The sequence below is a fragment of the Tateyamaria sp. GN1-10 genome (assembly GCF_055693845.1).
In genome coordinates this window covers 2,748,238-2,803,370 of the sequence record NZ_JBVFUR010000004.1, presented here as the reverse complement: position 1 = coordinate 2,803,370, position 55,133 = coordinate 2,748,238, and the positions used below count along the sequence as shown (strand labels likewise).

At 59.1% G+C, this 55,133-nt stretch carries 54 protein-coding genes, 2 tRNA genes and 4 pseudogenes (2 of these 60 only partly in view); 37 read left to right on the top strand and 23 right to left on the bottom strand.

What is annotated here, in order from left to right; all coding sequences use genetic code 11:
• From pdxH to ACZ1HN_RS15805, 4 genes and pseudogenes are all read left to right on the top strand, one after another.
• Positions 1 to 39, top strand: partial view of a pyridoxamine 5'-phosphate oxidase gene (pdxH, locus tag ACZ1HN_RS15820; RefSeq protein ID WP_472728190.1) — the end only. Its footprint begins 660 nt before the window's first position; the window shows 39 of its 699 coding nt (coding positions 661–699); its start codon lies off the left edge, out of view; it ends in the stop codon at positions 37 to 39.
• 120 nt (positions 40 to 159) lie between these two features.
• On the top strand, positions 160 to 696 hold the full coding sequence (locus ACZ1HN_RS15815; protein WP_472728189.1) for a cold-shock protein: 537 nt from the start codon (positions 160 to 162) through the stop codon (positions 694 to 696).
• 2 nt (positions 697 to 698) lie between these two features.
• Positions 699 to 1,171 (top strand): annotated as a pseudogene (locus tag ACZ1HN_RS15810) (DUF192 domain-containing protein).
• Between the two features lie 55 nt (positions 1,172 to 1,226).
• A tRNA-Pro gene (locus ACZ1HN_RS15805) sits at positions 1,227 to 1,303 on the top strand.
• Between the two features lie 6 nt (positions 1,304 to 1,309).
• Here the strand turns inward: ACZ1HN_RS15805 and ACZ1HN_RS15800 are convergent.
• Complete coding sequence (locus ACZ1HN_RS15800) at positions 1,310 to 1,765, bottom strand: hypothetical protein (protein WP_472728188.1); 456 nt, start codon at positions 1,763 to 1,765, stop codon at positions 1,310 to 1,312.
• 522 nt (positions 1,766 to 2,287) lie between these two features.
• Here ACZ1HN_RS15800 and ACZ1HN_RS15795 point away from each other — a divergent pair.
• Positions 2,288 to 5,947 carry a vitamin B12-dependent ribonucleotide reductase gene (locus ACZ1HN_RS15795; protein ID WP_472728187.1) on the top strand — a complete coding sequence of 1,220 codons (3,660 nt, stop codon included), beginning with the start codon at positions 2,288 to 2,290 and terminating at the stop codon, positions 5,945 to 5,947.
• 310 nt (positions 5,948 to 6,257) lie between these two features.
• Here ACZ1HN_RS15795 and ACZ1HN_RS15790 read toward each other — a convergent pair whose 3' ends face one another.
• Complete coding sequence (locus tag ACZ1HN_RS15790; protein WP_472728186.1) at positions 6,258 to 6,725, bottom strand: RNA polymerase sigma factor; 468 nt, start codon at positions 6,723 to 6,725, stop codon at positions 6,258 to 6,260.
• A 238-nt stretch (positions 6,726 to 6,963) separates the two neighbouring features.
• On the opposite strand from ACZ1HN_RS15790, the gene ACZ1HN_RS15785 reads away from it, so the two are divergent.
• A complete protein-coding gene (locus ACZ1HN_RS15785; RefSeq protein WP_299200149.1) occupies positions 6,964 to 7,212 on the top strand; it encodes a penta-EF hand family protein in 249 nt (82 codons plus the stop codon).
• Positions 7,213 to 7,620: 408 nt separating this feature from the next.
• On the opposite strand, the gene ACZ1HN_RS15780 is transcribed toward ACZ1HN_RS15785, so the two are convergent.
• On the bottom strand, positions 7,621 to 9,162 hold the full coding sequence (locus tag ACZ1HN_RS15780) for a trimethylamine methyltransferase family protein (RefSeq protein ID WP_472728185.1): 1,542 nt from the start codon (positions 9,160 to 9,162) through the stop codon (positions 7,621 to 7,623).
• A gap of 391 nt (positions 9,163 to 9,553) precedes the next feature.
• Between ACZ1HN_RS15780 and ACZ1HN_RS15775 the strand changes: the two genes are divergently transcribed.
• Positions 9,554 to 10,141, top strand: a complete 588-nt coding sequence (locus tag ACZ1HN_RS15775; protein WP_472728184.1) for an outer membrane protein — start codon at positions 9,554 to 9,556, stop codon at positions 10,139 to 10,141.
• Positions 10,142 to 10,143: 2 nt separating this feature from the next.
• Here ACZ1HN_RS15775 and ACZ1HN_RS15770 read toward each other — a convergent pair whose 3' ends face one another.
• A complete protein-coding gene (locus ACZ1HN_RS15770; RefSeq protein ID WP_472728183.1) occupies positions 10,144 to 11,316 on the bottom strand; it encodes a pyridoxal phosphate-dependent aminotransferase in 1,173 nt (390 codons plus the stop codon).
• Between the two features lie 116 nt (positions 11,317 to 11,432).
• Positions 11,433 to 11,789 (bottom strand): MmcQ/YjbR family DNA-binding protein, encoded by a 357-nt coding sequence (locus ACZ1HN_RS15765; protein WP_472728182.1) that lies wholly within the window; start codon positions 11,787 to 11,789, stop codon positions 11,433 to 11,435.
• Between the two features lie 213 nt (positions 11,790 to 12,002).
• On the opposite strand from ACZ1HN_RS15765, the gene cysS reads away from it, so the two are divergent.
• The 4 genes from cysS (at position 12,003) to ACZ1HN_RS15745 (ending at position 16,628) form a co-directional block, all read left to right on the top strand.
• Entirely contained in the window at positions 12,003 to 13,406 is a 1,404-nt protein-coding gene (gene cysS, locus ACZ1HN_RS15760) for a cysteine--tRNA ligase (protein ID WP_472728181.1), read from the top strand.
• Positions 13,407 to 13,530: 124 nt separating this feature from the next.
• Positions 13,531 to 15,147: a citramalate synthase gene (gene cimA / locus ACZ1HN_RS15755; RefSeq protein ID WP_472728180.1), complete on the top strand. Its 1,617-nt coding sequence runs from the start codon at positions 13,531 to 13,533 to the stop codon at positions 15,145 to 15,147.
• Between the two features lie 160 nt (positions 15,148 to 15,307).
• Positions 15,308 to 15,868 (top strand): class I SAM-dependent methyltransferase, encoded by a 561-nt coding sequence (locus tag ACZ1HN_RS15750; protein ID WP_472728179.1) that lies wholly within the window; start codon positions 15,308 to 15,310, stop codon positions 15,866 to 15,868.
• A 70-nt stretch (positions 15,869 to 15,938) separates the two neighbouring features.
• The gene (locus ACZ1HN_RS15745) at positions 15,939 to 16,628 is read left to right on the top strand and encodes a squalene/phytoene synthase family protein (protein ID WP_472728178.1); all 690 of its coding nucleotides are present in this window, start codon (positions 15,939 to 15,941) and stop codon (positions 16,626 to 16,628) included.
• Positions 16,629 to 16,656: 28 nt separating this feature from the next.
• Here ACZ1HN_RS15745 and ACZ1HN_RS15740 read toward each other — a convergent pair whose 3' ends face one another.
• Positions 16,657 to 17,880, bottom strand: coding sequence for an MFS transporter (locus ACZ1HN_RS15740; RefSeq protein ID WP_299200034.1), 1,224 nt, complete (start codon positions 17,878 to 17,880; stop codon positions 16,657 to 16,659).
• Between the two features lie 90 nt (positions 17,881 to 17,970).
• On the opposite strand from ACZ1HN_RS15740, the gene ACZ1HN_RS15735 reads away from it, so the two are divergent.
• From ACZ1HN_RS15735 to ACZ1HN_RS15710, 6 genes are all read left to right on the top strand, one after another.
• Positions 17,971 to 18,654, top strand: a complete 684-nt coding sequence (locus ACZ1HN_RS15735) for a precorrin-6A/cobalt-precorrin-6A reductase (RefSeq protein WP_472728177.1) — start codon at positions 17,971 to 17,973, stop codon at positions 18,652 to 18,654.
• Positions 18,651 to 19,280, top strand: a complete 630-nt coding sequence (locus ACZ1HN_RS15730) for a DNA-3-methyladenine glycosylase family protein (RefSeq protein ID WP_472728176.1) — start codon at positions 18,651 to 18,653, stop codon at positions 19,278 to 19,280. Before ACZ1HN_RS15735 ends, ACZ1HN_RS15730 begins: the two co-directional genes overlap by 4 nt.
• On the top strand, positions 19,277 to 19,942 hold the full coding sequence (locus tag ACZ1HN_RS15725; protein ID WP_472728175.1) for an alpha/beta hydrolase: 666 nt from the start codon (positions 19,277 to 19,279) through the stop codon (positions 19,940 to 19,942). Before ACZ1HN_RS15730 ends, ACZ1HN_RS15725 begins: the two co-directional genes overlap by 4 nt.
• 35 nt (positions 19,943 to 19,977) lie before the next feature.
• The gene (locus tag ACZ1HN_RS15720; RefSeq protein WP_472728174.1) at positions 19,978 to 20,523 is read left to right on the top strand and encodes a hypothetical protein; all 546 of its coding nucleotides are present in this window, start codon (positions 19,978 to 19,980) and stop codon (positions 20,521 to 20,523) included.
• A 194-nt stretch (positions 20,524 to 20,717) separates the two neighbouring features.
• Entirely contained in the window at positions 20,718 to 21,302 is a 585-nt protein-coding gene (locus ACZ1HN_RS15715; RefSeq protein WP_472728173.1) for an HNH endonuclease, read from the top strand.
• Between the two features lie 84 nt (positions 21,303 to 21,386).
• Complete coding sequence (locus tag ACZ1HN_RS15710) at positions 21,387 to 21,860, top strand: hypothetical protein (RefSeq protein WP_472728172.1); 474 nt, start codon at positions 21,387 to 21,389, stop codon at positions 21,858 to 21,860.
• Positions 21,861 to 21,965: 105 nt separating this feature from the next.
• Here ACZ1HN_RS15710 and xth read toward each other — a convergent pair whose 3' ends face one another.
• Positions 21,966 to 22,748 carry an exodeoxyribonuclease III gene (xth, locus tag ACZ1HN_RS15705; protein WP_472728171.1) on the bottom strand — a complete coding sequence of 261 codons (783 nt, stop codon included), beginning with the start codon at positions 22,746 to 22,748 and terminating at the stop codon, positions 21,966 to 21,968.
• A 361-nt stretch (positions 22,749 to 23,109) separates the two neighbouring features.
• Here xth and ACZ1HN_RS15700 point away from each other — a divergent pair, with 361 nt between their 5' ends.
• A complete protein-coding gene (locus ACZ1HN_RS15700) occupies positions 23,110 to 23,451 on the top strand; it encodes a hypothetical protein (RefSeq protein WP_472728170.1) in 342 nt (113 codons plus the stop codon).
• A gap of 48 nt (positions 23,452 to 23,499) precedes the next feature.
• The gene (locus tag ACZ1HN_RS15695; RefSeq protein ID WP_472728169.1) at positions 23,500 to 24,555 is read left to right on the top strand and encodes a DUF6902 family protein; all 1,056 of its coding nucleotides are present in this window, start codon (positions 23,500 to 23,502) and stop codon (positions 24,553 to 24,555) included.
• Positions 24,556 to 24,558: 3 nt separating this feature from the next.
• Here ACZ1HN_RS15695 and ACZ1HN_RS15690 read toward each other — a convergent pair whose 3' ends face one another.
• The gene (locus ACZ1HN_RS15690; RefSeq protein ID WP_472728168.1) at positions 24,559 to 24,882 is read right to left on the bottom strand and encodes a HesB/IscA family protein; all 324 of its coding nucleotides are present in this window, start codon (positions 24,880 to 24,882) and stop codon (positions 24,559 to 24,561) included.
• An 80-nt stretch (positions 24,883 to 24,962) separates the two neighbouring features.
• Between ACZ1HN_RS15690 and ACZ1HN_RS15685 the strand changes: the two genes are divergently transcribed.
• From ACZ1HN_RS15685 to ACZ1HN_RS15650, 8 genes are all read left to right on the top strand, one after another.
• Positions 24,963 to 26,096 carry a deoxyguanosinetriphosphate triphosphohydrolase gene (locus ACZ1HN_RS15685; protein ID WP_472728167.1) on the top strand — a complete coding sequence of 378 codons (1,134 nt, stop codon included), beginning with the start codon at positions 24,963 to 24,965 and terminating at the stop codon, positions 26,094 to 26,096.
• 60 nt (positions 26,097 to 26,156) lie between these two features.
• Positions 26,157 to 27,899: an arginine--tRNA ligase gene (gene argS / locus ACZ1HN_RS15680; RefSeq protein WP_472729336.1), complete on the top strand. Its 1,743-nt coding sequence runs from the start codon at positions 26,157 to 26,159 to the stop codon at positions 27,897 to 27,899.
• A gap of 112 nt (positions 27,900 to 28,011) precedes the next feature.
• Positions 28,012 to 29,004, top strand: a complete 993-nt coding sequence (locus ACZ1HN_RS15675; RefSeq protein WP_299699460.1) for an SPOR domain-containing protein — start codon at positions 28,012 to 28,014, stop codon at positions 29,002 to 29,004.
• Positions 29,001 to 30,020, top strand: a complete 1,020-nt coding sequence (gene nagZ / locus ACZ1HN_RS15670) for a beta-N-acetylhexosaminidase (RefSeq protein WP_472728166.1) — start codon at positions 29,001 to 29,003, stop codon at positions 30,018 to 30,020. The genes ACZ1HN_RS15675 and nagZ overlap by 4 nt, the downstream gene beginning before the upstream one ends.
• Complete coding sequence (locus ACZ1HN_RS15665) at positions 30,013 to 30,816, top strand: segregation and condensation protein A (RefSeq protein WP_299199873.1); 804 nt, start codon at positions 30,013 to 30,015, stop codon at positions 30,814 to 30,816. Before nagZ ends, ACZ1HN_RS15665 begins: the two co-directional genes overlap by 8 nt.
• Positions 30,791 to 31,453 (top strand): SMC-Scp complex subunit ScpB, encoded by a 663-nt coding sequence (gene scpB / locus ACZ1HN_RS15660; protein WP_299768360.1) that lies wholly within the window; start codon positions 30,791 to 30,793, stop codon positions 31,451 to 31,453. The genes ACZ1HN_RS15665 and scpB overlap by 26 nt, the downstream gene beginning before the upstream one ends.
• A 72-nt stretch (positions 31,454 to 31,525) precedes the next feature.
• Positions 31,526 to 31,759, top strand: a complete 234-nt coding sequence (locus tag ACZ1HN_RS15655) for a hypothetical protein (RefSeq protein WP_299741776.1) — start codon at positions 31,526 to 31,528, stop codon at positions 31,757 to 31,759.
• A gap of 102 nt (positions 31,760 to 31,861) precedes the next feature.
• On the top strand, positions 31,862 to 33,094 hold the full coding sequence (locus ACZ1HN_RS15650; protein WP_472728165.1) for a hypothetical protein: 1,233 nt from the start codon (positions 31,862 to 31,864) through the stop codon (positions 33,092 to 33,094).
• Here the strand turns inward: ACZ1HN_RS15650 and ACZ1HN_RS15645 are convergent.
• The 4 genes from ACZ1HN_RS15645 to ihfA all read right to left on the bottom strand — a co-directional run bounded on the left by ACZ1HN_RS15645 (position 33,091) and on the right by ihfA (position 35,817).
• Positions 33,091 to 34,173: a 2'-deoxycytidine 5'-triphosphate deaminase gene (locus tag ACZ1HN_RS15645; RefSeq protein ID WP_472728164.1), complete on the bottom strand. Its 1,083-nt coding sequence runs from the start codon at positions 34,171 to 34,173 to the stop codon at positions 33,091 to 33,093. The genes ACZ1HN_RS15650 and ACZ1HN_RS15645 overlap by 4 nt on opposite strands.
• A 67-nt stretch (positions 34,174 to 34,240) precedes the next feature.
• Positions 34,241 to 34,317 (bottom strand) — tRNA-Pro (locus ACZ1HN_RS15640).
• Positions 34,318 to 34,385: 68 nt separating this feature from the next.
• Positions 34,386 to 35,510, bottom strand: coding sequence for a MerR family transcriptional regulator (locus ACZ1HN_RS15635; protein ID WP_472728163.1), 1,125 nt, complete (start codon positions 35,508 to 35,510; stop codon positions 34,386 to 34,388).
• 4 nt (positions 35,511 to 35,514) lie between these two features.
• Entirely contained in the window at positions 35,515 to 35,817 is a 303-nt protein-coding gene (ihfA, locus tag ACZ1HN_RS15630) for an integration host factor subunit alpha (protein ID WP_189370518.1), read from the bottom strand.
• 285 nt (positions 35,818 to 36,102) lie between these two features.
• On the opposite strand from ihfA, the gene ACZ1HN_RS15625 reads away from it, so the two are divergent.
• Positions 36,103 to 36,543: a helix-turn-helix domain-containing protein gene (locus tag ACZ1HN_RS15625; RefSeq protein ID WP_472728162.1), complete on the top strand. Its 441-nt coding sequence runs from the start codon at positions 36,103 to 36,105 to the stop codon at positions 36,541 to 36,543.
• Between the two features lie 22 nt (positions 36,544 to 36,565).
• On the opposite strand, the pseudogene ACZ1HN_RS15620 reads toward ACZ1HN_RS15625, so the two are convergent.
• The 4 genes and pseudogenes from ACZ1HN_RS15620 to ACZ1HN_RS15605 form a co-directional block, all read right to left on the bottom strand.
• Positions 36,566 to 37,538 (bottom strand): annotated as a pseudogene (locus ACZ1HN_RS15620) (beta-ketoacyl-ACP synthase III).
• Entirely contained in the window at positions 37,535 to 38,626 is a 1,092-nt protein-coding gene (plsX, locus tag ACZ1HN_RS15615) for a phosphate acyltransferase PlsX (protein WP_472728161.1), read from the bottom strand. Before plsX ends, ACZ1HN_RS15620 begins: the two are co-directional and overlap by 4 nt.
• A 35-nt stretch (positions 38,627 to 38,661) precedes the next feature.
• Complete coding sequence (gene rpmF, locus ACZ1HN_RS15610; protein ID WP_189370522.1) at positions 38,662 to 38,868, bottom strand: 50S ribosomal protein L32; 207 nt, start codon at positions 38,866 to 38,868, stop codon at positions 38,662 to 38,664.
• A gap of 191 nt (positions 38,869 to 39,059) precedes the next feature.
• Positions 39,060 to 39,614: a YceD family protein gene (locus ACZ1HN_RS15605; protein ID WP_472728160.1), complete on the bottom strand. Its 555-nt coding sequence runs from the start codon at positions 39,612 to 39,614 to the stop codon at positions 39,060 to 39,062.
• A 101-nt stretch (positions 39,615 to 39,715) separates the two neighbouring features.
• Between ACZ1HN_RS15605 and ACZ1HN_RS15600 the strand changes: the two genes are divergently transcribed.
• The 3 genes from ACZ1HN_RS15600 (at position 39,716) to ACZ1HN_RS15590 (ending at position 42,943) form a co-directional block, all read left to right on the top strand.
• The gene (locus ACZ1HN_RS15600) at positions 39,716 to 40,168 is read left to right on the top strand and encodes an outer membrane protein assembly factor BamE (protein WP_472728159.1); all 453 of its coding nucleotides are present in this window, start codon (positions 39,716 to 39,718) and stop codon (positions 40,166 to 40,168) included.
• 75 nt (positions 40,169 to 40,243) lie between these two features.
• On the top strand, positions 40,244 to 40,966 hold the full coding sequence (locus tag ACZ1HN_RS15595) for a GNAT family N-acetyltransferase (RefSeq protein ID WP_472728158.1): 723 nt from the start codon (positions 40,244 to 40,246) through the stop codon (positions 40,964 to 40,966).
• Positions 40,967 to 41,131: 165 nt separating this feature from the next.
• The gene (locus ACZ1HN_RS15590) at positions 41,132 to 42,943 is read left to right on the top strand and encodes an ABC-F family ATP-binding cassette domain-containing protein (RefSeq protein WP_472728157.1); all 1,812 of its coding nucleotides are present in this window, start codon (positions 41,132 to 41,134) and stop codon (positions 42,941 to 42,943) included.
• On the opposite strand, the gene ACZ1HN_RS15585 is transcribed toward ACZ1HN_RS15590, so the two are convergent.
• The 3 genes and pseudogenes from ACZ1HN_RS15585 to mnmA all read right to left on the bottom strand — a co-directional run bounded on the left by ACZ1HN_RS15585 (position 42,940) and on the right by mnmA (position 45,455).
• Positions 42,940 to 43,488 (bottom strand): sugar O-acetyltransferase, encoded by a 549-nt coding sequence (locus ACZ1HN_RS15585; RefSeq protein WP_472728156.1) that lies wholly within the window; start codon positions 43,486 to 43,488, stop codon positions 42,940 to 42,942. The two genes, ACZ1HN_RS15590 and ACZ1HN_RS15585, sit on opposite strands and share 4 nt — an antisense overlap.
• Positions 43,485 to 44,240, bottom strand: a complete 756-nt coding sequence (locus ACZ1HN_RS15580) for a 3-hydroxyacyl-CoA dehydrogenase (RefSeq protein WP_472728155.1) — start codon at positions 44,238 to 44,240, stop codon at positions 43,485 to 43,487. Before ACZ1HN_RS15580 ends, ACZ1HN_RS15585 begins: the two co-directional genes overlap by 4 nt.
• Before the next feature lie 74 nt (positions 44,241 to 44,314).
• Positions 44,315 to 45,455: pseudogene (gene mnmA / locus ACZ1HN_RS15575) on the bottom strand (tRNA 2-thiouridine(34) synthase MnmA).
• Positions 45,456 to 45,581: 126 nt separating this feature from the next.
• Between mnmA and sciP the strand changes: the two are divergent.
• From sciP to ACZ1HN_RS15550, 5 genes are all read left to right on the top strand, one after another.
• Positions 45,582 to 45,860 (top strand): CtrA inhibitor SciP, encoded by a 279-nt coding sequence (gene sciP / locus ACZ1HN_RS15570; RefSeq protein WP_299199645.1) that lies wholly within the window; start codon positions 45,582 to 45,584, stop codon positions 45,858 to 45,860.
• A 99-nt stretch (positions 45,861 to 45,959) separates the two neighbouring features.
• Complete coding sequence (gene ctrA / locus ACZ1HN_RS15565) at positions 45,960 to 46,679, top strand: response regulator transcription factor CtrA (RefSeq protein WP_299199642.1); 720 nt, start codon at positions 45,960 to 45,962, stop codon at positions 46,677 to 46,679.
• A gap of 173 nt (positions 46,680 to 46,852) precedes the next feature.
• On the top strand, positions 46,853 to 48,943 hold the full coding sequence (gene ligA, locus ACZ1HN_RS15560; protein WP_472729335.1) for an NAD-dependent DNA ligase LigA: 2,091 nt from the start codon (positions 46,853 to 46,855) through the stop codon (positions 48,941 to 48,943).
• The gene (gene recG / locus ACZ1HN_RS15555) at positions 48,940 to 51,027 is read left to right on the top strand and encodes an ATP-dependent DNA helicase RecG (protein ID WP_472728154.1); all 2,088 of its coding nucleotides are present in this window, start codon (positions 48,940 to 48,942) and stop codon (positions 51,025 to 51,027) included. The genes ligA and recG overlap by 4 nt, the downstream gene beginning before the upstream one ends.
• A gap of 99 nt (positions 51,028 to 51,126) precedes the next feature.
• The gene (locus ACZ1HN_RS15550; RefSeq protein ID WP_299199629.1) at positions 51,127 to 51,255 is read left to right on the top strand and encodes a hypothetical protein; all 129 of its coding nucleotides are present in this window, start codon (positions 51,127 to 51,129) and stop codon (positions 51,253 to 51,255) included.
• Between the two features lie 235 nt (positions 51,256 to 51,490).
• Here ACZ1HN_RS15550 and ACZ1HN_RS15545 read toward each other — a convergent pair whose 3' ends face one another.
• A complete protein-coding gene (locus ACZ1HN_RS15545; RefSeq protein WP_299768334.1) occupies positions 51,491 to 51,943 on the bottom strand; it encodes an iron-sulfur cluster assembly scaffold protein in 453 nt (150 codons plus the stop codon).
• 75 nt (positions 51,944 to 52,018) lie between these two features.
• Between ACZ1HN_RS15545 and hisI the strand changes: the two genes are divergently transcribed.
• Entirely contained in the window at positions 52,019 to 52,381 is a 363-nt protein-coding gene (gene hisI, locus ACZ1HN_RS15540; protein ID WP_472728153.1) for a phosphoribosyl-AMP cyclohydrolase, read from the top strand.
• A gap of 7 nt (positions 52,382 to 52,388) precedes the next feature.
• On the opposite strand, the gene gluQRS is transcribed toward hisI, so the two are convergent.
• The 3 genes and pseudogenes from gluQRS to trmFO form a co-directional block, all read right to left on the bottom strand.
• Entirely contained in the window at positions 52,389 to 53,177 is a 789-nt protein-coding gene (gluQRS, locus tag ACZ1HN_RS15535) for a tRNA glutamyl-Q(34) synthetase GluQRS (protein WP_472728152.1), read from the bottom strand.
• 66 nt (positions 53,178 to 53,243) lie between these two features.
• A complete protein-coding gene (locus ACZ1HN_RS15530) occupies positions 53,244 to 53,849 on the bottom strand; it encodes a class I SAM-dependent DNA methyltransferase (RefSeq protein ID WP_472728151.1) in 606 nt (201 codons plus the stop codon).
• A 40-nt stretch (positions 53,850 to 53,889) separates the two neighbouring features.
• Positions 53,890 to 55,133: pseudogene (gene trmFO / locus ACZ1HN_RS15525) on the bottom strand (methylenetetrahydrofolate--tRNA-(uracil(54)-C(5))-methyltransferase (FADH(2)-oxidizing) TrmFO); it runs 108 nt beyond the window's last position.

Sequence of the window (55,133 nt, the reverse complement as noted above, 5' to 3'; positions counted from 1 at the left end):
CCTGGCTCTGGGTGGCAAGTGACACGGCTCAGCCCATGAATTTCACGTAGCGTGAAATGTAAGCATCTGAATAATAAACGGTATTTCATGCTTGAATTATGAGGTGAAAATGGCGCAAGTCTTGTTATGCGGCATAATGCACTCATAGAAAGACAAGTCGTGTCAGAACACACTCAAGATACGGATGTGGTCACTGGGACCGTAAAGTGGTTCGATCCCGTTAAGGGGTTCGGTTTTATCGTGGCCAATTCAGGTGGTCCGGACATTTTGCTGCATGTAAACGTGTTGCGAAACTTTGGTCAGTCTTCGGTGGCGGATGGCGCCGAGGTAAACGTGCGCACCCAAAATACGGAGCGTGGCGTTCAGGCTGTCGAAGTCATATCGATAAAACCGCCAGACCATACGGATTCGTCTTCCCTTACCGATCTTGCTGAGATGGACCAACACGATGTGACGGATGCGCCGTTACAACCGGGTCGAGTCAAGTGGTTCGACAAGGGTAAGGGGTTTGGATTTGCCAATGTGTTCGGCAGTGCAGACGACGTGTTCCTGCACGTCGAAGTATTGCGCCGCTCCGGTTTGTCTGACCTCCAGCCGGGCGAAGCGCTTGCGTTGCGCGTGATTGATGGAAAGCGCGGTCACATGGCGGCCGAAGTGTTGGCGTGGGAAGCGGCGCTCACCAAGAAGGGCGATTGATCATGCGCGGCTCGTTGCATAGGGCATTTGCAGCACTGATTTTGTGTCTATGTGCGCAGGTTGTTGCAGCAAAGTGCAATGATGCGACTGTTTGGCTCCGTGGTGATTTTGGTTCGGCGCGCTTTAACGTTGAGATTGCAGATACCAATCGTGAGCGCGCCATTGGACTGATGAACAGACCGTCAATGCCAACAAGCGAGGGGATGCTGTTTATCTATCCCCGCCCGCAACCGCTGTCGTTCTGGATGCGAAACACACTGATCTCGCTTGATCTGTTATTCGTGGATCCGACTGGAACGGTAACCAAGATACATCACGAGGCGATCCCGCTGGACGAGACGCCCATTCCCGGGGGGATGGCCTTACTCATGTCCTCGAAATCAACGGGGGCCTTGCGCGCATGATGGGGATTCAGGAAGGGGCGCAGATGCGGCACCCCAGCTTTGATCAAGATATCGCGGTTTGGCCCTGTTGATTGCACGCTTTGGGCTTTTCAATTGCGTTTGCCCCGTCTAAGACAGCGCCACGGTCGGAGCGTGGCGCAGCCTGGTAGCGCACCTGTTTTGGGTACAGGGGGTCGGAGGTTCGAATCCTCTCGCTCCGACCATTTCACCTAATTCGATGCAATACCGCCTGTTGCGACCAGCAACTGATCCATCAATTGGTCAAGCGCGCGCTGCTTGATGTAGATGCGTCTCGGGTTGCCCGATTTCTGCACAACCTCAGCAAAATAAGACAATTCAACAACGAAGTCCCCGTTGTCTTTGTCTGTCTCTTTTTGGACCACCAGCGTCGGCGCTTCGAGCGCGCCATCGTATTGCAGCACAAGAAACGCTGCCACGTCGGGCGGGGGTAGAATGCGGCATTGCACAACAGAGCGGGATACAACAAGCAGCTCATCCCCAGGTGCGTCGCACGATGAGCGGAACGCGTCATCCAGTGGCGCGGGATTCGCGGCAAATGTTGCGCGACGCACAGGCAGATCTTGTTCGTCCGTTACTACGGTTTCTACATATTGTGGTGCGCAGGCGCTCAGCGCGACCGCGAAACAGAGTATAAGGGGTCGCATTTGGGTGCCTTTGCTCAGGGATATGCAGACCTCATCATATTTTCCGCAGCGCGGCAAAACCTTTCTGATTGGACGCGCGTTAACTGTGGATAAGTTCACGTGAAGCATCCACAGCCTGGATTAAGTAGTGAGATTGGTTTGAGTTTTTCGGCTGCATGCCGTGGATGAAATTTTGCCGAAACACCGAGGTGTTAACGAAGTGAATCGCACGTGACGCCGCGGCGCAAAGTTGGCCTCAACGGTCAAGGAAAAAGATGTCAAAAAACTTTTAAAATGTCGTTGACGTGAACCCTCCCTATACGTCAGTTTGTGTGGGCCGGGTGGTTCACCACAACATTTAGTGGTCAACGCTAGAGGTGAAGCGTCGGGCACGAGGGATAGGGGACACCGCCATACTAGGGGATTTCGCAGACACGTATCCGGGTCTGGCGGGTGGTTCAGTGAATTTGTGCCGGCATTAACAACGGGCCCTGCAACGTCAGGCGCACCTTTCGGAACACCAGCTGGGAATGAGGCAGCGCGATGAAGATTGAAAGACAGTTCACCAAAGCCGGTCAGGACGCATACGCGGCTCTTGATTTCGTGACGACCGCGTCCGAGATTCGCAATCCTGATGGAACCGTCGTGTTCCGTTTGGACGAGGTGGAAGTGCCGGGCAGCTGGAGCCAGGTTGCCAGCGACGTCATCGCGCAGAAGTATTTCCGCAAGGCTGGCGTGCCTTCCAAACTGCAGAAGGTCGAAGAAAAGGACGTTCCCGAGTTCCTTTGGCGGTCCGAAGCGGCTGACGGCGCCGAAATGGGCGGTGAAACGTCCTCCAAGCAAGTATTTGACCGTCTGGCAGGCGCCTGGGCCTATTGGGGTTGGAAGGGTGGCTACTTCTCAACCGAGGAAGATGCCAGCGCCTATTATGACGAGATGCGCCACATGTTGGCGACCCAGCGCGCTGCACCAAACTCGCCCCAATGGTTCAATACCGGTTTGCACTGGGCATATGGCATCGACGGTCCGGCCCAAGGGCACCACTATGTGGACTACAAGACCGGCAAACTGACCAAATCCAAATCCTCCTATGAACATCCGCAGCCGCATGCTTGCTTCATCCAGTCCGTCGCAGACGATCTGGTGAACGATGGTGGCATCATGGACCTGTGGGTCCGCGAGGCGCGCCTGTTCAAATACGGTTCAGGCACCGGCACCAACTTCTCCAGCCTCCGCGCCGCAGGCGAGAGCTTGTCGGGTGGCGGCAAGTCGTCGGGTCTGATGGGCTTCCTGAAAATCGGCGACCGGGCAGCGGGCGCTATCAAGTCGGGCGGCACAACACGCCGCGCGGCCAAGATGGTGATCGTCGATGCGGATCACCCTGACATTCAGGACTTCATTAACTGGAAGGTCATCGAAGAGCAGAAAGTGGCGTCCATCGTTGCAGGCTCCAAGATGCACGAGGAAAAGCTGAACGGCATCTTTGAAGCCATTGGTACATGGGATGGTGCGGAAGCGGACGCTTACGATCCCAAGAAAAACAATGCGTTGAAGGGTGCAGTGAAAGCGGCCAAGAGGGTTGCGATCCCCGAAACATACATCAAGCGCGTGTTGGACTACGCTCGTCAGGGGCATACGTCCATCGAGTTCCCGACCTACGACACCGACTGGGATTCTGAAGCGTATAGCTCAGTCTCGGGCCAAAACTCGAACAACTCGATCCGCGTGACCAACGCCTTCCTAACGGCGGTCGAGAAGGATGCCGATTGGGAGCTGATCAGCCGTGTCGATGGATCGGTTACCAAGACGGTAAAGGCACGCGAATTGTGGGAACAAGTGGGCCATGCCGCATGGGCCTGTGCCGATCCAGGCATCCAGTACCACGACACTGTCAACGACTGGCACACATGCCCCGAAGACGGGCAAATCCGTGGCTCGAACCCGTGTTCGGAATACATGTTCCTCGACGACACTGCATGTAACCTCGCGTCGATGAACCTGCTGACCTTCCTCAAGGACGGGCAGTTTCAGGTCGAGGACTACATGCATGCCTCCCGCCTTTGGACTGTGACACTGGAAATCAGCGTGATGATGGCGCAGTTCCCTTCGAAAGAGATTGCACAGCGCTCATATGACTTCCGTACCTTGGGTCTTGGCTATGCAAACATCGGCGGCCTGCTGATGAACATGGGTCACGGCTATGACAGCGACGAAGGCCGCGCGCTTTGTGGTGCCCTGACTGCCATCATGACGGGGGTGTCCTATGCAACATCGGCCGAAATGGCGGGTGAGTTGGGACCGTTCCCTGGTTACAAGAAAAACGCCGACCACATGCTGCGGGTCATGCGGAACCACCGCAATGCGGCCTACGGCGCGACCGAAGGGTTCGAGAAACTGGCGGTGAAGCCAGTTGCTCTGGATCACGCCAACTGCCCTGATCCACGTCTGATCGACGTTGCCATGGGCGCATGGGACGAAGCGCTGAAACTGGGTGAGAAGAACGGTTACCGCAACGCGCAATCCACTGTGATCGCACCAACCGGCACGATTGGCCTGGTCATGGACTGCGATACAACTGGGATTGAACCTGACTTTGCCCTGGTGAAGTTCAAGAAGCTTGCCGGTGGTGGTTACTTCAAGATCATCAACCGCTCGGTGCCTGCGGCGCTGGAAAACCTCGGCTACGGCTCGGCGCAGATCGAAGAGATCATCAGCTACGCGGTGGGCCATGGCTCCATCGGTAATGCGCCTGCGATCAACCACACGACACTGACTGGGCATGGCTTTGGTGCCAATGAACTGGCGAAAGTGGATGCGGCGCTGGAAAGTGCCTTCGACATCCGGTTCGTGTTCAACCAGTGGACGCTCGGCGAAGAGTTCTGCACAGGCGTGCTGGGCATTCCGGCCGAAAAGCTGAACGACCCAACCTTTGACCTGCTGAAGTCGCTGGGCTTTTCCAAGGCCGATATCGACGCTGCGAACGATCACGTCTGCGGAACGATGACGCTGGAAGACGCTCCGCACCTCAAGGAAGAGCATTACCACATCTTCGACTGCGCCAACCCGTGCGGCAAGAAGGGCAAGCGTTTCCTGAGCGTGGACAGCCACATTACGATGATGGCCGCTGCACAGAGCTTTATCTCAGGTGCGATTTCCAAAACCATTAATATGCCGAACGATGCCACCATCGAAGACTGCCAGCGTGCTTATGAGCTGTCTTGGTCCTTGGGTGTGAAGGCGAACGCGCTCTACCGTGATGGCTCCAAACTCTCGCAGCCTTTGGCGGCTGCGTTGGTCGAGGATGACGAAGAGGCCCAAGAGGTGCTGGAAAGCGGTGCACCCACCGAAAAAGCCGCCGTGCTGGCCGAAAAGATCGTTGAGAAGATCATCGTGAAGGAGATTGTGAAATCTCACCGCGAAAAGATGCCTCAACGCCGCAAGGGCTACACTCAGAAAGCGATCGTTGGGGGCCACAAGGTCTACCTGCGCACTGGCGAGTATGAGGACGGCAATCTGGGCGAGATATTCATCGACATGCACAAGGAAGGCGCTGGCTTCCGTGCGATGATGAACAACTTTGCCATCGCCGTGTCCGTGGGCCTGCAATACGGTGTGCCGCTCGAAGAGTTCGTGGACGCCTTTACCTTCACCAAGTTCGAACCCGCGGGTATGGTCCAGGGCAATGACAGCATCAAGAACGCGACGTCGATCCTTGACTACGTGTTCCGTGAACTGGCTGTGTCCTACCTTGACCGCACGGATTTGGCGCATGTGAAACCCGAAGGGGCCACGTTCGACGATATCGGTCGCGGCGAGGAAGAGGGCGTTTCCAACGTTTCGGAACTGTCCGAGACGGCAGCATCGAAGTCCTTGGAAGTGCTGAAACAAATCAGCTCGACCGGCTATCTGCGCAAGCGTTTGCCTCAGGATCTGGTGGTGCTGCAGGGCGGCATGGCTGAAGGGGTCACGGTGGACGCAGAAGTCGCATTGCAGACGCTGGTGCCCGAGGTGGCTGTGAACGGTGCGACATCGGTGTCGACCACGACTGTGACGGCGGCAACCACGACCATGGACGCCCGCACCAAGGCCAAGATGCAGGGCTACGAAGGCGAGGCATGTGGCGAATGCGGCAACTACACGCTGGTGCGCAACGGCACTTGCATGAAGTGCAACACCTGCGGCGGCACGTCCGGGTGTAGCTAAGAGTTACGCACCCCGGGGAAGGGGCGCGAGGGGGCCGGGCCGGCTGGATCGGTCTGGCTCCCGACGAAGATGGAATAGGGTGGGGCGGTACTTTGTCCCCCCACCTTTACACGGGGCGGGTGCGCTCGCCCCTAACGACGTTCAGGCCGCAGGCAGAAAAGTACCGGGCGGTTAACATATTGAGCCTGAACGGCGAAACTCACAGGGGGGCCTTTTGGTCCCCCTTTTTTCTTTTGATGCGGTTGGTGCTCTCTTTGCTGCGCAAATTCGCCCACCCACCGCCCCTGTGGAGGGGCGACCGCTTCTGTTCTTACTCGGCCAGGACAAGCCGCAGTTTTGCGCGGGCGCGTGCGAGACGCGACATAACCGTGCCAAGAGGCAGGTCCGTGGTGTTTGCAAGTGCGCGGGGCGAGGTTTCTCCGGCAACGACGAGTTCCATCAACTGACGCTGTGGTTTGGGCAGCTTTGTGATCGCGGCAAGGGTGTCTGCACAATCCAGTCGCAGCAGGGCATCTGGTTCTGTCAGCGCGTGATCATCCTTCAGCTTGTCCGTGGTCTGCAGTCTCAACCCGCGCCGCGCACGGTTTGACAGTGTGTGCATTGCGTAGGCGGACAAGTCGTCGATGGGATCGCCGTCGCGCAGCCGTTGGCACAGGGCGAGCAACGTGTCCTGTACGAGGTCTTCGGCCTCGGCGCGGTTGCCCGCCAGCTTGAGCGCGCGCCGCGTCAACAGGGGGATAAGTGGTACGAGGCCGCGGGGACTGATGGGGTGAGTCATGGCTGCGAAGCTGGGCTTTCTCATACCGCTTGAATAGCCCGGGGGTTTTCGCCGATCCCCGCTGCGCCCCCTTTTTGGGCAGCACGCCGCGCATGCCAATTGCCCGGATCGGCAGGCGCTTGCGCGGTTGCAGGGGTGGGGATCGGGAGGGGGGTGCAGTCCTGAAATTTGTGCTCATGTACATCAAGGGCGCCGGAAACAGGCCCCTCAAACAACCAAACTCGATAGGAGTTCACCAATGACCAAGATTGCTTCTCTGACTTTCGTAGCAGCGCTCACTATCCCGGCCTTTGCAGTGGCCCAGGGCGCAGCGGATCTTGATACGAATGGGGATGGCGTGCTGACCATCGACGAAGTGCAAGCAAGCTTTCCCGACGTAACATCCGATGTTTTCACCGCGATGGACCTGAACGCCGATGGCGCGCTGGATGCAGATGAAGTCGCCGCAGCCCAAGAAGCCGGCCTTATGCCACCCACGGACGGCTAACCCGAACACCCGACTTTTACCGCGTGTCATTGTCCGCGTGGTGAAGGGTGGGGGTGTGAGGTCCGGTCTCCCCCAGGGGCCGGGCCTCATTTTTGTTTGAGGTGTGGCAGGGGCGGATCTCGCCCGTGGATTCACCCTGTTTTCATGAAGATGAAGGCCGGTGACAGGGTGTCACCCCCCGTGCAGCATCCGTACACCCCTGTACACCCCCAACGGGCGGATGTTGGGCGGTTAACGCAACGCGCGGTGATCCAAAGGACGCTGCGCGACGCCATTTGCTGGGTATGTGGAGGCCTGAGCCCTCGGCCTGCCACGCATTGGCTGCTTGGCCGACGGGCCCTTCGGGGAGGATTTTTTGAAACAGGGAAGAGGGACCGTTCTGACCGGGTGGTCCCTCCTTATTCTGGTTCAGGCGTTTGGCAGGTGGATTTTGAATGTGTCGCGGATATCTGCATCGAGCATGGGTTCGAGTGCGGCCGCTGGGCGGCTGGCGAGAATTTCCGCCTTGCGCGCCGCCGCTTTCTCCAAGAGGTCCGGCTTGCCCAGTTCGGCCCATTCCTTGGGTGAGGTACGGTCTCCGAATGTCGGGTAGACGCAATCTGATTGCATGCGCGACAGCGTCTGTTCGGTCCCAAGGTAGTGACCTGGGCCTTCCATGCACACCTGCGCCATCTGGTCCAGGGCCAGCGTTTCATCCGTCACTTCGATCCCGCGTGTGCAGCGCAGGGCCTGACCGATGATGTCGTCGCCCAGGATCAGGCTTTCGTGGCAGAACCCCAGAAGCGATGCATGCATGCCTGCGGCCTCGTAGACCATGTTCAGCCCCGACAGCCCCGCCATGACATTGGAACACATCTGTTCCCATCCCGCCTGCATGTCCGGCAGCTTGCTGTCCGACGCACCGGCAGCAGCGCCGCCGGGCAGATCGTAGAACCTGTGCATCTGTGCGCAGCCTGCTGTCAACAAGGCTTGCTCGCCTGAGCCGATCGACATTGCCCCGGTGCGCAGATCAAGGCCGAAGGGCCATGTGCCGAAGATGGCAGGTGCGCCCGGTTTGACGGCGTTGACATAGACGAGGCCCGCGAGGCACTCGGCCACGGCTTGCACAATGGCGCCTGCAATGGTCGAGGGGGCGGTCGCTCCGCTCATGCCCGCCGACAAAAGCAGGGCTGGCATCCCGGCTTTTATGCACGCCTCCATCACCTGGCAGCTTTCAGAGGCGAATTTCATCGGTGGCACGACAAAGCAGTTTGTATTGGAGACAAAGGGCCGGGCGCGCCAGGCGTCCTCCCCGCCTGCAATCATGTGCAGCATCTCGACCGCTGGAGCCACGCAATGCGGTTCGGAAAAGCTGGTCCCGATGTGTTTGGTTGTGCCCGATACGCAAGCGTAGACCGAGTTGTACTCCATCTCGACCGTGTCGGGGATGTCACGGCAAATCATCGGCCGCTGACAGAAGTGAATGTTGTCGAGCACATCGCATATACGCGCCGCGTCGTGCAGGTCCTGCACTGTGCTGTCGCGGTAGTTCCGTCCGTCAATATCGACCATATGCACAGCTGCACCCGCCGTGCCGTAGTGGACGCGGGAGCCGCTGAGGTCGAGGTCGTGCTTGCCGTCGCGGCTGCACAGGGTGATGGATCTGTTGGCCTTCGCAATGGTGTCTTCGACAAGTGCGCGCGGGAAACGGATGCGCCCGTCTTCGCCCAGGATCGCGCCTGCATTGGTCAGGTACTCCACGCCGGACGGTGGGGCATCTGCGAGGCCGATGGTTTCGAGAGCGTCCAGTGCAGCCGTGTGGATGCGCTGAACCTCTGCGTCGGTCAGTGGATTGTAGCGCCCGCCTTCAAGGCCGGGGCGCACAGGGCGCAGATGGTCGGGGAGGGCGGTGGCGCGCGCGGCGCGGCGCGCGGCCCGGCCGCCAGAGCGAGAGGGGGATTGGTCGTTCATTTGCATGGTCCGTGGGTAAGTGGCGAGGTATCGAGTGAGGTCAGATCACGACGATACGGGTCGCCCACGCGCGGCCCGGCCGCGTTCGGCCCCGATGGTACGTGCCACCAGTGAAATCTTGCTAAAGGTGCCCTGCACGGCGTGCGACTCCCTCTGTCACCTTTGTTTCAACATGTCACTCTTCGTCACGCTGACGTGCGAAACGTCGCCTGTCTTGTCTGTTTGCGACACCTTGCACGCGGCTTATCGCTGTAACTTTGCGTGGATTTGGGCGGTCTGATGCGCAGTCACTGCACTGTGAGCCGTGAGGACTGGAACTGTGCCGCGTCATGCACAGTTGTGTACGGGGCGGCGCGTGACCGCGCTGTGCCACGAAAAAAGGAGCAGACTTATGAAGACGCGCATTTTTGCGATTGGGTTGGCAACGGCCCTGGCAAGCCCGGCTCTGGCTGGCAGCCTTGAGCCCCCAGCACCTGAACCTGTGGCGCCTGTACCCCCGCCTCCCGCGCCGGTACAGACGTTTGGCGGCGACTGGACGGGTGGTTATGCCGGTTTGCAGTTGGGTTATGGCGATGTCGATGGATCTGGCGATGCGGATGGTGACGACATTCTTTACGGTGCGCATGTCGGGTACCGATATGACTTCGGCACGTTCGTTCTTGGCGGTGAGCTTGACTATGACTTTACCGACATTGATCTGAACGGGGCTGCGGATGTTGACAGTGTCGCCCGATTGAAGTTGCAGGCCGGCTACGATTTCGGTCGCACTCTGGGGTACTTCACGGCCGGTGTTGCTGATGTAGATACGTCGATCGGTTCAGAGACCGGCGAGTTCTATGGTATCGGTGTCGCCTACCAGATCAATGATCGTTACACCGTCGGGGCCGAGCTTTTGGAGCACAGCTTTGACGACATCGACGGCTCGGGCGTCGATGCGGATGCCACGACGCTGACCGTACGCGGTTCGATCCGGTTCTGATCTCAGGCTGCGCGCGCTTCGGCAAATGCCGTAAGCGTGCGCAGTGCCTGTTCAAAGTCGGCGTCGTCAATTGTCATGGCGACCCGAATGTGACCGGCGGCGGCTTCTCCAAAGCTTTCGCCGGGCATGACAGCTACGTGGTGTTCGTCCAGAAGGGCGTTCGCGAAGTCGTCTCCGGTCATCCCCGTCGCGCGGATGTCTAGCATCAGATACATGGCCCCTTGTGCCGGGATAAGGCCAATAATGTTCTGGCCTGACAATACCCGTTGTGCGATGGCGCGACGGCGTTTGAACGGTGCGGCAATCTCGGCTTCGAAGTCCGGGCCCTGATCCAGTGCGAAGACCGAGGCGTCCTGGATGAACCCGGGCACGCCATAGGTTGTGTGTGTCGCAAACGTGATCAGGTGCGCAATCACCTCTTCCGGTCCGATCACCCAGCCGCAGCGCGACCCCGTCATGGCGTGGCTTTTTGACATGGACCCGACAACGAGTGTGCGTTCTGCCATGTCGGGCAGAGACCGGGGTGAGATATGTTCGCCCTCCCAGACCTGCGTGTCATAGACTTCGTCCGAGATCAGCCAAAGGTCGTTGTCCATGCAGACCTTGGCGATGCCGATAAGCGTGTCGCGGGAATAGATCGTGCCCGTTGGGTTGTTGGGCGAGTTGATCAGCAGGCTTTTGGCAGTTTGGGCGTGTGCGGCGATGTCTGAAGCGCGGGGCTGGAAGGCGTCTTGGGCCCGGGTCTGGATCGCGTGTGGGATGGCGGAGACCCCGCGGATCGTGCCGGGATAGGTCGCATAGTACGGGTCGAGGTAGAGCGCCGTGTCGCCTGGGTCGCAGGCCGCTGCGTGGGCGGCAAAGAGGGCCGACTGCCCACCCGGTGTGATCAGTACGTTGTCGCGGGTTGTGGGGACGCCTGTCCGTTCGCTAGTCCGTTTTGCTACCATGTCGCGCAGTGTGTCCGTGCCGGGAACCATGGCGTAACCGGTATGCCCGCCAAGCGCGCTTTTGTGCATATCCTGCAGGATCGGAGTTGCCGTGCGGATGTCGTGTTCGCCGATGGTCAGCTCTGTCACCGATGTGCCTTCGGCGATCATTTTGCGTGCCTTGATGAACACGTCCCAACCGTCTGAACCGCCGCCGGTGAGGGTTTGCATGCGTTGGGACAGGTTCATGTTTGGCTCCTTGGCGGTAGTGGCGCCAAGGGGGCAGAGGGGGCGGGGGATGTCAACACATGGACTGGGGGCCAGCCCCCAGACTCCCGAAGTTTACTTGGCAAGATGAAGGAGGATCAGGTGTCGTCCTGCCATGCGGCGAGTTCGGCTTGAGCCTTCTTGGGAAGGCTTTTGCGGATGATGCCGTAGGAGGTGTGGATGCGGTCCTTTAGCGCGTCCACGCCTGGGTGATCAAAAGGGATGCGGACCCATGAGCGATGGAAGTACTTGGCCTTTTCGGCGGCCCCGATCTCGATCAGGAATTGGGCGCTGTTGGGGTCTGCGGTTTTGACCGAGATGCCGTCGAGCGCGTGGCCGTAGCAGGCAAACATCTTGTCGCCGACTTTCCACGCCTCAAGCCCGCCGTCGGCGCTGGAGTGATACCACGCGCCGGGGAGTGCGGTGCAAATGCGGTTTGCGTCATCGAGTGTCATTTCGCGAGTGTGGCGGGGCCCGCAGTCCGAAACAAGGGTTGACCGATGTCGGGCGTGCGCGCTACTGACAATTTATGACCCGGACCATCTGCATCATTTGCTGCATTATCTGCTGATTTCTTCAGCGGGCCGGTTCTTTGTTTCCATGACAGATCAGAATTGCTAGGCCCGCGCCAACCCTGCGCCTGAACTCATGCCTTGCGAGACCCTGCCATGACGATCCAGCTTTACAACACTGCGACCCGCCGGAAAGAGGTGTTCGACCCCCTCGATCCTGAGAATGTGCGCATGTATGTCTGCGGACCCACGGTCTATGACCGCGCGCATCTGGGCAATGCACGGCCGGTGCTGGTGTTTGACGTTTTGTTCCGACTGCTGCGCCATGTTTATGGCGAAGGTGCAGTGACTTACGTGCGGAACTTCACGGATGTGGATGACAAGATCAACGCAACTGCACTTGCGCGGAAAGAGGCGGGTGCATCGGGCACGTTGGAAGAACTGGTTGCCGAGCGGTCGGACGAGACCATCGAATGGTATCACGCGGATATGGATGCGCTCGGAGCATTGCGCCCGACGAAAGAGCCACGGGCCACCCAATACATCGCGCAAATGGTTGCCATGATCGAAGATCTGATAGGCAAAGGCTTTGCCTATGCCAAGGACGGTCATGTGCTGTTTCGGGTGCGTGAATACGATGAGTATGGCGCGCTGTCGGGTCGATCCGTTGATGACATGATTGCAGGTGCGCGGGTCGAGGTCGCGCCCTACAAGGAAGACCCGATGGACTTTGTGCTTTGGAAGCCGTCGGATGATGACTTGCCCGGTTGGGACAGTCCGTGGGGGCGGGGACGACCGGGGTGGCACATCGAATGCTCCGCCATGGCCTATGATCTGCTGGGTGATACGTTCGACATTCACGGCGGAGGCAATGACTTGCAGTTTCCCCACCATGAGAACGAGATCGCGCAGTCGAAATGCGCGGGTCACGGGTTTGCCAAAGTGTGGCTGCACAACGAGATGTTGCAGGTCGAGGGTAAGAAGATGGCCAAGTCTGCTGGCAACTTCTTTACTGTGCGGGATTTGCTGGATCAGGGCGTGCCGGGCGAGGTGATCCGGTTTGTGATGCTGTCGACGCATTACCGCAAGCCGATGGATTGGACGGAGAAGAAGCGAGCTGAGGCGGAAGACACGCTGCACAGATGGTACCATTCGTTAGATCGTATCGGCTCCCAGGACTTGCCCGTCGAAGTGATTGAAGCATTGAAAGATGATTTGAACACACCGGGCGCTATTGCGGTGCTGCATAAATACTATCGCGAGGGAAACCTGACCGCATTGCTCGGAGGAATGAAGCTATTGGGCATTCCGGGGCCACTGGAAAGCAAATGGTGGCAAGAAGTTTGGGCTGGCGAACCGCACACCGATGAATTGCATATCTGGACGGCGAGGTTGTTGGCTGCTCGCAAGGAGGCGATGGAAACGAAAGACTTTTCCGCCGTTGATGCCATGAAGGCCAGCCTTACTAGTGCCGGTGTGGAAGTTCGCATGTCAAAGGCTGGCGTCGAGCTAGTTCCTGCTGCGGGCTTCGATCCCTCAAAACTGGAGGGGCTGGAATGATCTACTCCGAACACAGGACAGTCCCCGGCCGCGGGTGGGGGTGTAGCCCCCGCCTGGGTGGGCGCTCGGGGGCTGGCCGTGACGCAGGCGCCACGGCTGCAACAGAGAAGAGCGGGGACGCGCCGTGACCAAGGAGCGCCTATACCTTTTCGACACAACCTTGCGCGATGGTCAGCAAACGCAGGGGGTCCAATTCTCCACCCCTGAAAAGCACCAGATCGCGCAAGCCTTGGACACTCTTGGCATTGACTACATCGAGGGCGGCTGGCCTGGAGCCAACCCCACCGACAGCGCGTTTTTCGAGGATGCGCCCAAGACCCGTGCAACCTTCACCGCCTTTGGCATGACCAAGCGTGCGGGGATCAGTGCCGAGAATGATGATGTCCTCGCTGCCGTCATGAACGCGGGTACGCAAGCCGTCTGTCTGGTCGGCAAGACCCATGATTTCCATGTGGAAAAGGCCCTTGGCATCTCGCTGGCCGAGAATACGGGCAACATCGCCCAGACCTTTGCCCATTTGGTCGCTAACGGGCGCGAGGCAATCTTTGACGCAGAGCACTTCTTTGATGGCTACAAGAGCAACCCGGACTATGCGCTTGAGGCGATCCACGCCGCCTATGACGCAGGTGCGCGTTGGATTGCGCTATGTGACACCAATGGCGGGACGCTGCCGCATGACATCCATGCCATCACCAAGGCGGTGATTGCCTCGGGCATCGATGGAAACCGTCTGGGCATTCACACCCACAATGACACCGAAAACGCGGTGGCCGGGTCGCTGGCTGCTGTCAATGCGGGCGCGCGGCAGATCCAAGGCACGCTCAATGGGCTGGGGGAGCGGTGTGGGAATGCGAACCTGACCTCGATCATCCCGATCCTGCTGTTGAAAGAGCCCTATGCCAGCCGGTTCGAGACGGGTGTTTCGATGGATGCTTTGGCGGGGCTGACACGGACAAGCCGGATGCTGGATGATATCCTGAACCGGGTGCCGCAGAAGCAGGCGGCCTTTGTCGGGGCGTCTGCCTTTGCGCACAAGGCAGGTTTGCACGCGCCGGCGATCCTAAAGGACCCGACTACCTATGAGCATGTGGTCCCGGATACAGTGGGCAATGCGCGCATCATTCCGATGTCGAACCAGGCGGGGCAGTCGAACCTGCGCAAGCGCTTGGCCGAGATGGGGCTGGATGTGCCTGCGAAAGACCCGGCCTTGCCGCGCATTCTGGATCGGATCAAGGCGCGCGAGGATGCCGGATATTCCTATGACACCGCGCAGGCGTCGTTCGAGCTGCTGGCGCGGGATGAGTTGGGCCTGTTGCCGGAATTTTTCGAGGTGAAGCGCTACCGCGTGACCATTGAGCGCCGCAAGAACAAGCGGGACAAGATGGTATCCCTGTCCGAGGCGGTCGTCGTTGTGAAGGTTGATGGGAAGAAGATGTTATCCGTGTCGGAATCCATGGATGAGCTTGGGACTGACCGAGGCCCCGTGAATGCGCTTGCCAAGGCGCTGGCGAAGGATTTGGGCCGGTATCAGAAGAATGTCGAGGATATACGTCTGGTCGATTTCAAGGTGCGGATCACGCAAGGCGGGACCGAGGCCGTGACCCGGGTCATCATCGACAGTGAGGACGGGCAGGGGCGGCGATGGTCGACCGTGGGTGTGTCAGCGAACATAGTGGATGCGTCGTTCGAGGCGCTGCTGGATGCGATCCGGTGGAAGCTGGTACGGGACGGTGCGACATGACCCCTGAACAATGGTCGGCTTTTCTGGAAGTCCACAAGGACCTGCCACGCGAAGGGCCGGGTGCGCCGGAGGACGTGCATTGGGCCTTGGACCGAATTGGCATTTCCGGCGCGGTTGACGTGTTTGACGCAGGCTGCGCGACAGGGGGGACACTGTCACCTTGGCGCAGGCTTTGCCCGAGGCGCGGATCAGGGCGGTTGATACGACAGAGCCGTTTGTGGCCCATGCACAAGCGCGTCTTGCGCCGTTCGGGGACCGTGTGCGCGTTGAGCTTGGCAGCATGGCCGAGCCGGGTGGGACCTATGACCTGATCTGGTGTGCCGGGGCGCTGTATTTTCTGGGCGTGACCGAAGGACTGACCCTGTGGCGTGATGCGTTGAAACCTGGGGGGCATGTCGCTTTTTCAGAACCGGTTGCTTTGAGGCCTTTGTCAGCCGATGCCGCTGCGTTCTGGGAAGAATATCCGCAGATCAGCGATCTTGCCGGGATAGAGGCGCGTGTTTCTGCCGCCGGTTACCGCGTGTTGGATCATCGCATGATCGTCGGTGCGCCTTGGCTCGCATACTATAATCCGATGCAGGCACGGATTGACCATTTGCAGGCGACCAATACCGATCCGGTGATCGCGGAAGCCATGGCCGAATGCCAGCGCGAGATTGACCTGTGGCATGCTGCGCGGGACGAGATCGCCTATGCCCTGCTGATCGTGGCACCGGAATGAGCCTGCCAGAGATGGTCATTCCCTGTGCGCGGATTGTTGAGCAGGGGATCCTGATCGGTTTCGGACTGTCATGGCAGCGCCGGTGTCGGCGCGCGCGATCTTGTTCCCGCTCTATGCCCTGAATGTGGAGGTGTCGCGTGCGCCTTGGGTGACGCAAGAGGCGATGATTGCGGAGATGCGTCTGCAATGGTGGCGGGATGCGCTGGAGGAGATCGCGGACGGACAGATGGTGCGCAAGCATGAGGTCACAACGCCCTTGGCCGGGGTGCTGACGACGGACATGGCGCGGCGGTTGGACGAAAGCGTGGCGGCGCGGCGTTGGGATGTTTACCGCGACGCCTTCGAGGATAAGGCGCACTTTGACCGCTATATCGACCAGACCGCGGGCCACCTGATGTGGACCGCTGCAGAATGTCTTGGGGCGCCTGCAGATCAGGAAAGTTCGGTGCGGTCCGTTGCCTTGGCGGCCGGGCTTGTTGCATTTTTGCGGGCTGTTCCCAAGCTGGAAGACGCGGGCCGCATTCCCTTGCTTGATGGCACTCAGGACGGTGTTGCGGCCTTGGCTGGGCGCATCAGGATGCGCCTTACGGTTCCACGATTGCCCACATCGGCGCGGGCAGCGCTCTGGCCTGCGATTGGCGTCCGGTCCGTGTTGGATCAGATCGCGCGCGACCCGGCCATGGTGGTTGAGGGGCGTGTGCCCACCGTGGGTCCTTGGCAACTGAGTTTCAGCGCTGTGACGGGGCGCGTTATGCTGTAGCCTGCGGGGTGGCGCATCAAGATGCGCCTTACACGGCGATTGCGCGTTTCCGCATTACAAGCCAGATCAACGACCCTCCGGCCAGAACGAGGAAGGGCACCATGGCGATGTTCACCGCCGCCCAGCCTTCGACCGGGTCCCCGCCTGCGCAGTTCATCAAGCCGCCGGATGCCAGCGATGCCAAGGTGACGCCGCCGAAAACGATCAGGTCGTTCATGCCCTGCATACGCCCCCGTTCCTGCGCCGAGTGGGCCCCGGCCAACATGGAGGTGGCCCCGATGAACCCAAAGTTCCAGCCCAGTCCCAAGAAGAACAGGGCCCAGTAGAAATTGGCGAGGTCGACGCCCTGAAGTGCGACAACGCCAGCCACGCCAAGGATGCCAAGGCCAAGACCCATGATCCGCTCGGCCCCGAAGCGTGAGATCAGGTGGCCGGTGAAAAAGGACGGGGCAAACATGGCCAAAACGTGCACTGTGACCACGTTTGCCGCGTCTGGTTCAGTAAACCCGCAGCCGACCACGGCGAGCGGTGTGGAGGTCATCACGAGGTTCATCAGCGCATAGGATACGGCGGCACAGATCACGGCGACCACGATGCGCGGATCCCGAAGCAATTCCTTGCGCGTGCGTCCCGCGCCTTCTGTCGCTGACGGCGGGGCTGGCTTGGGAATATCAAGCAGCATGAACAGTGCCATGCCCATCACGTTGAAGCCCATGGCAACCCAATAGATCGGAATGTAGCGCGTGACCGTGGCATCGGCTGTGTCTGCGGTCACATAACCAACGACCTGCGGTCCGATGATGGCCGACAGCAGGCCACCTGCCATGACGTAAGAAATCGCCTTGGGGCGGAAGGCGTCAGAAGCCGTATCGGCGGCTGCAAAGCGGTAGAAACCCTGTGCTGACATATAGATGCCGGTCATGAAGCTGCCCGCGAGAAACAGCCAGAAGCTGCCGATACTCAGCGCCCAGACCCCGATGGCGGCACCGGCCAGCCCGCCAAGCGCGCCTACGATGAACCCCGTCTTGCGTCCAAAGCGCTGCATGACGTTCGACAGCCACGGCGCTGTTGTCATCGACCCGAACACGATGAGCGAGATGGGCAGCGTCGCCAAACAGGCGTAGGGTGTGAGCTGTTGTCCGGCCAGACCAGCCACCACGAACATCATGGTGATCTGGCTGCCAAGGAAGGCCTGCGCCGCGACCAGAACGGCCACGTTGCGCTTGGCGCGGGTGTCATCAACGTAGGTCATATGTGCTGGCTATCCCTGGCCGCGACCTGCGGCAAGTGCGCGATTAAGCACAGGTGGTTGCGCACCGGCGACAGGGGCTAGGGTGGCGCCATGACACGGGTCCTTGTTCTGGGCGGGTCGGCCATGACCGAACCTGCGGTGCGTGCCTTGCAGGCTGCGGGGCATGACGTGCAGGTCTATTGGTCGCGCGCGCCCGTGGTGGCGGATCTGCCACGCGCTGCGACCCTGCGTGCTGGCGTTCGGAGTGCCGATGTGGTTGTCGATGCGACGCATCCGTTTGACGAGATTTTGCCTGCCATGATCTCGCGGTTTTCGCCTGCTTTGCCGAGAGTTCGAGTGGGGCGGGCGGCCTGGACGCCCGGCATTGAAGATCGCTGGCAAGAGGTTGATGATCTGGCGCAGGCCGTAGCGACATTGCCGTTAGGCGCGCGGGTTTTTGCAGCGTCTGGCCGCGACAGTGCAGAGACGTTGGTGCATCACGATGGGCCTGTCTTCCTGCGACAATTACACCGCCATGACGATCCTGCGCCGGATGGTTGCGCTTACGTGTTTGGGAACGGTCCGTTCGACGTGGGCGGAGAAGTGGCTTTGTTCAAAGAATTGGAAATTGATGTGCTGTTGGCGCGGAACACTGGTGGGAGCAGCGGGTTTCCCAAGATTGAGGCCGCCCGGACGCTGGGACTGCCGGTGATCCTGATTGCGCAACCTGACACAGGCAACGCGCCGCTTGTGAGCGACACGGACGCGCTGCTGGCTTGGATGGATAATCTGTGATCGGGCGTATCATCGACAGCAATGAAGACGTGACCGAAGGTGCTGCGTGGTTGGCTTCGCGACATCCGGCGCTGGCGGATGCGTTGGAGTTGGCGGGTCCTCTGCCGCTCAGGCGCCGGCCAGATGGATTTGCCGCACTGCTCAATGCCATCATCGGCCAACAGGTAAGTACCGCATCGGCCAATGCAATCTGGGCGCGGATGCAAGAGGCCGGGTTGGTAGCGCCTGCGCCTGTGATTGCGGCAGGAGAGGACGGTCTGCGCGCTGCAGGCCTGAGCCGTCAGAAGATTGCCTATGCCTTGGCGCTGGCCGAGGCCGGGATTGACTATGACGCATTGCGCAACGCACCCGATGCCGACGTCATTGCCACGCTGACCGCGGTGAAGGGCATCGGCGTCTGGACGGCCGAGATCTATGCCATGTTCGCGCTTGGCCGGGCGGATGTCTTTGCCCCGGGTGATCTTGCCTTGCAGGAGGCCGCGCGCCTGATCTTTGATTTGCCCGACCGTCCCAAGGAAAAAGTGCTGCGCCAGATGGCCGAGGATTGGTCGCCTTGGCGGGCGGTTGCTGCCCGGCTGTTCTTCACCTACTACCGGGTCGCAAAGGGCCGAGAGGGGATCACATGACACGGGTGTTGCAGGCGGGGCGGGTTGAGCCGCAATCAGGTGAATTGCGGTCAATCGTTGTGTTTCTGCATGGCTACGGTGCCAATGGGGCCGACCTGCTGGGATTGGCGGAACCCTTGGGTGAGCATTTGCCGGACACGCTGTTCGTGGCTCCTGATGCGCCCGAGGCCATTCCGGGCTATCCCGGTGGCTATCAGTGGTTCCCGATCCCGTGGATCGACGGGTCATCCGAAGAAGAAGCCGAGCGCGGTTTGAATGCCGCTGCCGAGGATTTGAACGCCTTCCTCGATGCGTTGATGGTGGACGAGGACGTGCTGCCCGAACAGGTGGTGCTGTTTGGCTTTTCCCAAGGCACGATGATGTCACTGCACGTGGCACCGCGTCGCGAAGATCCGGTCGCAGGGATCGCCGCCTTTTCGGGGCGGTTGCTGAACCCCGAACTGCTGGCTGATGAGGTGTTCAGCCGCCCGCCTGTCCTGCTGATCCATGGCGATCAGGACGACGTGGTGCCACCGCAATCCTTGCCGCAGGCTGCCGAGGCCCTGCAGGGAGCGGGGTGGAAGGATGTCTATGCCCACGTCATGAAGGGCACAGCGCATGGGATCGCGCCGGATGGGTTGAGCGTTGCATTGGCCTTTATGCGGGACAAGTTGGGGCTTTGATCCGCTTTACTCTGGGAAGCGCCTTGGCCTGTGCCATGGCAGTGTCGTACGTGTCCGCGACTGCTCAGTCCTCCAATGACGCTGACGTTTCTGCAACTCCGTTGACGGTTCTCGTGGATGGTGATGCGCTGCCGACTCTGAAACGTGATTTGTATGCCTTGGATGACGGGGTAGGGGCCTTTGATCCGGAGGCGGTACCGCTCTCCATGCTCGACGTGGATGCCTATATCTGGGTGATTGAACGGCGCGATGCGTTTGTGCCGGACAGGGATCACATTTTCTACGACTCCCTGCGCCGGATGATTGCGGATCAGCCCGGGGATGCGGAAACGGCACTGGAATGGAGTGTGCTGCGTTTGGTCGATGATCGGGACGGGCGCATTCACACGGTGCGCATTGTTCTGGCTTATGCCCATGGGTTGCGACGCTATCCGGCCCTGTGCGTTGCTGTTGGTGTGCGGGACATCATTTATTTTTTGGATGCCGAAGGCGGTGAGGATGCAACAAGCGATCCGTTGGGCGGTATGGAGGGATGCCGTGCAGAAGGCTGGTCCACTCCGCTGGATGCTGCCGGACAGTAGCTGCGCCGCGCCGCTTGAGATGCACAAAAACGTCATATCGTCGTTACCAAACCGTTCTATTGCCGCAGCGACATCTCGTGGTGCGCATGGTACTTGCAACCCGCTTTCCACAAGATATAGTCTCCACATAAAGCTGGGGCGGGATCCCCGCTCTGGTGCCAGAACGGGCAGACAGGGCGAGGACGGAGTCACGCATGGACGGCGATTTCAGAACGGAATTTACACGCAACCCATCTGCGTTGAAACAGCACCCCGCTTTGGTGCTGAATGCCGACTATAGGCCGCTCAGCTATTACCCGCTGTCGCTGTGGCCCTGGCAGGACGCGATCAAGGCAGCGTGGCTGGATCGGGTGGACATCGTGGCAGAGTATGACGAGATTGTCCGGTCACCGAGTACCGAGATACGAATACCATCGGTTGTTGTCCTGAAAGACTATGTGAAACCTCAAAAGCGCGTGGCCTTCACGCGCTTTAATTTATTTCTGAGGGACGAATTTCGCTGCCAGTACTGTGGGGCCAAAGGGGATCTGACCTTTGATCACGTGGTCCCGCGCGCATCAGGCGGTGTAACCAGCTGGCAGAATGTGGTTGCGGCGTGCAGCCCGTGCAACCTGCGCAAGGGCTCCAAGGCGCTGCACCGTACGGGCATGGCCCTGCGCAAGCCACCGCGACAGCCCGGAGCGGAAGAGCTGCGCAACATGGGCCGCAAGTTTCCACCAAACCACCTGCATGACAGCTGGATGGACTTTCTGTATTGGGATGCCGAACTGGAGGCATAACAGAGCAGCGATGGTCTTGCGCCTTCACGTGCTCGTGAACTTAAGCCCCATGCGCCTACGTATGAATTGGGGCATGTTTCATGGATGCGCCAGTTTATTGCCTGTCTTATTGCTCTTCTCGTGACCCAGCCGGTGACGGCCCAGATATTGCAAGGAAAAATCATCCAGCAAAGCGGAGACGGACGGTTCGTATTGCTGGACACAGAGACCCCATTTGCCGTCGGCGAAGACACGTTCGACGATGATAATCTATACGGTTTTGACGAAGATCAGAACATCACGCTGGTCGAACCCATTCGGGTGGATATCGGCAATGAAAAGGGTCTGATTCCGGCAGGGACAGTTGTGGCAAGTCACTATGTGTTCTTTGACAGCCTGTCTGGCATTCACACTGGCTATGTTGACTTTGACGCGCCCATCCTTGGGGTTGCGGCTTTTCAGGACACGATGGCGGCGACCGACTTTCTGGCTGACACGGGCGTAACCTATCTCAGCACCGAGTTGCGCGGGTTAGAGCAGGGCGACTACGTCTGGATTGACGAGAACCTGCCCACCTGACTGTGGGTGTACTGGGCGGCGTCGTCGCCAGGCGACTACATTCGTGTCTTCACCGAGGAATCCAAGGGCGCATTGCTGATGTAGGGCGCTGTTGGCGGCGCGATGTCAGGCCGCCAGGTTAACCCATACCGGGACGTGATCCGATGGCTTTTCTTCGCCCCGCACCGCCTTGTCGATCTGACAGTCTATCATCAGATCGGCGCAGTTCGGGCTGAGCAGGAAGTGGTCAATGCGGATACCGTCATCTTTGTTCCACGCGCCGGCTTGGTAGTCCCAGAATGAATAATGCCCGGGGCCAAAGCTGCGCGCACGGAACGCTTCGGTCAGCCCGAGGTTCAGCAAACGCCGGAAGGCCGTGCGGCTTTCAAGACGAAAAAGCGCATCCTCGCGCCATGCCTCCGGTCGTTTGGCATCTTCGGCCTGTGGAATGATGTTGTAGTCCCCCGCCATGAGGAAGGGCGTTTCCTCGACCATCAGGGCAATCGCGCGCTGCCGCAGCCGTTCCATCCAGGCCAGTTTATAGTCATATTTTGGTCCAGGCACCGGATTGCCATTGGGCAGGTACAGCCCACAAAGACGCACGGCCTGAGTGTCGCCCACGACGGTCGCCTCAATATATCTGGCCTGTTCGTCGTCTGCGTCACCGGGCAGACCACGTGTCACGTCCTCTAGCGGCAGTTTCGACAGGATGGCCACGCCATTAAACGACTTTTGACCGTGTGTTTCGACGTTATATCCGCGATCCTCGAACAGCTCACGTGGGAAGTTTTCGTCGACCGATTTGATCTCTTGCAACAGCACAACATCCGGGTTCGCTGCATCCAGCCATCGGGGGAGAGCTTCGATACGGGCCTTGATGCCGTTTATGTTGAAGGTTGCGATTTTCATGTTTGCCCCCGTTTGCGCTGCTCTTCCGGTGTCGCGCATCCTATCGCTCTGGGCAAGACCCGATGATAGCGGGTGCAGATCCCCTAAATTAACTATTTCTTAACTAATCGATTCGGGGTATTCTTTGGGAATTGCTGAGCGCAATACAGGAAAACCGCAGCAAAAACAGGGCTGTGGATAAGAAAATTTGTTCCAAAAATGTTCTGGGTTGAAGCCGGGAGCGTGCAAACGCTTCTATGATTTTCCTTATGTGGATAACCCTTGGTCCACTCGCTTCTAGCAAGAAATTTCCTTTTGAAAATCTTCTTTAACGAGCAACGCTTAGGTCACCACAACCAAAAGATGAAAAGGGGAAGCTGCTATGACAGCTCAACGCAAAACACAATTCGCTCTGGACACCACTTTGATCAGTGGCCTGCATTCTGGTGAAGGGGTTGAAATGTTCTCGACCAGCAGCGCGCCGACGGCGCGGGACACACTGATGGGCGAGGGGGTTCATATGTTCTCGACCAGCAGTGCACCAACCGTACGGGATGTCGTCACAGGTGACGGGGTCGAGATGTTTTCAACAAGCAGCGCACCGATTGCCCGTGAAACTGCGGCTGGCGACGGCGTCGAACTCTTTTCGACCAGCAGTGCGCCTGCTCAGACAGGCGCGGTCATGCAGGGTGAACAGACAAATCTGTTCTCTTCAGGGTCCTGACCTCGGGCGGCGGGACAAAAAGACAACAGACAAAGGGGTACGACAAATATGTCAAATGTCATTGAGCTTCACGTCCCGCCGCGCCGACAACGCCTGACCGAACGCGCGGGCGGATTGATCGAACTTTTTGCAACGCACCGTCGACACCCGGATGATGTGTTTTGGCTGAAAGAGAATGCAGAGCTTCTTGGCATTCTGGAGTGTACAGGCACGGAAGTGGGTGCTGAGGCGCTGCTGCCTCACCAGGACTTTTACAAGACACTTTCCGAGCGACTGCAGTTCTTTCCACAATACTATCGCTTCCTTCTGTCCATCGGTCTGGATCTCGAAGACCTCGGGTTGCCCGGCACACAGATGGAGGAGCTGTGCCAGTGGGTTGCGCACCAAGGTTTGCCGGATGCCGAACTCAGTGATCTGCAACGGGCCGAAGCACGGCGTTTGCTGGCCCGTCGCGGTGTCGACTGCACAGCCGCTGATCCGGGGCTGGATGACCGCTTGCGCGGGTTTGTCGCCCGACCAGAGACATTTGCGCTGCCCAACAAGAAAGCCGCGTACGAGCTGACGCATATCGTTTTTTACCTGTCCGAATACGGGCGTCGCGACCCGTGCTTGGATGCCGCGACGTTGCAGAGCCTCGAATATGTGGGGATTCTGGCCCATCTGGATCAAAATATCGATTTGCTGGCCGAGGTCTGTGTGGCACTGCGACAGGCTGGACAAGCGCCTGATCCCATCTGGATAAAAGCCGTGCGCAGGTCCATGTCCGGTTTCAGGGTTGTCGAAGACCCATGCGGGACAGCCTCGGACGCGTACCATGAATATCTGGTCGCATCCTGGGCGATGCAGGTTCTTGGATTGGATGGTACAAGATGCCCGTTGCCCCAAGGGCGGGCGGTTTTTCAGCAAAGTGTCGCACGGCCAAGCGCATTGCGAGCGGTATCCGCTGCACTGCTTGGCGCATCCGAGATGCGCTGCCGCGATTGGGGGCAAATGTGCGACTATATCTTTGATCTGCTGGATGACGATGCAGGATTGGATCTGGAGACGACCATTGCATCTACCAAGCAGTTCGAACCGTTTTTCGAACTGTTTGCGCGCGCCTGAATACTACATGGAGAAGGACGTGCCGCATCCGCAGGAACTGCTGGCATTGGGATTCTCGATGACAAAACGGGCGCCGATCAGCTCTTCGGAAAAATCGATGACCGCGTTGGCGAGAAATGGCAGGCTGATGGTGTCCACGACAACCTTCTGGCCTGCACCTTCCAGAACAAGGTCGTCATCCTTGGGGTCGTCCAGCGCAATCTCGTATTGAAAGCCGGAGCAACCGCCCCCTTCAACGGCCACGCGCAGGGCTTGTCCCTGATCGGCGGCACCGATCTCGGCCAGGCGTTCGAAGGCGCGTTCGGTGACTTTGGGTGGCAATTGCATTGCATGTGCTCCGGACGGTTTTCATCGTGCTGCGCGTGCAATATATGCGCAGTTGACACAGCCGACAAGGATCACCGGAAATGCCAGCCGCATATGCTTCTGATCCTGACCGCGCCCGGGGACGGCGCTGGCCGGAGGAAGAGATGTCATTCCGCTCGCCCTTTCAGCGGGACCGGGACAGGATTATCCATGCCTCGGCCTTTCGACGGCTCAAACACAAGACGCAGGTCTTTGTTGAGCATGAGGGCGATTACTATCGGACACGCCTGACGCATTCGATCGAGGTGGCGCAGGTGGCGCGTACCATTGCCGGTGCGCTGGGTCTGAACGATTGCCTGACCGAGGCCGTGGCGCTCGCGCACGATCTGGGCCATCCCCCGTTCGGGCACACGGGCGAAGATGCATTGCAGGCGCTTATGAAGCCCTATGGCGGGTTCGATCACAACGCCCAAGCCATCAAGATCGTGACCCGGTTAGAATGCCACTATGCCGATTTCGATGGGTTGAACCTCACCTGGGAAGCCCTTGAAGGTATTGCAAAACATAATGGTCCGGTCATGGGTGATCTGCCCTATGCGCTGGCTGAGTACGATTCCGAACACGACCTTGAACTTGGCACCCATGCGAGTGCGGAAGCACAGGTTGCGGCGCTGTCTGATGATATCGCGTACAACAACCATGACCTGCATGACGGTCTGCGTGCGGGTCTTTTTGACGAGGCTGACATCTGTCACCTGCCCATGATCGGCGCAGCCTTTGCCGAGGTTGATGCGATGCACGCCGATCTTGATCCGATGCGGCGGCGCCATGAAGGGCTGCGCCGTGTCTTTGCCGCCATGGTGACGGATGTGGTCGATACGTCTCGGACTTTGCTCGCTGAAAGCGGTGCGCAGTCGGTCGAGGATATCCGCCACTTTGGCCGCCCCGTTGTCCGCTTTTCAGATACGCTTTGGGCAGATCTGCAACAGATCCGAACGTTCCTGTTCACCAACATGTACCGCGCACCTTCGGTCATGGTGAAGCGCGAAGAAGTGACGTGCATTATCAACGATCTGTTCCCGCTGTTCCTGTCCAAGCCTGACCTGCTGCCTTCTGAATGGCGCCGCAATGTCGATGCACGGGATGAGGTGGCGCTGGCCCGCAGTGTTTCCGACTATATCTCGGGCATGACAGATCGATTTGCCCTGCAGGAACACGCTCGCCTGATCAGGTAGTCATGCTTGACGCTTGGGTTGCGCGTGATACACCCCGCGCATCCAATGAATAGGCCCCTCATGAACCTTTTTGCCGATATCCGCGCCCTTGTGCTGACCAACCTCGCCGCCATGGCTGAGGCGGGGGAATTGCCTGCCGATTTGGCGACGCACAACGTGACGGTCGAGCCGCCGCGCGACGCAGCGCACGGTGACATGGCGACAAACGCGGCGATGGTGCTGGCCAAACCTGCCAAGATGAAGCCGCGCGACATTGCCGAAGTCTTGGCCAAGCGTCTTGCGGAAGACGACCGCATCACCAGTGCCGAAGTGGCTGGGCCTGGTTTCCTGAACCTGCGGCTTGCGCCATCGGTTTGGCAGGGGGTTGTTGGCGACGTGCTGGCCGCCGGCACGGATTATGGCCGGTCCGATCTGGGCGCAGGCCAAAAGGTCAATGTCGAATACGTCTCCGCCAACCCAACCGGCCCCCTGCATGTCGGTCACACGCGCGGCGCGGTTTTTGGCGATGCGCTGGCCTCGCTGTTGGACTTCGCGGGCCACGACGTCACGCGCGAATACTATATTAATGACGGCGGTGCGCAGGTCGATGTCCTCGCCCGGTCAGTCTACCTCCGGTATCTCGAGGCGCATGGGCAAAAGGTTGCATTTGAGGATGGCACATATCCCGGCGACTACCTGATTGGCGTTGGTGAGGCCCTGAAAAACAAGGTTGGCGATGCCTTTGTTGGCAAGGGCGAACAGTTCTGGCTGGCCGAGGTGCGGGAGTTCGCAACCGAAGCCATGATGGACCTGATCCGGGATGACCTTGCGGCGCTCGGGGTCGAGATGGATGTCTTTTACTCCGAAAAGTCGTTGTACGGCACGGGCCGGATCGAGGCTGCTCTGGATGATCTGCGCAGCAAGGGCCTGATCTATGAGGGTGTGTTGGAGCCGCCGAAGGGCAAGAAGCCCGAAGATTGGGAGCCACGCGAGCAAACCCTTTTCAAATCCACGGATCATGGTGACGATGTCGATCGCCCGGTGATGAAGTCGGACGGGTCATGGACGTATTTTGCGCCTGACATTGCCTATCACTACGACAAGGTGCAGCGCGGCTTCGACGCGCTGATCGACGTGTTTGGTGCGGATCACGGTGGCTATGTCAAACGGATGAAGGCGGCGGTCAGTGCGTTGTCCGATGGCAAGGTGCCGCTGGACGTCAAGCTCACCCAACTGGTGAAACTGTTCAAGGACGGGCAGGAATTCAAGATGTCCAAGCGGGCAGGGACCTTTGTGACTCTGCGCGACGTGGTGGACGAGGTTGGCCCCGACGTGACCCGCTTCATGATGTTGACGCGCAAGAACGACGCGATGTTCGACTTTGATCTGGACGCTGCCCTTGAGCAGTCCAAGGAAAACCCGGTCTTCTACGTGCAATACGCACATGCGCGGGTGAAATCAGTTCTGCGCAAGGCGGTAGATGCAGGTGTTGGGGTTGATGACGCGACCTTGGCCGCTGCTGACCTGTCCAAGCTGGATCACGAGGCGGAACTGGCGCTGGCCGCCAAGCTCGCTGAATGGCCGCGACTGGTCGAAACGGCTGCCCGGACCAATGAACCACATCGCATTGCATTCTACCTCTACGACCTTGCTGGTGTGTTCCACGGTTTGTGGAACCGGGGGAATGAACTGCCCGAATTGCGCTTCCTGCAGGATGATGCCGCAACCTCTCAGTCAAAAATCGCGCTCGCGCGTGCCTCCGCCGTTGTAATTGCAGCGGGCCTTGGTATTCTTGGGGTGAAACCGGCCGAAGAGCTGCGTTAACGTCCCGCCAATAGGGGCACACAGGCACATATCCCAAGGCACGCCACCGGGCGGGCACAACCAACAAGATGACTTGCGCGGGCATGTATCCGTGCGGGCAATGAGGCTACAGATGGCAGATATGCATTATTCCCACGACGCGGGTCCCGGGGGCTATGACGCTTACCAGGGAACATCAGCGCCACCTTCGAACACCTTGAAGAACCTTACGAATTTCGCAGGTGCCGCTGTTTCCCTAGCGTTGATCGCAGGGGTGTCGGTGTGGGGCTACAAGCTGGTGATGCGTGACGTGTCCGGCATCCCGGTTGTCCGCGCCGCCGAAGGCGAGATGCGTGTGCGTCCTGAAAATCCGGGCGGCCAACTGGCCCGCAACACTGGGCTTGCCGTGAACGAAGTGGCCGCTGCAGGCGAAGCGTCTGGCCCGGTGGATCAGGTCACATTGGCCCCACGCCCCGTGGATCTGACGGAAGAAGATCAGCCGATCCCCGCTCAAACGGTGGCGCCTGTGCAACAGCCCGAACCGCTGAACGTCGCAGCCAGCCTTGAGGCCGCTCAAGTGGATGTGGCGACTGCGCTTGACGGTGGTGATATTGATGATCTGGTCAGACAGCTGACCAGCGGTGCCGAGACAATTGAAGCCAACCCGGCTGAGGTGGAGCCGGTGCTGGCCAGCGTAACAACTGCTGATCTGCCGGAAACGCCAACGCCGGTTCCGGCGGTCGTAAAGGGGCCAGGGCCAAAAGCCTCCAAACGGCCCCAACTGCGCCCAGCTTCCGCGCCGCAGACAGTTGTTCCTGCAACCACGGTCCGCGCAGAGCCACAAACAAGCGATCTTGAAGCCGCATCAATACCGTCGGGGACGCGATTGGTGCAGCTTGGCGCATTCGATAGCCCAGAGGTGGCGCGGTCCGAATGGGACAAGATGCAGGGACGCTTTGGCGATCTGTTGCGGGGCAAGGACCGGATCGTGCAACAAGCACAGTCAGGTGGCCGTACATTCTACCGCTTGCGCGCCCATGGCTTTGCCGATCTCAGTGATGCACGCCGCTTCTGTTCGGCGCTTGTCGCTGAAGGCGCGGACTGCATCCCGGTGGTCACACGATGAGCAATTTTGGCGCGACCATCCTCGATGCGGATGGTTTGCGTCTCACCAAGGATGAAAAGGCATTCTTTCGCGATGCCGATCCGTTCGGTTTCATCCTGTTTGCCCGCAATATCGATACACCCGACCAGGTTTATGGCCTGTGTTCCGAGTTCCGCGAGGCGGTTGGGCGCGAAGCGATCATCACTATTGATCAAGAAGGCGGGCGTGTGCAGCGGATGCGTGGCCCAACATGGACCGAATGGTTGCCGCCTCTGGATTTCGTACAAGCCGCCGGAGATGACGCCGAGCGCGCAATGTACTTGCGATACAGGCATATAGCGCATGAGCTTAAAGCGCTCAGCATAGACAGCAACTGTGCGCCGATGGTTGATCTTGTGGTCAAGGAAACCCACGATTTCCTGCGCAACCGCTGCTATGGAACGTCACCGGGCGATATCGCGGCCTTGGGCCGTGCCGCCGCGCAAGGGCATCTGGATGGCGGTGTTCTGCCTGTGCTAAAACACATTCCGGGTCATGGCCGCACCGATTTGGACAGTCACTACGACTTGCCGCGCGTGGATGTCAGCCTCGACACGCTACGCGAGACCGATTTCGCACCGTTCCGGGAACTCAATGACCTCCCCATGGGCATGACGGCACACGTTGTCTACGAGGCGGTGGATGAAACACCGGCAACATTGTCAGCCGATACCATGGCCCTGATCCGCAGCGATATCGGCTTTGACGGGTTGATCATGACGGATGACATCGGGATGAAAGCGCTGGATGGCACACCGGATCAGATTGCGCGCCGCGCGCTGGATGCGGGATGTGATGTGGTCCTGCACTGCAATGCCCCCCTTGTCGACCGCATTGCATCAGCGAATGCCGCTGGTCAAATGACGGACGCCGCCCAAGCGCGGGCCGAAGCCGCTCTGGCGGCGCGTCAAACCCCCGACGACATTGACATTGCCGAGCTCAACGCCGAACTTGAGGCGCTTTTGAGCGGGGCAGGTAAAAGCGTGGGGCATGGCTGAAGATACATTCGAGGAAGACCGCGTATCGGTCGCCGATCGCCTTGCGGCGGAGGCCCTGATTGTTGATGTCGACGGGTTCGAGGGGCCGCTTGACCTGTTGCTCACTCTCAGCCGCACGCAAAAGGTCGACCTGCGCAAAATCTCGGTCCTGCAACTGGCACATCAGTATCTGGCCTTCGTTGAGAAAGCGAAGCAGCTGCGGCTAGAACTGGCCGCCGACTACCTTGTGATGGCCGCGTGGCTCGCGTTCCTGAAATCTCGTCTGCTCCTGCCACCCGACCCGACTGAAGAGGGACCATCAGGCGAGGAACTGGCCGCGCATCTGGCGTTCCAGCTTGAACGCCTGCAGGCCATGCGCGACTCTGCCGCCCGACTGATGGCGCGGGATCAGCTGGGCCGCGACTTCTTTGCTCGCGGCCAATCCGAGATGGTCACACGGGTGCGCAAGGTGACGTATACCGCCACGTTGCTGGACTTGATGCAGGGCTATGCCCGTATCCGTACCCGCGATGAATTCCGGCCATTCGTGATGGACCGCGACGCTGTGTTCACCATGGAACAGGCACTGGACCGTATGCGTGGCCTCATCGGTTTTGCGGGCGATTGGACCGACATTCTGTCCTACCTGCCCGAGGGCTGGGAGATGGATCCGGCCAAGCGCCGGTCGGCCACTGCAGCCACCTTTGCGGCCAGTTTGGAACTGGTAAAGGAAGGGCACTTGGAAATCCGTCAGTCCGAGACATTCGCCCCCATTCAGCTGCGCAAGAGAGATGAGAAACGTGACCGAAGCACCTGAAGATCAAGAAGAAAGCTTATTCGAGGCACCGCCCATGGCGGAACAGGAACGGATGGTCGAAGCCATCCTCTTTGCGACAACAGAACCCATTACCACGCGCGAATTGGAGGCACGTATGCCGCACGGCTGCGACGCGGCAGAAGCATTGGTCTATCTGCGCAAGCGCTATGAGGGGCGTGGTGTGCAGGTCATGAAGGTCGGTGATGCGTGGGCAATCCGCACAGCCGCCGATCTTGGATTCCTGATGCAAAAGGAAACGGTTGAGACGCGCAAACTGTCACGAGCCGCAATCGAGACGCTGGCCATCATCGCTTACCACCAACCCGTGACCCGGGCCGAGATCGAAGAGATCCGCGGCGTCAGCGTGAGCCGCGGCACCGTCGATCAGCTGCTTGAACTGGAATGGATACGCTTTGGGCGGCGCAAGATGACCCCCGGACGGCCTGTGACCTTTGTTGTCACCCAATCCTTCCTGGATCATTTCGGTCTGGAAAACGCCCGCGATCTGCCCGGCCTCAAGGAATTGCGTGCCGCTGGCCTGCTGGAGAATCGCCCGCCGCCCGGAACACTTCCGGGCCCCGAGACCGATCCGGAAGACGAAAGCGAAGAGGGCCAGTCCGAGCTTTTTGAAGACTGAAAAAAGATTCGATCTGAAATTCGACGTATTTGTCGTTATATTGGACCAAGGCGAACAGGGCGGAGCAGTCCCATGAATGCAAATCAGATCATCAACATGATCATGCGGATCATCATGCGCAAGGCAATCAACAAGGGTATTGATGCTGGCGTAAACCGCGCAACGCGCGGTCGGCAGTCGGCACCGCCGCAGCAGCCTCAACTGGACGATCACGACGGCCCGACGCAGGCTGAAGTGCGGGAACAACGGCGTGCGCGACGTGCAGCGCGTCAGGCGCGGCAAGCTGCAAAAGCGGAACGAAAATAGTCCAATAGTTGTCAGACCGTGCGTGAAGGTGGGGAAAACCACCGTTGATTGCATAAATTCAGTGCCGTAGCGTAACCCTCATTGTTCTGGGGGGAACTCATTATGGCACATAGCAAGCCCAGTATTTTTGTATCTTCAGTTTCATTGGGCGTCACAGTCATCGGGCTGTACGTCATTTTCGTGCTGTTCGTCACGATTGGCTTTGGCAGCTACATCTATCGCACAGCTTGGCAGGCTGAGCCTGTCGCGCAAACGGCCACGCAGGAAAGCCGGGCGTTGGTGTCAGACATCGACAATCTGCTTTTTATCATCAAGCGCGAACAGGATTTGGAACGCGCAAAGACGGGTGTCACGCGGGACATTCAGCTTCACGCCGCGAAGATGTCCGATATCGAGGCCAGACACAGCCGTTCCTTTGGCGCCATCGCCGTTGCCAAGTCGACCTTGAGAGCCGAGGTGGACGCAACCCTTGGCAAGCTGTCGGAATACCAGTTTGCGTTGGCTGGACCCCAGCGGCTTGTCTATGACACCACGCTCGAAACCTTGCACAGCACCGTGTCAACGGCGCAACCGACCCTGCGCGCCAAGACGGCGGAGTTGCAGTTGCGGACCTTGATACGGACACTGGGTGACGGGCTTGAAAAGAGCGATGTCGATCTGGACACTACGGATAGGTTCACCGCGCTACATGACCAGACATTTGTGACGCTGGATCTTTTGTCCGACGCAGTGGAAACGGCAAACAGTGCCTCGCTCGTCATCAAAGCCGAGAAGGAGGCGATGCAGGCCCAGATTGACGAGCTGCGGCAACGTTGGACCGGCCACAACAATCAGATACTCGCGCTGCAGGATACGTTGGGGCCGGGTGATCCTGCGCGCGCGCGCTTGTCGGCACTGTCGCTGAACTTTCCGATCTTTCCCGACATCCTGATGCGCTTTGTCAGTTTTCCCACCATCTTCCTGACCTTGATTGTGACCATTGCATCCGGGGGGCTGGGCACGGTCGTTGCCTTCTCGCGCCGCTACTATTCGTCAAGGGAAGCAGATACGCTGACCCTGTCGCGGCTTTTCGTGAACGTGGGCGAGGGGATTGCCGCAGCCATTGCCATCTTCCTGTTCTCGGGCGCTGGCATGCTGGCGCTGACACAAGGCAGCGGGCCCGCCAACGATGTTGAACTCAGCCCCTACACAGTGGCCTTCATCGCGTTCCTGTCGGGCTTCATGGCCGAAGACGCCTTTGCCTCCATCCAATCGGCGGGCAAGCGTATCTTCAAGCCGGATCCACCAGCTGCCCAGAACGGTGAACCGGCAGCGGAGCCCGCAGACGGCAGCTAGGTGTTGGGCGCAGCAAAGTGCTTGGATAGTTTCAGGCCCTGGCCTTGGTAGTTCGAGGCAATGCCCGCGCCATAGAGCTGCGCAGGCTGCGCCGCCATCCGCTCGTAAATCAGGCGTCCGACAATCTGGCCATGCTCAAGGACAAAAGGCGCCTCGTGACAGCGCACTTCCAGCACGCCGCGTGACCCGGTGCCGCCAGCTGCATCATGCCCGAAACCGGGATCGAAGAATCCGGCATAGTGCACCCGGAATTCGCCCACCATGGCCAGGTAGGGGGCCATTTCAGCAGCGTAGTCGGGCGGGATGTGGACAGCCTCACGACTGACCAGAATGTAGAACGCGCCGGGATCGAGGATGATATGACCGTCCCGCGCGTGCACCTCTTCCCAGAACTCGGCGGGGTCATAATGGCCGATATTGTCCAGATCGATCACACCTGTGTGCGGCTTGGCCCGGTATCCCACCAGTGTTGTGTCCGGCAGACGCAAATCCACGGAAAAGCCCAAACCCTCGTCAATGACTGCGGGCCCGTTCACCAATGGCATATCATCGTGCAGCTTGCTGAGCTCGCCATCGCTCAGCACCGCTTGCCCTGCGCGAAAGCGGATCTGGTTCAAGCGCATGCCGGGCCGGACAAGAACGGAAAACGAGCGCGGGCAAATCTCGGCATAGAGCGGGCCGGTGTAGCCCGGTGGAATGCGGTCAAACTCGGTGCCGCCATCAGTGATCGTCCGGGTCAGCAGGTCCAAGCGCCCGGTCGAGCTTTTGGCATTGGCCACCGCCTGCACCCCGTCGGGCAGGTCCAGCGCTTCCATCAAGGGCACGACATAGACGCAGCCCTTTTCCAGTACAGCGCCGCCGGACAGATTGACCTCGTGCATCTGGAATTCAGCCAGCCGGTCACTGACGCGCGCACCATGGCCTGCAAGGAAGGATGCACGTACGCGATAGGCGACGGTACCCAAACGCAAATCAAGGCTAGCGGGTTGGACCTGTGCATCAATCACGGCTGGGTCTGCGGCAATCTCACCGCGATCCATCATCGCTTTCAGTTCCGTGTCGGGAAGTACGCCGATCATATCGCCCCCTCGTGTCGTGTTGCGGGGCCTGCGGCCAGTGACCCCGTAGCGCCGGGGCGGTGTTTAGTGGTCGGGCTAGCAGGACTCGAACCTGCGACCTTCCGTCCCCCAGACGGACGCGCTACCAGGCTGCGCCATAGCCCGACGTGTGGGGTGTCATACCCGATTTCTGGCCGGGGGCAAGGGGGAATTGCACGAGGTTTGCGTTCTTCTTAGCGCGGGTCGCGCCGGTTGCTTGCCATCTGGTCGCGCAATGCGGTCAGCTGTGTCAAAAGGGGGCGGATCATATTCCGCTGTGCATCGCTCAGATGCGTTAAGCCCGCTGCCTTACTCAGTGCCGATGGGGCAGCCAGAATGGTCTCTGGGTCGGGATCGTCGGGCACGTTGACAATCTTGGGCTTCGGGGTTGCGGCAACAGGCTCTGCTTCCTCCGCTTGCGCGGCAACAGAATCTTCGTCCGCTGTGGCCGGTTCCGCATAGTCAGACAGAAATGACGGCAACGTAGCTGCGGGCTCCGCTTCCGTGTCTTCAGTTGCGTCATCCTCTGCTTGTGTCTCAGCAGAATTCAGCTTCGCTTCCTCAGCCTCAGCCTCAGCCTCAGCCTCAGCCTCAGCCTCAGCCTCAGCCGGCACATCGGCATCATCTGGTTTCGCAGCGTCGGACGCAGGCGTCAAAACCTGTTCTTCAGGCGCAGGCTCCTCGATGTCGTCGGTCAGGGCAGGGGCATCAGCGTCCGCCTGCTCCTCATCTTGCGCGGGTGCATCCTCGACCAGTGGCGGGTAGGGAAGACCGGGTTGATGATCGGCATCAGAGGTCTCGGCACCGGCTTCAGGTGCTTGAGTGCGCAAGAAAGAGGGCAAAGGCGCATCCGTCGCCGCCACTTCCGGCTCGTCAACATCGGCAATGTCATCATCGTCCGATGCATCGTCTGCCACAACAGACGCAGCCGCAGGGTCCTGCGCGACCTCAAATGGCAATACATCAGCCTCAACAGGCGGCGGAGTTACATCTTCGTCGATGCGTGCTACCAGATCTGCGTCCAACTGGGCGTCTGTTTCCGCATCAAGCGGAGGGGACAGATCGGCGACGTACGCCATACCTTCTTCGCGCAGGATTTTCTGAACGCCCTTGATGGTCAGGCCATCGTCATGCAGCAGTTTGCGGATGCCACCCAAAAGCAACATATCGCTTGGGCGATAGTACCGTCGACCGCCAGCGCGTTTTACGGGTTTGACTTGGGTGAACTTACTTTCCCAAAAGCGCAGAACATGGGTCTGAACGCCCAACCACTCGGCAACTTCCGAAATCGTGCGAAAGGCGTCCGCGGACTTGGCCATCTGTTCAGGACTTGTTGCCTACGGCCACGCGATCTTTCATCAGATGCGAGGGGCGAAAGGTCAGGACACGGCGCGGGTTGATGGGCACTTCTTCACCGGTTTTGGGGTTGCGACCAACACGTGCAGATTTGTCCCGAACTGAAAAAGTACCAAAGGATGAAATCTTGACCTGTTCGCCGCGCACAAGCGCGTCCGACATGTGATCCAAGACGCTTTCCACCAGCTGTGCGCTTTCATTTCGTGACAGTCCCACCTCGCGGAAAACGGCTTCACTCAAATCCATGCGCGTCAATGTCTTGTCAGTCATAAGTTCTCCCCTTTGGCAAAGCATAGGGCGCGGAGAAATTCCGAGTCAATATCAAGACCTTGGCCACGACACCGGATGTACGCTTTATGGCCGGTCTGGCCGGCTTTTTCTGCATTTCCGCTGGTTGGCACAACGGTCACCCGGCCAAACGGCAGCGTATTCGGAGAATAGGCGAAAATCCGCGGAAAATGCATCGCGTGAAAAAACTGTCACCAAATCACGAAAGACTGGTCACAAGATTTAATGTAGAATTCAACCTATGATTACATGCCGGGAGGAGAAACCGTGCCGCATCATGCTGCCGTACTCAAAGATGTTCCGACTATTCTCACCATCCCACCAGCCGCTGATCCTTGTAACGAGGGCCGCGGCGGGCAGGCACTTGCACGCCGACATCAGGCGCTAAGCGAAAAATCATATGAGCGGATCGTTACGTGGATGCGCGCGCGCATCGGTGAACGTATCACAGAAGATATGCTACACAAGTTCAGCCCCATGGGCCGTCACGCATTCCGCCGTGCGTTCGAGGCGCGTGCGGGGATGCCTCCCATGCATTTCCTGACATGGATGCGCGTGGACTTGGCCGTGCGACTTCTAATCGACACCCGCTTCAACCTCAATGAAATCGCATTTGTCACCGGTCTCGAGAACAAGCAGACGTTGGCAGATACGTTTCGAGGTACGCTTGGTGTTCGCCCTCAAGCGCTGCGGGTGTCGTCGCGGTGACGCGTATGGCGGAAGGGCCGCGCTACCAGCGCAGCACAACAGCGCCCCAAGCCAGCCCACCGCCGATAGCTTCGGTCACGATCAGGTCGCCATCCTTGATCTGACCGCTCGCACGACCGACCGACAGAGCCAACGGAATGGACGCCGCGGAGGTGTTGCCGTGGTCCTGAACCGTAACGACGACGCGGTCCATTGCGATCCCCATCTTCTTGGCCGTGCCTTGGATGATGCGGATATTGGCCTGATGCGGCACGATCCAGTCGACCTCATCCGCCGTTACACCTGCGCGTTCCATGGCTGTTTCCGCCGTTGACGCCAGTTTTTCCACCGCATGACGGAACACCTGGTTCCCCTGCATCCGCAGATAGCCGCTTGTGCCGGTGCTCACACCGCCATCCACATAAAGCAGGTCACGATGCCGACCATCTGAGTTCAGATCGGTTGCGAGAATGCCACGATCCGCCGCGGTGCCGCCGCCTTCATGGGCTTCAAGAACCAAAGCGCCTGCACCATCACCAAAGAGCACACAGGTACTGCGATCGGTCCAGTCCATGATCTTGGAAAACGTTTCCGCTCCGATGACCATGACCCGTTTGGCCTGGCCCGAAACGATCAGCGCATTCGCATTCGACAGGGCATAGACAAAGCCGGCACACACAGCCTGAACATCGAAGGCAAAACCACCGGTCATCCCAAGCTTGTCTTGCACCATCGTTGCAGCGGACGGAAAGGTCAGGTCTGCTGTTGATGTGGCCAGTATAATGGCGTCAATGTCATCCGGTTGCAGTCCCGCATCCGCAAGTGCCGCTTGCGCCGCTGCTGTTGCCATGGACGATGTCGTGTCGTCTTCGGTTGCAAAGTGGCGCCGCTCGATCCCCGAACGGGATCGAGATCCATTCATCGGATGTGTCGAGCGTTGCCTCGAATTCGGCATTCTCGACCACGCGTTCGGGCAGGTAATGCCCCACGCCACGGACCACCGCACGAAGCGTCATCTATTGCTCTCCTCTGCCCGCTGCGTGGCCCGGGCGACCCGGGCGGCGAGCTTGTCGTTAAAGCCTTGTTCGGACAATTGGGCCGCCAGTTTTATGGCCGCCGAAACACCCGTAGCATCTGCTCCGCCGTGCGATTTGACAACCGTTCCGTTCAAACCAAGGAAAACACCGCCATTTACACGGCGCGGATCAATGCGTTTGCGCAGCCGTCGCATCGACGTAAAGGCCAGCAGATAGGCTAGGCGCGACAGGGGGGTGAATTTGAACGCTTCCCGCAGAAGATCACCGATCAGGCTGGCAGTGCCTTCGCCGGTCTTGATGGCGACGTTTCCGGTAAAACCATCCGTGACGATCACATCTGCAACCTTGCCCTGAATGTCACCACCTTCGACAAAGCCCACGAAATCAAACTCTGCGGCATCGGCCTGTGCACCAATCAGTTCGTATGCCTCTTTCAGCTCCGGGCGGCCCTTATGTTCCTCGGTACCTACGTTCAGCAGGCCGATTCGAGGACGGGGCAGGTCCATGCCATTCCGGGCATAGGACGCGCCCATCAGCGCATAGCGCAGCAAGTCATCGGCGTCGGCGCGCACATCTGCGCCTACGTCCAGCATCACGTTGAAGCCTTGCGGGTTCCGGCTGGGCCACAGGACTGCAATGGCGGGGCGGTTCACACCCGGCAGCTTGCGCAGGCGGATCATCGACAATGCCATCAACGCGCCGGTGTTTCCGCAACTCACAGCCACGTCCGCATCGCCCGCGCGCACAGATTCGATGGCGGACCACATCGAGGTGCCCTTGCCATTACGCACCACGTGACTGGGTTTGTCGTCCATTGTCACAACGCCCGCGGCGTCACGGATCACGCATCGACCCACAAGATTTTTGCGGCGGCCAATCAGCGTCTCAAGTTCTTCCCGCGGACCATGCAGGATAAAGCCCAGCTTTGGATTCTTTTTCGCAGATGTCGAACAGCCGGAAACGACTGCGGCGGGGCCCATGTCCCCGCCCATCGTGTCGACCGAAAGAATAATGGGAAAGGCAAGCTCTGCTGCCGCGTCGGCCGGGTCTGTGGAAGGGGCCGTCATTGCGCGCTGTCTTGCCTTGTCGCCTGTGACGCCACTCAGGCCGCGTCGTCTTCCAGATCAACCTCTTCGGTCATGGCGACGATCTCGTTGTCGTCGTAATGACCGCATGCCGCGCAAACATGGTGCGGGCGCTTTAGCTCACCGCAGTTGGGGCATTCGTTGGGGTTGGCGGGGGTCAAGCTGTCGTGGGCGCGGCGGTTGTTGCGGCGCGATTTCGACACTTTATTCTGTTGTACAGCCATTGAAGTGGGCCTTTGGTTCGGGCAGCGCCGCGTATCGTGCGCGGATGCGAGGTGTTTCGTGGTCCCGGATCGGGTGTTTGGTCTTCCAAGTACGGGTTGAGCAGCGTTTAGGCAAAGCGCCACGCCATGTCCAACCCAAAATCTCGTGAGGGCGGCAAAATACGCATCCTTGGCCGGGACGCAAGGGCAAATCAGTCGTCTTTTTTGTCGCTCAACTGCGACTTCAGATCCGCCAGACCGGCAAAGGGTTTGGCAGCTTCGTCTGTCAGGGGCGCAACACCCGGTTCGGTCAGCACCATCTCACCCAACTCGGCACCGTCGGCCCGTGGGAAATCCGGGATGGCAAGGCTCAGGGATTCGATCATGACGGTCTCGGGGTCGATCCAGGTGCCTAGGCGTTCAACTTCGTCATCTTCTGGCATTTCTGCCTCCGGCGTATCGATCTCTTCATAGTCGCGCACATACAGACGGCGAACAGGCAAATCGATCCGCGTGGTTACTGGCACCAGCGTCACTGCACAGGGCTGCGTGACCGTTGCGCCAAGCGTGCCGGTCAGCAACCAATCTGTTGCACCATGGGCTTCGATCTGCCCTTCGAACCGCAACTTGCGCAGTCCGCTCAACTCCAATGCGTCCGCCAAGGCTGCCATTGCTTTGGCATCCGGCAAAATCTGGAACGGTGTTGCGGCGTTTTGCGCCAAACCACTGACGCGTAGCGCAGTGGTGGAAGGGGGCGTCTGTGACATGGATCGCTTTCGTTTCTTGAACCAAGGCCAAAGCTTGAGTAAGTCGAGATAAAAGCACCACGCGCCCTGAGCAAGGGGTGGCTTATAACAAGGGGGGTCAGATGGCGACCTTTACACCACTATCCGCTGCAGGGCTTGCCCTGATCATCTCGCTTGTTGTCGCGGGATGCTCGCCCACGTTCCGCAATCACGGTTATGTCCCACCCGAGGAAGATCTTGCCGAACTCGTCGTCGGCATCGACACACGCGCATCGGTCGAAGATGTGGTTGGGCCACCAACAGCAGGTGGTGTCCTTGAAGGCGGCGATTATTTCTACATTCGCAGCAAGGTACGCACGTTCGGACCACGCCGCCCGCAGGTGGTAGAGCGTCAGGTGCTGGCAATTACCTTCGATGCAGAAGGCGTGTTGCAGAACATTGAACGCTTCGGTCTTGAAGACGGGCGGGTTGTGGCCTTGTCGCGTCGTGTGACCGAAAGCGGTGTGACAGACATCAGCTTCCTGCGTCAGCTTTTGGGCAATATCGGCCGCATCGGTCCCGAGGGCGTCCTCTGATCTTTCGGGTTCATCCGCACGTCATGTGCCCCATGTTATCGGGGCCACATATGGCTTGGGCAGGAGGCTGAACCGATGATCGGGTTGAAAAAAGGGCGGTATGTGGCACGGCAAGCCGCGGGGCTTGTTGACATCGAAGCTGCCCAGATGTTGCGCGCCCGTTGTTTTGGGCTGGTTTCGGATGCAGATGTCTTCGACGACCGGTGCACACATATCCTGATCCACCGAATCGCAGACGGTGCACTTGTCTGTTGTTTCCGAATGCTACCTCTCACCGGGGCCACGATCTCGCACAGCTATTCCGCCCAGTATTACGAGCTCAGCGCGCTTGAAGCCTTCAACGGCAAAATGGTCGAGATGGGCCGCTTTTGCGTCGACCCCGCTGCGGCAGACCCTGATATCCTGCGCGTCGCGTGGGGGGCAATGACCGCATATGTGGATGACGAAGGCGTCGAACTGCTTTTTGGCTGTTCGTCGTTCTTGGGCACCGAGACGGCGGAGTATCTGGATGCCTTCGCGATGCTCAAGGCCCGCCACCTTGCCCCAAAACGTTGGTTGCCGCGTGTCAAGGCGCCAAAAGTCTTCAAATATGCCGCGCGCCTGCGCCGCAAGCCGGACGCGAAAAAGGCGATGCTACGTATGCCGCCCTTATTGCGGACCTATCTGATGATGGGCGGCTGGGTCAGCGACCATGCGGTGGTTGATGACAAGATGAACACGCTGCACGTTTTTACCGGGGTCGAGATCGGGTCCATTCCGCCGGCCCGAAAAAAGCTGTTGCGCGCCGTCATCGGCTGATTTTAGCACGTCGAGACCAAAGTGCTTATAAGTCAAGGCGGTCTGCCCCTGTTGCGCACCAAGGCATTTCAGCGCGCGTTGGGGGTGCACAGGGGGTGTACGGATGCTGCACGGGGGGTGACACCCCGGTTGACGCCCCCGGATTGACCCTCTAGCTGCCCGCTTATGGCTCGTGTTCCTCTGCTTCAGCTTTCCGATATCTCGCTCACATTTGGCGGCGATCCCGTCTTTGATGATCTTTCCTTGGTTGTGCAACCGGGCGATCGTATCGCCCTTGTGGGTCGCAATGGATCGGGCAAGTCGACACTGATGAAAGTGATGGGCGGCTTGGTCGAAGTAGACCGCGGTGAGGTCGTCCCAGGCCCCGGCGTGAGTGTCGGATACATGGAGCAAGACCCTGATATGAAAGGGTTCGCGACGCTGGGTGACTTTGCAATTCACGGGTTGGAACCATCCGATCTCTACAAGGTTGAGCGGGCCGGCGAAGGGCTGAAATTCGATCCGGCGCGCCCGGTGGAGACTGCCTCCGGAGGGGAGCGCCGCCGTGCTGCATTGGCGCGCTTGATGGCCGAAGCGCCGGATCTGATGCTGCTGGACGAACCGACAAACCACCTCGACATCGAAGCCATTGCCTGGCTCGAAGCTGAATTGAAGGCCACCCGAGCCGGTTTTGTCCTTATCTCCCACGACCGAGCATTCCTACGTGAGCTCACCCGTGCAACCCTTTGGATAGACAGAGGAAGTGTGCGCCGCCAGGAAAAAGGTTTTGAGGCGTTTGAAGTGTGGCGAGACACGGTCTGGGATGAAGAAGACACCGCCCGCCACAAGCTGAACCGCAAGATCAAGGCTGAGGCGCGATGGGCTGTCGAAGGCATCAGCGCGCGACGCAAGCGCAACATGGGCCGCGTGCGTGCGCTGCAAGACCTGCGTGCCGAACGGGCCGCTCAGATCAAGCGCCAGGGCGCGGCTGCGATGGCATTGGACGGAGGGCCCAAGTCCGGTCGGAAGGTGTTGGAAGCAAAAGGTATTTCAAAGTCTTACGATGGAAAGGTGATCCTTGAACCATTCTCGCTCAAGGTGCAGCGCGGTGATCGCATTGCCTTTGTCGGCCCGAATGGTGTCGGAAAGACCACTTTGCTCAAGATGCTGATCGGAGAGGTCGCGCCCGATACCGGTACGGTCACAATGGGCACCAATCTGGAACTGGCCGTTTTTGATCAGGCCCGTTCGAAACTCGACCCGGATGCCAGCCTGTGGGACAGTCTGACAAGCGATCCCGACATGCGGGTCAGCGGCAAGGCCGATCAGGTCATGGTGCGGGGCAACCCGAAGCATGTCGTTGGATACCTTAAGGAATTCCTGTTTGATGAAGCGCAAGTGCGTGCGCCCGTGCGGTCCCTTTCAGGGGGTGAAAAGGCGCGTCTGCTGCTGGCACGCATCATGGCGCGGCAGTCCAACGTGCTGGTGCTTGATGAGCCGACCAACGATCTGGATGTCGAAACACTGGACTTGTTGCAGGACCTGCTGGGCCAGTATGATGGCACGGTCCTTTTGGTCAGCCACGATCGTGATTTCCTTGACCGTGTGGCGGTCACCACCATTGCGATGGAGGGGGATGGCAAGGCCACTGTCTATGCTGGTGGATGGAGCGATTACCAATCCCAGCGCGGTCCGAAACAAAGTCTGCAATCTGTTGAAGCAGTTAAGAGACCGGGGGCCGCCACGGCCAAGCCAAAGCCGTCGCCCAAGGTTGGGTTGTCCTTTACGGAAAAGCACCGGCTTGAAGCGCTGCCAGCCGAGATCGAGCGGCTTGAAGCGGAATTGGCCAAGCTGCAAGTGTTGTTGTCTGACCCTGATCTTTATACTCGTGAGCCGGTCAAATTCCGCAAGGCAAGCGAGGCATTGACCGAACGACAGACCAGGCTGGACGCCGCGGAAGAAGAGTGGCTGATGCTTGAGGAGAAGGCCGAAGCCTAAGTCGGACGGGCAGGGATACCTACCACCGTTGCGCCTTCGGCAATGTCTTTGGTCACAACGGCGCCAGCGCCTACGATCGCTTGGTCCTTGATCGTAATGCCAGGCATGATGATCGCACCGGCCCCGATCCACACATCCGCGCCAATGTTCACAGGCAATGCCCGTTCTATCCCGGCACGCCGTTTGACTGGATCACGATGGTGATCCGCACACAGAATCTGCGCACCTGTGCCAATCATTGTGCCGTCTCCAATCCGCACAGAGGCGCTGTCGAGGATCACGCAGCCGCTATTGATGAACACCTCGGCCCCAAGATGAATGTTCCGACCGTAGGAACAATGAAAGGGGGCTTCGATCAGGCAATTTGTACCGGCCTCGGCAAAAAGCGCGCGCAATGGCGCGCTAAGTGTTCGCCGCTCTGACGGGGACAAATGGTTATGTGCGTGCACCGCATTCAATGCCACCATACGCAGGTCTTCCAGCGCATCATCAAGGCAGGTGTACCACTCACCGGCTTCCATCTTTTCCCGCTCGGTGCGCATCATCGCATCCGCAGTGCGCCATCCAAGCGGATGACCTCGCCATTCAAATAACCCATCTCGACGATAAAGGCTGCAAGACGTGCATATTCATTCGGATCACCCAAACGTGGCGGGTTTGGCACATCGGCTGCCAGGGCTGCCTGCACATCCTCGGGCAACCCGGCCAGCATCGGGGTTTTGAAGATGCCCGGTGCAATCGTCATTACGCGCACGCCAGATGAGGCGAGGTCGCGTGCCATCGGCAGTGTCATCCCCACAACACCACCTTTGGACGCGGCGTAGGCGGCTTGACCCTTCTGCCCGTCAAAAGCGGCAATCGAGGCTGTGTTGATGATCACGCCCCGCGCACCATCGGATTCGGGTTCGTTGTCGGTCATTGCCACCGCTGCCAGACGCGCGACGTTGAAACTGCCAACCAGATTGATGTCGATCGTTTTTTGAAAGGCGGGAAGGGGATGTGGCCCATCACGTCCTACTGTCTTGATACCAACGGCAATGCCCGCGCAATTCACTGCCGCGTTTAGCCCGCCCATCCTGCTGTGGGCCAAATCAATGGCTGCTGCGACCGATGTTTCGTCCGTCACGTCAGTTTCGGCAAAATGTCCACCAATCTCGCTTGCAACATCCGTTCCACGTTCCGCGTCGCGATCCAGCAGTGTTACCTGCGCACCCTGCGCGGCAAAGTGGCGTGCGGTTGCTTCGCCAAGCCCGGACGCGCCGCCCGTTACGACCGCCATGGTTGTGTCGAGTTTCATGCGAGCCACTCCTGTCAAAATATGAACGTATGTTCAGTTAACCGGAAGCAGCATCGTCTGACAAGGCGCAGGGACTAACCCTGGTGGATCCACCCACCGCCAAAGATCTCGACTGCTGTCCCGATCATAGAACACACAGGCTTGCCCAGGGGACACGCCCGCCTCGGCTGCAGCCAATTCAACGGTGGCTTCGGTTGCGCTGATCGGCCGGATGATGGCGTCGGTCGGTGGTCGGGTTGATCGGACTTTGACAGCCACATGCCACTCGTCTTTGCTGTCGAATCGGGTGTCACCCAGCCAATTCACTTCGCGCACGGGAATCGTGCGGGTTGCCAGCATCTCCTTGGGTCCAACGACAACCTGCCGGTTTTCGGCATCCAGCTTTACGACAAAAAGCGGATCCGCCAAGCCGCCGATTCCCAGACCGCGCCGTTGTCCAATCGTATAGTTGATCACCCCGTCATGGCTGCCCAACACCCGCCCGGTGTGATCGACAATGTCACCGGGGGCCGCAGCCTCGGGGCGCAATTTGCGGATGACGGACGCATAGTCGCCATTGGGGACGAAACATATGTCCTGGCTGTCGGGCTTGTCCGCCACGCCCAATCCGTACTTTGCAGCCAGCGCACGCGTGTCGTCTTTGGAAGGCAGATGGCCCAATGGAAAACGCAGGTAGTCCAACTGCTCAGACGTGGTCGAAAACAGGAAATAACTCTGATCGCGTCCGGCATCTGCTGCTGCATGCAGCTCAGCCCCGTGCGCGCCCAATTTACGTTGGATATAGTGACCGGTCGCCATGCAATCGGCCTCAAGATCCTTAGCTGTTTCAAGCAGATCCTTGAATTTCACTCGCTCATTGCAGCGGATGCATGGGACTGGCGTCGCGCCGCCTAGATAGCTGTCAGCAAACTCATCAATTACCGCGTCGCGGAACACGTTTTCGTAGTCGAGAACATAATGGGGAAAGCCCATTTCCTCTGCCACGCGGCGCGCATCATGAATGTCGCGGCCAGCACAGCAGGCGCCTTTTTTGGCGAGCGCCGCGCCATGATCGTAAAGTTGCAGGGTCACGCCCACGACATCATAGCCTTGGCTCTTCAGCTCTGCCGCCACAACTGAACTGTCCACGCCGCCGGACATGGCGACGACGACACGAGTGTCAGCCGGGTCTTTGGCAAAGCCCAGTGAATTGAGCGGACCGTTTTGGTCAAGCATGGCAGATCTCCGAGGGGATTGGGCGCATATATATGAAAATCCGAAATAGTCTCAAGGCCCCGTTTAACGGCGCATTAAACGCATTCGACCAAGCTCTGCGCAAACATGAATAGTGAGCGGTGTGTGATGTATTTGAAGAAAGTGGATGGCCCACGTGCTGTAACCTTGCCGGATGGTTCCGTGCTGACGCAAGCGGACCTGCCTCCCGCCACGACGCGGCGCTGGGTCGCGTCGCGCAAGGCCGCAGTGGTGCGCGGCGTGTTGTACGGTCTTCTCACGCAAGAGGCGGCACTTGAGCGCTATGGGTTGAGCGAAGAGGAATTTCACGAATGGGTTCGCGCCGTTTCGACGCACGGAGAGGAGGCTTTGAAGGCAACAGCACTACAAAAATATAGACAACTTTAGGTTGTTAAGTTACGACTTCATCAAGGGTAACGTGTGGTTAACCTTTTCGGTTCACGTTTGCTTCAACACCTGAACGCCCTTTGTGTGGAGATCCGAAGAATGCGCGTATTGCTTGTAGAAGACGACCCAACCACCTCGAAAAGCATCGAACTGATGCTGACCCATGCCAACCTGAACGTTTATGCGACGGATTTGGGTGAGGAAGGGATCGACCTGGCCAAGCTCTATGATTACGACCTGATCCTTCTCGATCTGGATTTGCCCGATATGAACGGGCACGAAGTGCTGCGCCAATTGCGTCTGGCCCGGGTCGAAACACCGATCCTGATCCTGTCCGGTGCGGACGACACGGAAAACAAGATCAAGGGCTTCGGTTTTGGTGCTGATGACTACCTGACAAAACCATTCCATCGCGAAGAGCTGGTTGCGCGTATCCACGCCATCATCCGCCGCTCGAAAGGGCATTCGCAATCCGTCATCAATACAGGCGATGTCTCCGTCAACCTGGATGCCAAGACAGTCAGTGTTGACAACAAAACGGTCCACCTGACCGGCAAAGAATATCAGATGCTTGAGCTTCTGAGCCTGCGGAAGGGCACGACACTGACGAAAGAGATGTTCTTGAACCATCTTTATGGCGGCATGGACGAGCCTGAGCTGAAAATCATCGACGTGTTCATCTGCAAGTTGCGCAAAAAGCTCAGCAATGCCACAGGCGGTCAGAACTACATCGAAACCGTTTGGGGTCGTGGATACGTGCTGCGCGATCCTGAGCCGGCAGAGATGGCAGACAATACACCAATGGCCGTGGGCGCCTAGAGGCAGCTACAACCCTCCGAAAAAGGGTCGCTGCACGGGGTAGTGCAGCGACCCTTTTTTTGTTTCAACTTTAGACGTTCATCAATGACTGGACCACTTGCGCTTCGGCTTTTATCTCTTGGCACGACAAGCGCAGGGGATGATTTGTGACGGACACTATCAAGATCGACGCGATGACTCGGGATCAGGCGGTGGCGGAACTTGCGCGTCTGGCCGATATTCTGGCGCGCGCCAATGCTGCCTATCACACCGAAGATGCCCCAGACATCAGTGATGCCGAGTATGATCGCCTCAAGCGTCGCAATGCAGAGATTGAAGCGCATTTTCCCGATCTGAAACGGGGTGACAGCCCAAGCGAACAGGTGGGTGCGCCGGTGGCCGACGGGTTTTCCAAGGTCACCCATGCCGTTGCGATGCTGTCACTTTCAAATGCGTTTGACGATGCGGATGTGTCTGAATTCGACGGACGCATTCGGAAGTATCTTGGCCTCGGATCGGATGTGGCACTGTCCTACACTGCAGAACCAAAGATTGATGGCCTATCCTTGTCCCTGCGTTATGAAGACGGGGTTCTCATGCAGGCAGCCACGCGCGGTGACGGGGCCGTGGGCGAAAATGTGACGGCCAATGCCCGCACGATCGACGACATTCCTGGCACGCTTAAAGGGGCACCTGCGATTCTGGAGGTGCGAGGTGAAGTCTACATGTCGCACCCAGACTTCGAAGCGCTGAATGATCGGCAGGCAGCCGCGGGGCAAAAAACATTTGCCAATCCACGCAACGCAGCGGCCGGGTCGCTGCGTCAGCTTGACGCCAACATAACACGTGCCCGACCGCTTCGGTTCTTTGCATACGCTTGGGGTGCGCTGTCCGATCCACTTGCGAATACCCAGATGGGGGCCATCGAACGGCTGAACACTCTTGGTTTCCAAACCAATCCGCTCACCCGACTGTGTAATGGGCCGGAAGAGATGATCAGGCATTACCGCCTGATCGAACAGGAGCGCGCGACGCTTGGTTATGACATCGACGGCGTTGTCTACAAGGTCAATGACCTCGGGCTACAGTCCCGGCTGGGCTTTCGGTCCACCACGCCGCGATGGGCTGTGGCCCATAAGTTCCCTGCAGAGCTAGCCTGGACCCGGCTTGAAGCCATCGACATTCAGGTGGGTCGCACCGGCGCACTCAGCCCGGTTGCGCGCCTGACACCTGTCACTGTCGGCGGTGTCGTGGTGTCGAACGCCACGTTGCACAACGAGGATTACATCGCGGGCCGTGACAACAAAGGTGAACAGATTCGCGACGGCAAGGACATCCGTGTTGGTGATTGGGTGCAGGTTTACCGCGCTGGTGACGTGATTCCCAAGGTAGCGGATGTTGACCTGTCCAAGCGCCCCAAGGATGCAGAGCCCTATGTCATGCCGAACCGCTGCCCCGAGTGCAACAGCGAGGCCGTGCGCGAGCCGGGCGATGCTGTACGCCGCTGTACGGGCGGGCTGATTTGTCCGGCGCAGGCGGTGGAAAAGTTAAAGCATTTTGTAAGCCGTACTGCGTTCGACATCGACGGACTGGGCGCGAAACAGGTGGAACAATTCCACGGCGACAAGTGGATTACTGAACCGGCTGACATTTTCACCCTACGCGACCGGTATGGCGCCGGACTGCAGCAACTTAAGAACCGTGAAGGCTGGGGTGAAAAGTCAGCGGCAAATCTGTTTGATGCTATTGATGAGCGTCGCAACATTGGGCTTGGGCGCATGATCTTCGCGCTCGGGATTCGCCATGTTGGCGAGGCCGCAGCGAACCTGTTGGCCACGCACTACGGAACATGGGGCGCGTTCAGCACAGCAATGCGCAATGCCGAAGAAGGCAATGAGGCGTGGGAGGATCTGCTCAGCATCGACGGTGTTGGCGCGGTCATGGCCGGGTCGCTTGCCACAACCTTCAATCAAGAGGCCGAGATCGCGAGCATTGACCGCCTTGTCGCGCATTTGAACATTGAAGAGGCAGCGCGCCCAAACACATCGGGCAGCCCGGTCGCAGGTAAGACAGTCGTTTTCACCGGTACATTGGAAAAGATGACACGAGCCGAGGCAAAGGCGCGGGCCGAGGCTTTGGGGGCCAAGGTCTCCGGTTCTGTCAGTGCGAAGACGGATTTATTGGTGGCTGGCCCTGGTGCGGGATCGAAGGCAAAAAAGGCGGCGGATCTGGGCATTGAAACCATTGATGAAGATGGCTGGCTGGATCTGATTGGGTCGATATGAGTCGCCCTGAAATCCTGTTTCCGCTCTTTGCGGATCTTGAAACGCTCGACGGCGTTGGGCCCAAGACGGCGCAGAACCTGGGCCATATGGGCATTTCTACGCCGCGTGACCTGTTGTTCACCTTGCCGCATACGGGCGTTGATCGTGTCATGCGCGACACGGTTGAGGGGGCTGCACTGCCCACGACCCTGACGGTGAAGGTGACGGTGGGTGCCCATCATCCCGCCCGCAATCGTGGCGGTGCATATCGCATTCATGTGGAGGATGCGCAGACCAGCTTTCAACTCGTCTTTTTCCACGGGCGCAGCGACTACCTGAACAAGGTGCTACCGACCGGCAGCACGCGCGTCTTGTCTGGCAAGGTCGAATTGTTCGATGGTATCGCGAACATGGTGCATCCCGACCATATTCTGCCCGTAGAAGAGGCCGGAGATATCCCACCGTTTGAACCGGTGTATCCCCTGACGGCCGGGGTCACGCAAAAGACCATGTTCAAGGCCTCCCGCTCTGCCTTGGCCCGTGTGCCGGAATTGGCTGAGTGGATTGATCCGGGGCAATTGATGCAAGAAACCTGGCCCGATTTTTCTTCGGCAATGCAAGCGGTGCATACGCCTGAGGCGCAAGGTGACCTGTCTCCGGATGCTGTTGCGCGCACGCGGCTGGCGTACGATGAGTTGATGGCGCATCAGCTTACCCTTGCTTTGGCGCGCGCGTCCGAACGTCAGACCGTGGGGATCGAAACCAAGGGCACGGAACGGCTTCAGACGCGCGTGCGCGCCGCATTGCCTTACGCACCCACGGAGGCGCAGGAACGCGCCATTGCCGAGATTGCCGGGGACATGGCGGCGTCCACCCGCATGAACCGTCTTTTGCAGGGCGATGTGGGCGCGGGCAAAACGCTGGTCGCGTTCATGGCCTTACTAATTGCCGTCGAAGCAGGCGGGCAGGGCGTTATGATGGCGCCGACCGAAATCCTGGCACGTCAGCATATGGAAGGCTTGCAGCCCTTGGCCGAAGATGCCGGCGTTGTTCTGGAGTTGCTGACCGGGCGAGACAAAGGCGCGGAACGCCGCGCGAAATTATCAGCGCTGGCACGTGGCGACATTCAGATCCTTGTGGGCACCCATGCCGTTTTTCAGGACGACGTTGTGTTCTCTGATTTGCGTTTAGCCATTGTTGACGAACAGCATCGCTTCGGTGTGCGGCAACGGCTGGCACTTGGCAAAAAAGGTGGGGCGGCGGATGTGCTGGTGATGACTGCCACGCCGATCCCGCGATCTCTGGCTCTGGCGCAATATGGCGATATGGATGTGTCGGTGCTGGATGAAAAGCCACCCGGGCGCAAGCCGATCAAAACTGCCATGGTCAGCACCGGCCGCATGGATGAGGTGGTTGCACGTTTGCAGGCCGCGATGGACGAGGGGCGGCAGTGCTACTGGGTCTGCCCGCTGGTCGAAGAGAGCGAGGCGGTGGACCTGACTGCAGCCGAGGAACGATTCAAGCGTCTGCGCGCGGTGCTAGGCGAGGGGCGCGTCGGGTTGGTTCACGGCCAGATGCCACCTGCAGAGAAAGATGCTGCCATGGCCCGGTTCCAGTCTGGCGAAACAGGTGTGCTGGTCGCAACAACCGTGATCGAGGTGGGCGTGAACGTTCCCAACGCAACGATCATGGTGATCGAACGGGCGGAAACCTTTGGGCTTGCGCAGTTGCACCAGTTACGTGGACGTGTGGGGCGGGGGGACGCCGCCTCAACTTGCCTGCTTTTGTACCAGGCGCCGCTGTCAGATGCCGGGCAAAAGCGGCTGGAGGTGCTGCGTGAGACCGAAGATGGGTTTCGTATTTCCGAGACGGATTTACAAATGCGGGGCTATGGCGACCTGATCGGCACGGCGCAATCCGGTGTGCCGCAGTTTCAGGTGGCGGACCTTGAACGGCAGGCTGGTTTGATGGCGGTTGCGCAGTCAGATGCCCGTAAATTGCTGACTGAAGACCCCGAGCTTTTGTCCCCGCGGGGACAGGCGGCGCGCGTTCTCTTGTGGCTTATGCGGCAAGATGAAGCGATCCGTTTGATTTCAGTAGGTTAGGCGATTTGTTCTGAAAAGTTCGCAAATGTTCTCAAAAGTTCTTTACGCATCGTTAAGAATATGAGAACAAAGGGGCAACTCGAAGATGGAGATGTCGACATGACCACGTTGCGCCAAATCAAGGATATCGCCTCCCGCGCCGAAGCCACGTTGCTTCAGGACGCTGCAGGTGCTGCTGCCCTGACGGTGATGCTGGTTGTTGCGCTGCACCTGCCGTCTTTGATCTGAGTTTCTGCCTGCGATCTTGCTTGATCCCATACCGCGCCCGTCCCAGGTGCTGTCCCGCGTTTCACCGGCTCTGCCTGCCGCCTGAACGCTCCCGTTTGCCGCGGGGTCCCGGATCTGTCCCACGCAAGAGACGCTTTCCCTGCGCCGCCATCCGCCCGGATGTGCGGCGCTTTTTTTGCCAACTTTTCAAGTTTTAGCCGTGCGGCGTGGCGGCATCCTGTCAATCAGTAACCGCTCAGGCGCAATCGGATTGCAGTGCCTGTTCCATCGCTTCGGCTGTCGCTTCGATACTTAGCAAGATAGACGCGTGGCGATTCTTGTAATCGCGCGCGGGTTCCAGAACTTCGAACCCATCAAAGGGGGCTTCTGGAACAGGGCCACCAGATTTCAGCATGGCGCGCAGCGCATCGCGGGCCGTTTGCACTTCGTCCAGTGTGCGACCGATGACGGCACCGCCCGTGACAGCCGCTGCAGCCTGACCAAGAGCGCATGCTTTGACATCTTGACCAAAGCCGGTGATGCGCCCGTCTTCCACTTGCACATCAATTGTCACGGTTGATCCACAAAGGGGCGAGCGCTTCTTAACCGTGGCGTGAGGGTCAGCCAGCCGTGCGTGATGCGGAATATCAGCGGCGAGGCCCAGGATGCGGCTGGAATAAAGCTTGATCAGGTCGGTATCGGCGGGCATGGCCCCTCCGCTCTGGTGTCGTAAGTCGTTTCCCCCTACATAGTCGGCTCGGACACAGATGCAAAAGGTTTTGCCATGTCGGATTTCGATCCCAACAGCCTGAAATTCAACGACCAGGGATTGATCCCGGCCATTGCGCAGGATGCGGACAGCCATGAGGTGCTGATGATGGCATGGATGAATGCCGAGGCGGTTTCCCGCACCTTGGAGACCGCGCGTGTCACGTATTGGTCACGTTCGCGGCAAGCGTTTTGGGTCAAGGGGGAGACCTCAGGCAATGTGCAAGAGCTTGTGTCGCTGCGTGTGGATTGCGACCGGGATTGCCTGCTGATGTTGGTGAAGCAAACTGGACCGGCATGCCACACGGGGCGGCGGACATGTTTTTATACAGACGTGACAGGTGGGTCCGAGATCGAGCTGATGACACCGATGGAGTGACACCGCTTCACGGGGCAGGCGGTAGCCCGACCATCTGCCGGATGTCGTTCGGTGTGGCGCCTTCAGCCCTGTATTTCGAGATCGCGCGCGCATCGTCGCGCTTTGCCAGCCGTTTGCCTGCATCGTCCCGGATCAGGCGGTGATGTTGGTAGATTGGGGTAGGCAGGTCTAGCAAGTGTTGCAGGACGACATGAATGCCAGTTGCTTCTGCCAAATCAGCGCCGCGTATGATGTGGGTCACTCCTTGGGCCGCATCATCAACCACAACGGACAAATGGTAAGACGTACCCATGTCCCGGCGCGCCAAAACAATATCCCCGATCTTCTGCATCGGATTGGTGACTTGGATTTGCCCGGCGTCCTCGCCAGTTTCGGAATAGGTGAGTGTGGCGCCGATCTGGGCAATGGCCGCCGATAGATCAAGCCGCAGTGCAACTGTTTCGGGGCGTGAACCTGTGCGCGGATGTGCGTGACGACAGGTGCCGGGATAGATGAGACCATCGGGACCGTGCGTCGGGGCGCCTTCTTGTGGTGCTTGTGCCGCGTCAAGAATGTCGCGCCGTTTACAGTCGCATTGGTAAAGCAAACCCTTGTCCCAGAGGATATCCAGCGCATGGGAATAGGCTGCCGTGTTCTCTGACTGGCGTATCACCGGCCCGTCCCACGTCACGCCCAACCATCGCAGGTCGTCATAGATCTGGTTTTCCCAGTGGGTCCGCGCGCGTGATTTATCAATATCCTCAATCCGCAGTAGGAAATTGCCATTCTGCGCCCGTGCCATGTCATGCGCCAGCATGGCAGAATAGGCGTGACCCAGATGCAATGGGCCAGTCGGCGACGGTGCGAGATCGTGTGGTGAAGATCACGCTTTTTCAAGCACGTAGACGTTGGACTTCAAGTCAATGCCGGGCAGGTGATCCCCGTGCTCCTTGAACAGCAGACGGCCCGCGCCGCAATCGGTCCACGCGGCCACACCGGCTTCGTTTGCCGGATCTTCAAGCGCGTGGTCGTTGAAAGAGAACACCAGTTTACCGCCTTTGGGTAGCGCCCGCATCAGCGTATGAAGTACGTCGATGGGCGCGGCCCCTGCGCCAATGACGCCGATCGCGGCCATAGTCGTGTAGCAGTCTCTTGGCAACGCGCCGTCTGCCTCGATCTGATCCAAGTGCCGATACACAGCCTTGGTGCGTGCGCCTTCAAGCATCTCGGCAGACAGGTCGACGCCGTCGATGGCCTCGAACCCAGCCAACGTCAACGCCAGGCCTGACAGACCTGTCCCACAGCCGAAGTCGAGGATCGGGGCGGAGAGGTCGGCCACATACTTCCGCAATGCTTCGGCGCAACGGCCTGGTGTCGCATATCCGTTTTGGGCCACTTCTGCTTCGTAGCTGGCGGCCCAATCGTCATAAAGCGCGCGGGTCGAAGTCGCGTCGCGTGCCTGATAGGCCTTGTCCAAAAATCCAGTCATGCCAACAGAGTAAAGGCCTGATGCCGTATCAGTCCAGTATTTAGGCGGCTGCGGCCTGCGGGGCGAGCCAAGCCTGCCAATCCGCCTTGGCCCGATCGGTGTAGGCCTTGTAGCGGTCCTTGCGCCCACGCCGACCGCCTCGCAATCCCTCGACCGGAGGAAAAGACCGAAGTTGACGTTCATCGGCTGGAATGTCTTGGCGTCGGCCCCACCGGTGATGTGGGTGATCAGGGCACCCATGGCCGTTGTGGCCGGGGGCATGTCCAACGAACCGCCAAGGATCTCGGTAGCTGCAGCGCGTCCTGCCAGCAGGCCCATTGCCGAGGATTCAACATATCCTTCGACACCGGTGATTTGTCCCGCAAAGCGGATATTGGGGCGCGACCTCAGGCGCATATCTGCGGTCAACAATGTGGGGGAGTTTAGGAACGTGTTGCGGTGAATACCGCCAAGGCGGGCGAAACGTGCATTCTCAAGGCCCGGAATGCATTTAAAAACATCGGCCTGCGCGCCGTACTTCATCTTGGTCTGGAAGCCGACGATATTGTAGAGCGTGCCCAGTTTATTGTCGCGCCGCAGCTGTACGACTGCGTGAGCCTTGACCTCGGGCTGGTGCTGGTTCGTGAGGCCCACTGGTTTCATCGGGCCGTGGCGCAGTGTCTCGCGGCCACGCTCTGCCATCACTTCAATGGGCAGGCAGCCGTCGAAATAGCCAGCGGTCTCACCCTCGTGAAACTCAGTTTTGTCGGCGGCCAGCAGTGCGTCGATGAAGTCGTCGTATTGCTGCTTGTCCATGGGGCAGTTGAGGTAGGCGGTGCGCTCTTCCTCAGTCTCGCCCTTGTCATAGCGGGACTGCATCCACGCTTTTTCCATGTCGATGGAGTCGAAATAGACGATCGGCGCGATTGCGTCGAAGAAAGCCAGTGCTTCGGCGCCCGTTTCATCCGAAATCGCCTGACCCAGCGCCGTTGAAGTTAACGGACCTGTGGCGATGATCCAGTGACCGTCATCGGGCAGGGCGGTAATCTCTCCGTATTCAACAGAGATGTTCGGGTGCGCCATCAACGTGTCTGTCACCGATTGGGCAAAAGGATCACGGTCAACGGCCAGCGCGCCACCCGCGGGCAGGCGGTGCTTGTCCGCGGTTTGCATAATCAGCCCATTTGCGGCCCGCATTTCCCAGTGCAGCAACCCAACGGCATTCTGCTCGCTGTCATCCGACCGGAAGGAGTTGGAGCAGACCATTTCGCCCAAAAGGCCGGTTTGATGCGCGAACGTACCGAC

Excerpts from the sequence above, each read along its gene's own strand:
- ACZ1HN_RS15800 (WP_472728188.1), bottom strand. The coding sequence starts at position 1,765 with ATGCGACCCCTTATACTCTGTTTCGCGGTCGCGCTGAGCGCCTGCGCA.
- ACZ1HN_RS15795 (WP_472728187.1), top strand. The coding sequence starts at position 2,288 with ATGAAGATTGAAAGACAGTTCACCAAAGCCGGTCAGGACGCATACGCG.
- ACZ1HN_RS15790 (WP_472728186.1), bottom strand. The coding sequence starts at position 6,725 with ATGACTCACCCCATCAGTCCCCGCGGCCTCGTACCACTTATCCCCCTG.
- ACZ1HN_RS15785 (WP_299200149.1), top strand. The coding sequence starts at position 6,964 with ATGACCAAGATTGCTTCTCTGACTTTCGTAGCAGCGCTCACTATCCCG.
- ACZ1HN_RS15780 (WP_472728185.1), bottom strand. The coding sequence starts at position 9,162 with ATGAACGACCAATCCCCCTCTCGCTCTGGCGGCCGGGCCGCGCGCCGC.
- ACZ1HN_RS15775 (WP_472728184.1), top strand. The coding sequence starts at position 9,554 with ATGAAGACGCGCATTTTTGCGATTGGGTTGGCAACGGCCCTGGCAAGC.
- ACZ1HN_RS15770 (WP_472728183.1), bottom strand. The coding sequence starts at position 11,316 with ATGAACCTGTCCCAACGCATGCAAACCCTCACCGGCGGCGGTTCAGAC.
- ACZ1HN_RS15765 (WP_472728182.1), bottom strand. The coding sequence starts at position 11,789 with ATGACACTCGATGACGCAAACCGCATTTGCACCGCACTCCCCGGCGCG.
- cysS (WP_472728181.1), top strand. The coding sequence starts at position 12,003 with ATGACGATCCAGCTTTACAACACTGCGACCCGCCGGAAAGAGGTGTTC.
- ACZ1HN_RS15745 (WP_472728178.1), top strand. The coding sequence starts at position 15,939 with ATGGCAGCGCCGGTGTCGGCGCGCGCGATCTTGTTCCCGCTCTATGCC.
- ACZ1HN_RS15740 (WP_299200034.1), bottom strand. The coding sequence starts at position 17,880 with ATGACCTACGTTGATGACACCCGCGCCAAGCGCAACGTGGCCGTTCTG.
- ACZ1HN_RS15735 (WP_472728177.1), top strand. The coding sequence starts at position 17,971 with ATGACACGGGTCCTTGTTCTGGGCGGGTCGGCCATGACCGAACCTGCG.
- ACZ1HN_RS15725 (WP_472728175.1), top strand. The coding sequence starts at position 19,277 with ATGACACGGGTGTTGCAGGCGGGGCGGGTTGAGCCGCAATCAGGTGAA.
- ACZ1HN_RS15720 (WP_472728174.1), top strand. The coding sequence starts at position 19,978 with ATGGCAGTGTCGTACGTGTCCGCGACTGCTCAGTCCTCCAATGACGCT.
- ACZ1HN_RS15715 (WP_472728173.1), top strand. The coding sequence starts at position 20,718 with ATGGACGGCGATTTCAGAACGGAATTTACACGCAACCCATCTGCGTTG.
- ACZ1HN_RS15710 (WP_472728172.1), top strand. The coding sequence starts at position 21,387 with ATGCGCCAGTTTATTGCCTGTCTTATTGCTCTTCTCGTGACCCAGCCG.
- xth (WP_472728171.1), bottom strand. The coding sequence starts at position 22,748 with ATGAAAATCGCAACCTTCAACATAAACGGCATCAAGGCCCGTATCGAA.
- ACZ1HN_RS15700 (WP_472728170.1), top strand. The coding sequence starts at position 23,110 with ATGACAGCTCAACGCAAAACACAATTCGCTCTGGACACCACTTTGATC.
- ACZ1HN_RS15695 (WP_472728169.1), top strand. The coding sequence starts at position 23,500 with ATGTCAAATGTCATTGAGCTTCACGTCCCGCCGCGCCGACAACGCCTG.
- ACZ1HN_RS15690 (WP_472728168.1), bottom strand. The coding sequence starts at position 24,882 with ATGCAATTGCCACCCAAAGTCACCGAACGCGCCTTCGAACGCCTGGCC.
- ACZ1HN_RS15685 (WP_472728167.1), top strand. The coding sequence starts at position 24,963 with ATGCCAGCCGCATATGCTTCTGATCCTGACCGCGCCCGGGGACGGCGC.
- argS (WP_472729336.1), top strand. The coding sequence starts at position 26,157 with ATGAACCTTTTTGCCGATATCCGCGCCCTTGTGCTGACCAACCTCGCC.
- ACZ1HN_RS15675 (WP_299699460.1), top strand. The coding sequence starts at position 28,012 with ATGGCAGATATGCATTATTCCCACGACGCGGGTCCCGGGGGCTATGAC.
- nagZ (WP_472728166.1), top strand. The coding sequence starts at position 29,001 with ATGAGCAATTTTGGCGCGACCATCCTCGATGCGGATGGTTTGCGTCTC.
- ACZ1HN_RS15665 (WP_299199873.1), top strand. The coding sequence starts at position 30,013 with ATGGCTGAAGATACATTCGAGGAAGACCGCGTATCGGTCGCCGATCGC.
- scpB (WP_299768360.1), top strand. The coding sequence starts at position 30,791 with ATGAGAAACGTGACCGAAGCACCTGAAGATCAAGAAGAAAGCTTATTC.
- ACZ1HN_RS15655 (WP_299741776.1), top strand. The coding sequence starts at position 31,526 with ATGAATGCAAATCAGATCATCAACATGATCATGCGGATCATCATGCGC.
- ACZ1HN_RS15650 (WP_472728165.1), top strand. The coding sequence starts at position 31,862 with ATGGCACATAGCAAGCCCAGTATTTTTGTATCTTCAGTTTCATTGGGC.
- ACZ1HN_RS15645 (WP_472728164.1), bottom strand. The coding sequence starts at position 34,173 with ATGATCGGCGTACTTCCCGACACGGAACTGAAAGCGATGATGGATCGC.
- ACZ1HN_RS15635 (WP_472728163.1), bottom strand. The coding sequence starts at position 35,510 with ATGGCCAAGTCCGCGGACGCCTTTCGCACGATTTCGGAAGTTGCCGAG.
- ihfA (WP_189370518.1), bottom strand. The coding sequence starts at position 35,817 with ATGACTGACAAGACATTGACGCGCATGGATTTGAGTGAAGCCGTTTTC.
- plsX (WP_472728161.1), bottom strand. The coding sequence starts at position 38,626 with ATGACGGCCCCTTCCACAGACCCGGCCGACGCGGCAGCAGAGCTTGCC.
- rpmF (WP_189370522.1), bottom strand. The coding sequence starts at position 38,868 with ATGGCTGTACAACAGAATAAAGTGTCGAAATCGCGCCGCAACAACCGC.
- ACZ1HN_RS15605 (WP_472728160.1), bottom strand. The coding sequence starts at position 39,614 with ATGTCACAGACGCCCCCTTCCACCACTGCGCTACGCGTCAGTGGTTTG.
- ACZ1HN_RS15600 (WP_472728159.1), top strand. The coding sequence starts at position 39,716 with ATGGCGACCTTTACACCACTATCCGCTGCAGGGCTTGCCCTGATCATC.
- ACZ1HN_RS15595 (WP_472728158.1), top strand. The coding sequence starts at position 40,244 with ATGATCGGGTTGAAAAAAGGGCGGTATGTGGCACGGCAAGCCGCGGGG.
- ACZ1HN_RS15590 (WP_472728157.1), top strand. The coding sequence starts at position 41,132 with ATGGCTCGTGTTCCTCTGCTTCAGCTTTCCGATATCTCGCTCACATTT.
- ACZ1HN_RS15585 (WP_472728156.1), bottom strand. The coding sequence starts at position 43,488 with ATGATGCGCACCGAGCGGGAAAAGATGGAAGCCGGTGAGTGGTACACC.
- ACZ1HN_RS15580 (WP_472728155.1), bottom strand. The coding sequence starts at position 44,240 with ATGAAACTCGACACAACCATGGCGGTCGTAACGGGCGGCGCGTCCGGG.
- sciP (WP_299199645.1), top strand. The coding sequence starts at position 45,582 with ATGTATTTGAAGAAAGTGGATGGCCCACGTGCTGTAACCTTGCCGGAT.
- ctrA (WP_299199642.1), top strand. The coding sequence starts at position 45,960 with ATGCGCGTATTGCTTGTAGAAGACGACCCAACCACCTCGAAAAGCATC.
- ligA (WP_472729335.1), top strand. The coding sequence starts at position 46,853 with ATGACTCGGGATCAGGCGGTGGCGGAACTTGCGCGTCTGGCCGATATT.
- recG (WP_472728154.1), top strand. The coding sequence starts at position 48,940 with ATGAGTCGCCCTGAAATCCTGTTTCCGCTCTTTGCGGATCTTGAAACG.
- ACZ1HN_RS15550 (WP_299199629.1), top strand. The coding sequence starts at position 51,127 with ATGACCACGTTGCGCCAAATCAAGGATATCGCCTCCCGCGCCGAAGCC.
- ACZ1HN_RS15545 (WP_299768334.1), bottom strand. The coding sequence starts at position 51,943 with ATGCCCGCCGATACCGACCTGATCAAGCTTTATTCCAGCCGCATCCTG.
- hisI (WP_472728153.1), top strand. The coding sequence starts at position 52,019 with ATGTCGGATTTCGATCCCAACAGCCTGAAATTCAACGACCAGGGATTG.
- gluQRS (WP_472728152.1), bottom strand. The coding sequence starts at position 53,177 with ATGCTGGCGCATGACATGGCACGGGCGCAGAATGGCAATTTCCTACTG.
- ACZ1HN_RS15530 (WP_472728151.1), bottom strand. The coding sequence starts at position 53,849 with ATGACTGGATTTTTGGACAAGGCCTATCAGGCACGCGACGCGACTTCG.